General features: G+C 71.6%; 55 protein-coding genes (1 of these 55 cut by a window edge). 32 read left to right on the top strand and 23 right to left on the bottom strand.

The window, feature by feature from the left end:
- The 8 genes in view from AB0J80_RS10365 to AB0J80_RS10330 are tightly spaced (at most 58 nt apart) and all read right to left on the bottom strand, a layout consistent with a single transcriptional unit that may run on beyond the window.
- Positions 1–935: the 5' portion of a glycoside hydrolase family 19 protein gene (locus AB0J80_RS10365; RefSeq protein WP_364702914.1), read on the bottom strand. The gene continues 481 nt to the left of window position 1, outside the view; the window shows 935 of its 1,416 coding nt (coding positions 1–935); it begins with the start codon at positions 933–935; its stop codon lies off the left edge, out of view.
- 15 nt (positions 936–950) lie between these two features.
- Complete coding sequence (locus tag AB0J80_RS10360; RefSeq protein ID WP_364702911.1) at positions 951–1,361, bottom strand: DUF4913 domain-containing protein; 411 nt, start codon at positions 1,359–1,361, stop codon at positions 951–953.
- 58 nt (positions 1,362–1,419) lie between these two features.
- Positions 1,420–2,109, bottom strand: coding sequence for a hypothetical protein (locus AB0J80_RS10355; RefSeq protein ID WP_364702909.1), 690 nt, complete (start codon positions 2,107–2,109; stop codon positions 1,420–1,422).
- Between the two features lie 31 nt (positions 2,110–2,140).
- A complete protein-coding gene (locus AB0J80_RS10350) occupies positions 2,141–3,565 on the bottom strand; it encodes a DHA2 family efflux MFS transporter permease subunit (RefSeq protein WP_364702906.1) in 1,425 nt (474 codons plus the stop codon).
- 22 nt (positions 3,566–3,587) lie between these two features.
- A complete protein-coding gene (locus AB0J80_RS10345) occupies positions 3,588–4,076 on the bottom strand; it encodes a response regulator (protein ID WP_364702904.1) in 489 nt (162 codons plus the stop codon).
- A gap of 50 nt (positions 4,077–4,126) precedes the next feature.
- Complete coding sequence (locus AB0J80_RS10340; protein WP_364702901.1) at positions 4,127–4,951, bottom strand: hypothetical protein; 825 nt, start codon at positions 4,949–4,951, stop codon at positions 4,127–4,129.
- Entirely contained in the window at positions 4,948–6,003 is a 1,056-nt protein-coding gene (locus tag AB0J80_RS10335; RefSeq protein WP_364702898.1) for a hypothetical protein, read from the bottom strand. The genes AB0J80_RS10340 and AB0J80_RS10335 overlap by 4 nt, the downstream gene beginning before the upstream one ends.
- Positions 6,000–6,338: a PadR family transcriptional regulator gene (locus tag AB0J80_RS10330; protein WP_364702895.1), complete on the bottom strand. Its 339-nt coding sequence runs from the start codon at positions 6,336–6,338 to the stop codon at positions 6,000–6,002. The genes AB0J80_RS10335 and AB0J80_RS10330 overlap by 4 nt, the downstream gene beginning before the upstream one ends.
- Positions 6,339–6,407: 69 nt before the next feature.
- On the opposite strand from AB0J80_RS10330, the gene def reads away from it, so the two are divergent.
- Complete coding sequence (def, locus tag AB0J80_RS10325) at positions 6,408–6,929, top strand: peptide deformylase (protein WP_364702892.1); 522 nt, start codon at positions 6,408–6,410, stop codon at positions 6,927–6,929.
- A gap of 3 nt (positions 6,930–6,932) precedes the next feature.
- Here def and AB0J80_RS10320 read toward each other — a convergent pair whose 3' ends face one another.
- From AB0J80_RS10320 to pseB, 6 genes are all read right to left on the bottom strand, one after another.
- On the bottom strand, positions 6,933–7,970 hold the full coding sequence (locus tag AB0J80_RS10320) for a spore coat protein (RefSeq protein WP_364702889.1): 1,038 nt from the start codon (positions 7,968–7,970) through the stop codon (positions 6,933–6,935).
- 71 nt (positions 7,971–8,041) lie between these two features.
- The gene (locus AB0J80_RS10315; RefSeq protein WP_364702887.1) at positions 8,042–8,776 is read right to left on the bottom strand and encodes an NTP transferase domain-containing protein; all 735 of its coding nucleotides are present in this window, start codon (positions 8,774–8,776) and stop codon (positions 8,042–8,044) included.
- Positions 8,777–8,784: 8 nt separating this feature from the next.
- Positions 8,785–10,194, bottom strand: coding sequence for a hypothetical protein (locus tag AB0J80_RS10310; protein WP_364702885.1), 1,410 nt, complete (start codon positions 10,192–10,194; stop codon positions 8,785–8,787).
- On the bottom strand, positions 10,191–11,000 hold the full coding sequence (locus AB0J80_RS10305) for a hypothetical protein (protein WP_364702882.1): 810 nt from the start codon (positions 10,998–11,000) through the stop codon (positions 10,191–10,193). The genes AB0J80_RS10310 and AB0J80_RS10305 overlap by 4 nt, the downstream gene beginning before the upstream one ends.
- A 4-nt stretch (positions 11,001–11,004) precedes the next feature.
- Positions 11,005–12,129: a DegT/DnrJ/EryC1/StrS family aminotransferase gene (locus tag AB0J80_RS10300; protein ID WP_364702879.1), complete on the bottom strand. Its 1,125-nt coding sequence runs from the start codon at positions 12,127–12,129 to the stop codon at positions 11,005–11,007.
- Positions 12,129–13,103 carry a UDP-N-acetylglucosamine 4,6-dehydratase (inverting) gene (gene pseB / locus AB0J80_RS10295; RefSeq protein WP_364703684.1) on the bottom strand — a complete coding sequence of 325 codons (975 nt, stop codon included), beginning with the start codon at positions 13,101–13,103 and terminating at the stop codon, positions 12,129–12,131. The genes AB0J80_RS10300 and pseB overlap by 1 nt, the downstream gene beginning before the upstream one ends.
- Positions 13,104–13,300: 197 nt before the next feature.
- Between pseB and AB0J80_RS10290 the strand changes: the two genes are divergently transcribed.
- Genes AB0J80_RS10290 through AB0J80_RS10265 form a run of 6 tightly spaced genes read left to right on the top strand, consistent with a single transcriptional unit; the run spans position 13,301 to position 18,706 of the window.
- Positions 13,301–13,543: an acyl carrier protein gene (locus AB0J80_RS10290; protein WP_364703681.1), complete on the top strand. Its 243-nt coding sequence runs from the start codon at positions 13,301–13,303 to the stop codon at positions 13,541–13,543.
- Positions 13,536–14,273, top strand: a complete 738-nt coding sequence (locus tag AB0J80_RS10285) for an SDR family oxidoreductase (protein WP_364702876.1) — start codon at positions 13,536–13,538, stop codon at positions 14,271–14,273. The genes AB0J80_RS10290 and AB0J80_RS10285 overlap by 8 nt, the downstream gene beginning before the upstream one ends.
- Entirely contained in the window at positions 14,270–15,601 is a 1,332-nt protein-coding gene (locus AB0J80_RS10280; RefSeq protein ID WP_364702873.1) for an AMP-binding protein, read from the top strand. Before AB0J80_RS10285 ends, AB0J80_RS10280 begins: the two co-directional genes overlap by 4 nt.
- Positions 15,598–16,635, top strand: coding sequence for an acyl-protein synthetase (locus tag AB0J80_RS10275; protein WP_364702871.1), 1,038 nt, complete (start codon positions 15,598–15,600; stop codon positions 16,633–16,635). Before AB0J80_RS10280 ends, AB0J80_RS10275 begins: the two co-directional genes overlap by 4 nt.
- Positions 16,632–17,828: an acyl-CoA reductase gene (locus AB0J80_RS10270; protein WP_364702868.1), complete on the top strand. Its 1,197-nt coding sequence runs from the start codon at positions 16,632–16,634 to the stop codon at positions 17,826–17,828. Before AB0J80_RS10275 ends, AB0J80_RS10270 begins: the two co-directional genes overlap by 4 nt.
- 2 nt (positions 17,829–17,830) lie before the next feature.
- Positions 17,831–18,706 (top strand): glycosyltransferase family 2 protein, encoded by an 876-nt coding sequence (locus AB0J80_RS10265; protein WP_364702865.1) that lies wholly within the window; start codon positions 17,831–17,833, stop codon positions 18,704–18,706.
- Here the strand turns inward: AB0J80_RS10265 and AB0J80_RS10260 are convergent.
- Positions 18,690–19,592, bottom strand: coding sequence for an NADP-dependent oxidoreductase (locus AB0J80_RS10260; RefSeq protein WP_364702862.1), 903 nt, complete (start codon positions 19,590–19,592; stop codon positions 18,690–18,692). The genes AB0J80_RS10265 and AB0J80_RS10260 overlap by 17 nt on opposite strands.
- 98 nt (positions 19,593–19,690) lie before the next feature.
- Between AB0J80_RS10260 and AB0J80_RS10255 the strand changes: the two genes are divergently transcribed.
- Positions 19,691–20,203 carry a MarR family transcriptional regulator gene (locus AB0J80_RS10255; RefSeq protein ID WP_364702860.1) on the top strand — a complete coding sequence of 171 codons (513 nt, stop codon included), beginning with the start codon at positions 19,691–19,693 and terminating at the stop codon, positions 20,201–20,203.
- On the opposite strand, the gene AB0J80_RS10250 is transcribed toward AB0J80_RS10255, so the two are convergent.
- Positions 20,200–21,483, bottom strand: a complete 1,284-nt coding sequence (locus AB0J80_RS10250; RefSeq protein WP_364702857.1) for a sensor histidine kinase — start codon at positions 21,481–21,483, stop codon at positions 20,200–20,202. The genes AB0J80_RS10255 and AB0J80_RS10250 overlap by 4 nt on opposite strands.
- Before the next feature lie 128 nt (positions 21,484–21,611).
- Here AB0J80_RS10250 and AB0J80_RS10245 point away from each other — a divergent pair, with 128 nt between their 5' ends.
- The 6 genes from AB0J80_RS10245 (at position 21,612) to AB0J80_RS10220 (ending at position 26,644) form a co-directional block, all read left to right on the top strand.
- The gene (locus tag AB0J80_RS10245; RefSeq protein ID WP_364702854.1) at positions 21,612–22,715 is read left to right on the top strand and encodes a serine hydrolase domain-containing protein; all 1,104 of its coding nucleotides are present in this window, start codon (positions 21,612–21,614) and stop codon (positions 22,713–22,715) included.
- Between the two features lie 101 nt (positions 22,716–22,816).
- Entirely contained in the window at positions 22,817–23,581 is a 765-nt protein-coding gene (locus AB0J80_RS10240; protein ID WP_364702852.1) for a hypothetical protein, read from the top strand.
- A gap of 31 nt (positions 23,582–23,612) precedes the next feature.
- Entirely contained in the window at positions 23,613–23,921 is a 309-nt protein-coding gene (locus tag AB0J80_RS10235; protein ID WP_364702850.1) for a hypothetical protein, read from the top strand.
- Positions 23,922–23,925: 4 nt separating this feature from the next.
- Positions 23,926–24,666: a hypothetical protein gene (locus AB0J80_RS10230; protein WP_364702847.1), complete on the top strand. Its 741-nt coding sequence runs from the start codon at positions 23,926–23,928 to the stop codon at positions 24,664–24,666.
- Position 24,667: 1 nt separating this feature from the next.
- Entirely contained in the window at positions 24,668–25,984 is a 1,317-nt protein-coding gene (locus tag AB0J80_RS10225; protein WP_364702844.1) for a hypothetical protein, read from the top strand.
- A 15-nt stretch (positions 25,985–25,999) separates the two neighbouring features.
- A complete protein-coding gene (locus AB0J80_RS10220; RefSeq protein ID WP_364702842.1) occupies positions 26,000–26,644 on the top strand; it encodes a response regulator transcription factor in 645 nt (214 codons plus the stop codon).
- 4 nt (positions 26,645–26,648) lie between these two features.
- On the opposite strand, the gene AB0J80_RS10215 is transcribed toward AB0J80_RS10220, so the two are convergent.
- A complete protein-coding gene (locus AB0J80_RS10215) occupies positions 26,649–27,356 on the bottom strand; it encodes an APH(3') family aminoglycoside O-phosphotransferase (protein ID WP_364702839.1) in 708 nt (235 codons plus the stop codon).
- Positions 27,357–27,454: 98 nt separating this feature from the next.
- Between AB0J80_RS10215 and AB0J80_RS10210 the strand changes: the two genes are divergently transcribed.
- Positions 27,455–29,644 carry an MMPL family transporter gene (locus tag AB0J80_RS10210; protein ID WP_364702836.1) on the top strand — a complete coding sequence of 730 codons (2,190 nt, stop codon included), beginning with the start codon at positions 27,455–27,457 and terminating at the stop codon, positions 29,642–29,644.
- A 53-nt stretch (positions 29,645–29,697) separates the two neighbouring features.
- Here the strand turns inward: AB0J80_RS10210 and AB0J80_RS10205 are convergent, their stop codons facing one another.
- Positions 29,698–29,871 (bottom strand): CsbD family protein, encoded by a 174-nt coding sequence (locus tag AB0J80_RS10205; RefSeq protein ID WP_364702833.1) that lies wholly within the window; start codon positions 29,869–29,871, stop codon positions 29,698–29,700.
- Between the two features lie 98 nt (positions 29,872–29,969).
- Entirely contained in the window at positions 29,970–32,252 is a 2,283-nt protein-coding gene (locus AB0J80_RS10200) for an EAL domain-containing protein (protein ID WP_364702831.1), read from the bottom strand.
- Positions 32,253–32,398: 146 nt separating this feature from the next.
- Between AB0J80_RS10200 and AB0J80_RS10195 the strand changes: the two genes are divergently transcribed.
- The 10 genes from AB0J80_RS10195 (at position 32,399) to crcB (ending at position 41,643) form a co-directional block, all read left to right on the top strand.
- A complete protein-coding gene (locus tag AB0J80_RS10195; RefSeq protein ID WP_364702828.1) occupies positions 32,399–33,442 on the top strand; it encodes a glycosyltransferase in 1,044 nt (347 codons plus the stop codon).
- 28 nt (positions 33,443–33,470) lie between these two features.
- On the top strand, positions 33,471–33,947 hold the full coding sequence (locus AB0J80_RS10190) for a GNAT family N-acetyltransferase (RefSeq protein WP_364703678.1): 477 nt from the start codon (positions 33,471–33,473) through the stop codon (positions 33,945–33,947).
- A complete protein-coding gene (pseI, locus tag AB0J80_RS10185) occupies positions 33,944–34,984 on the top strand; it encodes a pseudaminic acid synthase (protein WP_364702825.1) in 1,041 nt (346 codons plus the stop codon). Before AB0J80_RS10190 ends, pseI begins: the two co-directional genes overlap by 4 nt.
- Before the next feature lie 15 nt (positions 34,985–34,999).
- Positions 35,000–36,580 carry a hypothetical protein gene (locus AB0J80_RS10180; RefSeq protein WP_364702822.1) on the top strand — a complete coding sequence of 527 codons (1,581 nt, stop codon included), beginning with the start codon at positions 35,000–35,002 and terminating at the stop codon, positions 36,578–36,580.
- 55 nt (positions 36,581–36,635) lie between these two features.
- Positions 36,636–37,601 carry a hypothetical protein gene (locus tag AB0J80_RS10175; protein WP_364702820.1) on the top strand — a complete coding sequence of 322 codons (966 nt, stop codon included), beginning with the start codon at positions 36,636–36,638 and terminating at the stop codon, positions 37,599–37,601.
- Positions 37,598–38,623, top strand: a complete 1,026-nt coding sequence (locus AB0J80_RS10170; protein ID WP_364702817.1) for a hypothetical protein — start codon at positions 37,598–37,600, stop codon at positions 38,621–38,623. The genes AB0J80_RS10175 and AB0J80_RS10170 overlap by 4 nt, the downstream gene beginning before the upstream one ends.
- A gap of 211 nt (positions 38,624–38,834) precedes the next feature.
- On the top strand, positions 38,835–39,833 hold the full coding sequence (locus AB0J80_RS10165) for an ATP-binding cassette domain-containing protein (RefSeq protein WP_364702814.1): 999 nt from the start codon (positions 38,835–38,837) through the stop codon (positions 39,831–39,833).
- Positions 39,830–40,633 carry an ABC transporter permease gene (locus AB0J80_RS10160; protein WP_364702811.1) on the top strand — a complete coding sequence of 268 codons (804 nt, stop codon included), beginning with the start codon at positions 39,830–39,832 and terminating at the stop codon, positions 40,631–40,633. Before AB0J80_RS10165 ends, AB0J80_RS10160 begins: the two co-directional genes overlap by 4 nt.
- A 240-nt stretch (positions 40,634–40,873) precedes the next feature.
- Positions 40,874–41,287 (top strand): CrcB family protein, encoded by a 414-nt coding sequence (locus AB0J80_RS10155; protein ID WP_364702808.1) that lies wholly within the window; start codon positions 40,874–40,876, stop codon positions 41,285–41,287.
- Positions 41,284–41,643 carry a fluoride efflux transporter CrcB gene (crcB, locus tag AB0J80_RS10150; protein ID WP_364702805.1) on the top strand — a complete coding sequence of 120 codons (360 nt, stop codon included), beginning with the start codon at positions 41,284–41,286 and terminating at the stop codon, positions 41,641–41,643. The genes AB0J80_RS10155 and crcB overlap by 4 nt, the downstream gene beginning before the upstream one ends.
- 264 nt (positions 41,644–41,907) lie before the next feature.
- Here the strand turns inward: crcB and AB0J80_RS10145 are convergent, their stop codons facing one another.
- Positions 41,908–45,612, bottom strand: coding sequence for a hypothetical protein (locus AB0J80_RS10145; RefSeq protein WP_364702802.1), 3,705 nt, complete (start codon positions 45,610–45,612; stop codon positions 41,908–41,910).
- A 188-nt stretch (positions 45,613–45,800) separates the two neighbouring features.
- Between AB0J80_RS10145 and AB0J80_RS10140 the strand changes: the two genes are divergently transcribed.
- Positions 45,801–46,070, top strand: a complete 270-nt coding sequence (locus AB0J80_RS10140; protein ID WP_364702799.1) for a hypothetical protein — start codon at positions 45,801–45,803, stop codon at positions 46,068–46,070.
- A 184-nt stretch (positions 46,071–46,254) separates the two neighbouring features.
- Here AB0J80_RS10140 and AB0J80_RS10135 read toward each other — a convergent pair whose 3' ends face one another.
- Positions 46,255–48,504, bottom strand: coding sequence for an EAL domain-containing protein (locus AB0J80_RS10135; protein WP_364702796.1), 2,250 nt, complete (start codon positions 48,502–48,504; stop codon positions 46,255–46,257).
- Positions 48,505–48,873: 369 nt separating this feature from the next.
- Between AB0J80_RS10135 and AB0J80_RS10130 the strand changes: the two genes are divergently transcribed.
- The 6 genes from AB0J80_RS10130 (at position 48,874) to AB0J80_RS10105 (ending at position 55,402) form a co-directional block, all read left to right on the top strand.
- Positions 48,874–49,635 (top strand): DeoR/GlpR family DNA-binding transcription regulator, encoded by a 762-nt coding sequence (locus AB0J80_RS10130; protein ID WP_364702794.1) that lies wholly within the window; start codon positions 48,874–48,876, stop codon positions 49,633–49,635.
- A 100-nt stretch (positions 49,636–49,735) separates the two neighbouring features.
- Entirely contained in the window at positions 49,736–51,064 is a 1,329-nt protein-coding gene (locus tag AB0J80_RS10125; RefSeq protein ID WP_364702791.1) for a sugar ABC transporter substrate-binding protein, read from the top strand.
- 66 nt (positions 51,065–51,130) lie between these two features.
- Positions 51,131–52,072, top strand: coding sequence for a sugar ABC transporter permease (locus tag AB0J80_RS10120; RefSeq protein WP_364702788.1), 942 nt, complete (start codon positions 51,131–51,133; stop codon positions 52,070–52,072).
- Complete coding sequence (locus AB0J80_RS10115; protein ID WP_364702786.1) at positions 52,069–52,884, top strand: carbohydrate ABC transporter permease; 816 nt, start codon at positions 52,069–52,071, stop codon at positions 52,882–52,884. Before AB0J80_RS10120 ends, AB0J80_RS10115 begins: the two co-directional genes overlap by 4 nt.
- Positions 52,881–53,870, top strand: coding sequence for a zinc-dependent alcohol dehydrogenase family protein (locus tag AB0J80_RS10110; protein ID WP_364702783.1), 990 nt, complete (start codon positions 52,881–52,883; stop codon positions 53,868–53,870). Before AB0J80_RS10115 ends, AB0J80_RS10110 begins: the two co-directional genes overlap by 4 nt.
- 83 nt (positions 53,871–53,953) lie before the next feature.
- Positions 53,954–55,402 carry an APC family permease gene (locus AB0J80_RS10105; protein ID WP_364702781.1) on the top strand — a complete coding sequence of 483 codons (1,449 nt, stop codon included), beginning with the start codon at positions 53,954–53,956 and terminating at the stop codon, positions 55,400–55,402.
- Here the strand turns inward: AB0J80_RS10105 and AB0J80_RS10100 are convergent.
- Positions 55,383–55,928: a hypothetical protein gene (locus tag AB0J80_RS10100; RefSeq protein ID WP_364702778.1), complete on the bottom strand. Its 546-nt coding sequence runs from the start codon at positions 55,926–55,928 to the stop codon at positions 55,383–55,385. The genes AB0J80_RS10105 and AB0J80_RS10100 overlap by 20 nt on opposite strands.
- Before the next feature lie 67 nt (positions 55,929–55,995).
- On the bottom strand, positions 55,996–56,580 hold the full coding sequence (locus AB0J80_RS10095) for a TetR/AcrR family transcriptional regulator (protein ID WP_364702775.1): 585 nt from the start codon (positions 56,578–56,580) through the stop codon (positions 55,996–55,998).
- Positions 56,581–56,658: the final 78 nt, after the last annotated feature.

Genomic DNA, 56,658 nt, shown 5'->3' with positions numbered 1-56,658 from the left:
CGCTTGCGCGCCGTCTCGTCCCCGGTGCCGCCGAACGCCGGGTACTTCTTCATGGCCGCGGTCAGCCCGGCGTACGTGTAGAGGCTGTTGCGCCCCGGGAACATCTGGTTGAACTGGGCTTCGCTGACCCCGGCGGCGTCCGGTGTCCCGCCCGACGCGCTCGTGGACGGCGACGCCGACGGCGGCTCGCTGGTCGGTATGCCGCTGGTGAACTCCTGGAACTGCGACCGTACGCGCGCCGCATAGCTGTCCGGGTCGAGGATCGGCATGCCCCCGACGTCCTCGACGGCGTGCAGGCCGCTGTCCCAGGCGGACAGGGTCAGGGTGAGCAGGTCGCCATGGACCTTGCCGGAGTCCAGCAGGCGCTTGACGTCCTTGCCAAGGTCGCAGAGGTACCGGGCCTGGGCGAAGATCGAGTCCTCGGCGTCTAACGCCGACACCTTGCCGTTGCCGTCCTCGTCCTTGCCGTACTCCTTGAAGACGTCCGGCGGGAGCTGGGAGATGCCCTCCTCGCCGTTCGGGCCGACGAGGGCGGGATCGAACGCCGACTCGACCTGGATCTGGGCGGCCAGCACCACCGGCGTGATGAGGTCGCACTCCTTGCCGGCGTCCTTGAGGGTCTGCACGAGCTCCGGGCGCGGCACCTGGTCGGTGGCGAACGTGCCGTTCCCGGCTCCGCCGAGCAGATAGCTGCCGACGTCGCCGGAGCCGTCGGGGAACTTGCTCGCGTTCGCGCCCGCGCTCGGTGACGGCTGCGCCGAGCCGCTCGGGCCGCCCAGGAGCATGACGATGCCGACGAAGCAGATGAGCACCAGGACGGCGAGCGGGATCAGCCCGAGCGAGGACACCAGGAGCCACGCGATCTGGGTGGCGCCGAGCGACGTGGTCGCGTTCTTGGCCTGCTGGGCCTGACGCAACCGGTTGATGGCGGACATCGGCCGGCCGCCGGCTCAGAAGGTGAGGGGTTCCACCGGGGGTGCCGGCTTGTCGCGATGGGACCCCGGCTTGCAGCCCGCGAAGGGGCCGGACGGGTCCCGCAGCGAGGTCATCACCGGTCCGAGGAAGTCGCGGTGCCACACGGCCGGGCCGGTGAGGTTGCTGGACGCGCCGGTCAGCTCCTGCCACGCCATGGAGAGGCCGTGCAACTGGGCCACGGCCTCCGGGTGCCGCCACCACTGCGAGCACCACGGTGCGCCGGAGGAGATCTCCCGGGCGTACACGGGGATCAGGAGGTTGTGCACCCAGAAGGCGAGCCGGTCCAGCGTCTCGCCGTAGCGCGCCCCGTCCTGGTAGAGGATGAACGAGGGCTGGGGCTCTTCCTCGGGCGTCTGGGTGGCGGGGTCGTTCGCGACCTGGGTCATCGGGGCTGCTCCCTACGGTGGACGGTCGCCCGAACGACGGGCGGTCGCCTGCCCCGGTTCATTTTCGGGCCCGTCTGGCCGATGCGGGTGCCGACGTGGACCGCTGGAGGGCCGGCCGGGCCGATGGGGCGGCGGTCCGGGGCACGGCGCGTTGCTGCTCGACGTTCCCGTGCGCGGCCTGGGCGATGAGGCTCGGAAGCGTGGGCGACGGCGGCTGGGGCTGCGGGGCGGGGCCGGCCTGTACCCTCCGGTCGAAGGCCTGTTGGGCGATCTGTTGTTCGCCCCTGTCGACCGCTTTCTGCAGGGCCCGGGTGGCTTCCTCGTGGAAGAGCTTGGTCAGTTCGAGCTTGCCGTTGCTGAACAGCCGCCGGAAGGAGTCGTTCCCGCGGTTCGGGGTCAGCGCGGCGTTGAGCTCGTCGAGCTGCCGGGCGAGCGGCAGCAGGTGCGGCGCGAACTCCTTGGCCCGGTCCGCCCAGGAGGGTTCGGCCGGGGCGTCGCTCGCGGGCTGGGCCGCCACCGGTGCGACTCGTCCGCGGGCGAGGTTCACGATCTCCACGAAGCGGCGCAGGTAGTCGCGCCACTTCGGCCCGGGGGCGTCGCCGGGCGCGGCGAGGCCGGCGACGTACCGCTCGGCCTGGGCGGTGCGGATGCTGCCCGGCCGGTCGGGGCCGGGCCTGCGCAGCCTGTCGAGGTCGGCGGTGGCGTACCGCGTCCAGCTCTCGTCGGGCGTTCTCGGGCCGGGTGGCATACCGCAATGACGGACGGGCGCCGGGTCCGGTTCACCGCGAGCCGCTGGTCTCCCGGATCCGCTGCGGCACGAAGACCACCGCGAGGGCCGCGCCGGCGACCATCAGGCCGGCTCCGATGAGCATGGCCGAACGGTACGTGGGCGCCAGATCGGCCGCGTCGGTCAGGTCACCGGCGCCGATCCCCGCCGCCAGCGGCAGCACCGCGACGGCCAGCAGCCCGGCCGCCCGCGCCACCGCGTTGTTGACCCCGCTGGCGATGCCCGCGTGCGCGTCGTCGAGGGCGCCGAGCGCCGTCGCGGTCAGGGGCGCCACCAGCAGCGACAGGCCGAGGCCGAAGACGACCACCGGCGGGAGCACGTCCGTGAGGTACGCGGCTCCAGGACCGATCCGGGACATCCACACCAGCGCCGCGGCGCAGATCAGCGGGCCCACGGTCATCGGGATCCGGGGTCCGATCCGCTGGCCGAGCGCGCCGGCGCGGGCCGACAGCAGCAGCATCAGCACGGTGATCGGGAGCAGCGCGACGCCGCCGGCGAGCGGGCTGTAGCCCGCCACGACCTGGAGGTTGAGGACGACGAGGAAGAAGACGCCGCCGTTGGCCGCGTACACCAGGAAGGTGACCAGGTTGGCGCCGGTGAAGGCCCGGGAGCGGAAGAGGTGCAGCGGCAGCATGGGATGCCGGGCGCGACGCTCGCGCAGCAGGAACCCGGCCATGCCGAGCACGCCGACCGCGAGACCGGCCAGGACCGGGGTGCTGCCCGGACCGTCCGCCGGCCAGGCGGTGAAGCCGTACGTGAGCCCGCCCAGCCCCGCGGCGCCCAGCACCACCCCGGCCGCGTCGAGCCCGGGGACGGCGTCCGGGTTGCGGGACTCGGGCACGTGCCGGGCCGAGACGACGAGCACCAGCACCGCGACGGGCACGTTGATGAGGAAGATGAGGCGCCAGTCGGCGACGTCGACCAGCCAGCCGCCGAGGAACGGCCCCAGCGCGCCGCCGATGCCGCCGAGCCCGGACCAGGCGCCGATCGCCCGGGCGCGGTCCTCGGGCGCGAACGACGCCTCGAGGATGGCGAGGGCGCCCGGGGTGAGCAGCGCGCCGCCGATGCCCTGCAGGACCCGGGCGGCGACGAGCAGCTCGATCGTCGGGGCCAGCCCGCAGAGCAGGGAGGCGGCCGCGAACCAGGCGATGCCGATGGTGAAGACGCGCCTGCGGCCGTACCGGTCGCCGAGGGAGCCGCCGAGCAGGATGAGCGCGGCGAGGCTGAGGGCGTACCCGTTCACGGTCCACTGCAGGCCGGCGGCGCCGGCACCGAGATCCTCGGCGATCGCCGGCAGGGCGATGTTCACGACGGTGGCGTCGATGAACGCGATGCTGGAGCCGAGCACGGTGGCGAGCAGCACCCACCGGCCGCGGGCGGTGTGGTAGCGGACGCCTGGCGGGCCGGCGAGATCCATGCCCGCGACCCTACGCCGCTGATCAGGCGGTGCGGGCCAGCCCCGGCTGCGGTACGGCGGGCACGCCCACCGGCCGCGGAAGGGCCGCCCGGGCGGCGAGCAGGGCCGCTCGTGCGGCGGTCGCGGACCCGCCGGCCGGCCGCTCGCGCCGGGCGAGCAACGTCTCGACCCGGGTGGCGAGCTCGGCCCGCTGGTACGGCTTGGCGAGGTAGTCGTCGGCGCCCGCATCCATCCCCGCGAGGATCCGGTCGCCGTTGACGTCGGCGCTTACCAGCATGATCGGCAGCCCGGCGGTGGCCCGGGCGGCGCGCAGCCCGCGGCACAGGTCGATGCCGGACTCCCCGGGCATCCGCACGTCCAGCAGGGCGGCGTCGATCCCGCCCGCCGCTAGGGCACGCCGGGCGGCGTCCGCGTCGGCGACCGCGACGACGTCGTGGCCGAAGCGCTGCAGCGCGAGAGTGATGAGGTCACGGTGGTCGGCGTCGTCGTCGACGATGAGCACGGTGGTCACGGCAACCTCCTTCAAGTCTGCCGGTCTGTTCGGCCCGCCCCCGGAACCGCTTAGCCGTTCCGCGCGATTCCCCGGCGGCTCGCGACGACCAGCGCCGCCGTCAGCATGAGAACCGCCACGGCTGCGGGCCACCGGGCCAGGGCGAGCAGCAGGTCACCGACCGGCAGCTCGACGGGACGGGTGCCGAACGCGTCCCCGGCCAGCTGCAGGACGGTACGCACCCACAGCGGCACCAACAGCACCAGAGCGACCAGCGTCAACTCCCGCACCGACGCGCGCGTGCGGTCCCCGCGCTCGGCGGCCCGCCGTGCCGCCCACCCCGTCACCGTCCAGCCCAGCCACGCGCCGGCCAGGCCGCAGAGCAGCGCCACCATCGTCACCCACCAGGGCTGAAGCCGCTCCACGACGACGAACGTGGAGATGCCGCCGCCGTCGGCCGGGTCGGCGTGGAGAGCGAACCGGACGCCGCCCTTCGTCGCGGAGAAGGCCATGCCGCCGTCCGGGATGCCCGCCCCGATCGTCCAGCCCGCCGCCGCGATGGCGGTCCGGGCCTGCGCGCGGTACGGCTCCACGGCCCCCGTCGTCGGCCCCTGTGGGGAGATCATCGAGGTCGGTTCGCGGTCGTCGCGGGCGTTGAGGAGGCGCAGCCACGCCGGCTCGTCGTCCGCCGGGAAGAAGTCGGGCTCGGTGCTCACCGGCGTACCCGGATAGGCGACCGCCGCGACCGCGCCCAGGTCCGGCGCCGGGGCGAGGGTGCCCGCGGCCCGCTCGCCGACCCGGGCGGCCAGCCCGCCGGCCACCAGAGCGAGCAGGACGGCCGCGACGCGGACGGCCGTTGCTGCGCGGGCCGGTGCCGGGCCGGCGGTGACCGTCACGACGCGGCCTCGCAGCGCTGGGCGGCCGTGCGGGCGGACCGGCCCGCGAACGCCGCGACCAGCACGGACAGCAGGCACATCACCGCGGCGAACTGGGTGACGCCCCAGCCGTACGTCATGCTCATCGACCAGAACGGCCAGCCGGCGCCGCCGAGCCCGATCGTGTCGGCGACCAGTGCCGCCGTACCCAGCAGGGTCAGCGGGGTGGTCAGGACCAGGGCGACCACCACCGGCTCCCGGGTCAGCGACCGGGTGGCGCCGCCGGCACCCTCGGTGCGGCGGCTGACCCATCCGGTGGCGAGCCACCCCAGCACCGCGCCCGCCAGCCAGGCGGCCCAGCTCAGCGCGGACAGCCAGCGCGGGGTGGTCCGGGTCAGCGTCGCGGTCACGTCGAAACTGCCCGGCGGCGTGTCCACCACCGCGGTCGAGGTCTCGACCTCCATGACGAGCCCGCCGCGGGTGGCGGTCAGCAGGGTGCCGTCCTGGTCCAGCTCGCCGGTCGCGATGATCGTGGCGCCCATCGGTTCCGTCTCGCCGACGTCCCAGCCGTCCGCCGCCAGCCGGGCCGCGGCGCCCTCGGTCCAGGCGCGGTAGTCGCCCGGCAGGAACCGGCCCTCCGGACCGACGACCAGCGTCGAGAACTTGAAGTCCTCGTCGTGGCCGCTGACCAGCACGTCGGCGGTCGTCGGTTCCCGGATGTCGATGAACAGCGGGCCGCCGTCGCGTTCCGCCCAGTGCGCCACGCCCGGGAACACGGACTGCTGGATGGCGGCCAGGCGCGGCCCGGAGGGAAAGCCGGGTGCCCGTTCCCAGCCGATCCGGGCGGCGACCGCGGCGCTCAGATAGCCGGTGCTGAGCGCGACGAGAACGGCCAGCACCACGACGCCCCGGCTGCCCGGCCGGCCGAGCCGGGCGCGCATGCCGTGCCGCAGCAGGTTCACCGCCTCCCGCGGCGTCGGCCGCGTGCGCCCGCTCGCGGTGAGCGTGTCGAAGAGCTCTTCCCTGCGGGGCCCTTTCGGGTACGCCCGCAGCACGAGCCGGTACCCGCTCACGCCGTCCGCCCCGTCCCGTGGCGCACGGACAGCTGGCGCGCCGCGGTCCGAGCGTTGCTGCGCAGCCGTGCCGTCTCCGCGTCCAGGGCGGTGGCGCCACGATCGGTGAGCCGGTAGTAGCGCCGGTTCCGCCCGTCGACGAGCTCGTCGTGGTCGGGTTCCACGAGGCCTTCGGCGGTGAGCCGGTCGAGGGCCGCGTACAGCGTTCCGGCCTGCAGCCTCATCTGGCCCTCGGAGAGCCGGGAGACCTCCTGCAGCACCCCGTAGCCGTGCAGCGGACGGCTCGCCAGGGCGGTCAGGATCCAGAAGGTCGGTTCCCGCATCGCTTTCGCCATCCCGGCAATATAAAGATGACTTGAATATGGGTCAACCGCGTGGGTGAGGGCCGGACTAGCATTGCGCGGGTGACCGTGACACCCATCCGCCTGATCGGTGACCCCGTCCTGCGGCAGAAGGCCGACCCGGTGACCGACTTCGACGCGGAGCTGCGCAAACTCGTCGAAGACCTGCGCGAGACCCTCGCCGACCGCCGCGGCGCCGGGCTCGCCGCCCCGCAGCTCGGCGTCAGCCGGCGCGTGTTCGTGATCGCACCCCAGCTGGTGGAGGAGGGCACGGTCGACCACCTGGTGAACCCGGTGCTCGACTTCCCCGGCGAGGAGGAGCAGGACGGCCCCGAGGGCTGCCTCTCGATCCCGGGCATCTACCTCGACACCAAGCGCCGGCTCAACGTGGTGGCCAAGGGCTCCACCGTCCACGGCGACCCGGTGCAGGTGGTGGGGCAGGGGCTGCTGGCCCGGTGCATCCAGCACGAGACCGACCACCTCGACGGCGTGCTGTTCATCGACCGCCTCGACGCGGAACGCCAGGAGCGCCTGCTCACCGTGGCCCGGGAGGCGCAGGCCACGGTCAAGATCTCCCCGCACTGAGCGTCAGCGCAGCAGGGCGTCGGCGACCCTCGCGCAGCCCCGGCCGTCGACGGCGGCCCACGCCTTGGCGGCCAGTGTCGCCCGGGCCGCCGGGTTCGTGAGCAGTCCGCGGAGCACGTCGACGGCCGCGGCGGAGTCCAGGCTGGACTGTCGGAGGGCGGGCAGGTGGCCCAAGCCGGCCGCGAGGCCCCGGGCGGTCGTGCGGCCGTACCCGATGATCTGGTTGTCGACCACCCAGACCAGGGCGGCCGGCAGGCCCAGGCAGAGCAGTTCCCAGGTCGACGTGCCGCTCGCGCTGATGACGAGGTCCGCGTCCGCCAGCAGTTCCGGCAGGTCGTCGGTGGGGTCGATGATCTCCAGCCGTTGGCCGGCGCCGGGTTGCAGGGCGAGCAGATCCGCGCGCAGCTGCGGGTTCGCCGCGACGATCGTGGCCGTGCAGGCGACGCCGGTGCGGATCAGCAGCCGGGCCACGACCGGTGCCGCCCGGTACGCGTCCGTGCCGCCGAAGAACGCCACCACGCGCGGCGCCGTGACCGGGCGCAGGGTGGGCGGGGACGGCGGACGCAGCCTCCGGACGGCCTGCCGGAGCAGGGCGTAGTCCAGCCCGGCCAGCCGGACGGCTCCCGCGGGAAGCTCCGGTTTGGACAGTTCCGCGTCCAGGTTCTGGTCGACGTACACGTCGGCGGGCAGGCCCCGCAGGTCGCCGTCGACGATCGCCGTCACCGTCCGGCCCGAGGCGCGCAGGGCGGCCGCGTGCGCGGGCGGAAGCTCGTACGAGTCGACCACGACAGCGTCGAGCGCGAGCCGGTCCGCCGCCGCGACCAGCCCGACCGGGTCGTAGGGCGCGGGATGCCAGGGCAGGCCGCGGCTCGTCAGCTGCCGGGTCGCCCACTCCAGGCCGCCGAGGTCGCTGAGGAAGTGCACGGCCACGCCGCGCGAGGTCAGCTCCTCGGCCAGGGCCACGCAGCGGACGAGATGCCCGACGCCGGTCCGCGGCCCCGCGTCACACCGGATCCCGACGGAGGTCACGCTGTATCTCATGGGCGTGCCCTTCTGGCCCTCACCGTCGCGGCCGTCGGCAGCTCGCGCATGGCGATGTTCGGTGCAGTCGGTCACGCCTGCGCGAGCTCCTTCTGGCGGACGTGCGCGTTGATGCCGGCCAGCTCGGGGCGGTCGGCGAGCCAGTCGGCCAGCGTGCGTACGGGCACCGGCCGATCCCCGAAGTGCGCCACGACCGCCTCGATCAGCCGCCAGTCGTCCTCGGTGTCCAGGGTGAGCCGCAGGTGCGACAGATCCGGTTGGAGGGTCAGTCCGAGCACGCTGAAATCGTACGGGTGGGAGTAGACGTACGACGTCACGTGCGTCCGGTGGTGGTGGGTCGCCAGCTTGTCGATCTGCCGCAGCACCTCCGTCCGCACGATCTCCACGTCGAGCCCGCGCGGCAGGGTGCGGGCGATCGACGTGCTCAGGTAGTCGAGGCCCGGGGTGGCCGCGAAGACGCCGGCGGCCAGCATGACCAGCTCGGGGTCGAGCAGCGGGCAGTCGGCGGTGAAGCGCAGGACGGCGTCCGACTCGTCGTCCCGCTCGTCGAGCACGCCGATGAAGCGGGCCAGCACGTCGTCGACCGGTCCGCGGTGCACGGCGACGCCGATCGCCCGGCACTCCTGGGCCACCGCGTCGTCGCGGGCCTCGGTGGTGGTGGCCACGACCAGGTCGTCGAGGACGCCGCTGTCGCGGGCCGCCCGGACCACCCGGTCCAGCACGGTACGGCCGCCGAGGCGCCGCAGCACCTTGCCGGGCAGCCGGGTGGAGCCCATCCGGGCCTGGACGATGCCGAGGGTTCGCATAGAGGTCCTTATCGGTTCTTCAGGATGCGGACGGCCTTGCGGGCGGCGCGCGCCCCGAGCCGGGTGACGCGGTAGCCGACCTTGCCGCTGAACATGTCGATCTGCAGCCGGGCCCGGCGCAGCTCGCCGTCGCGGACGACCAGCTCGGACTCGACGTGCCGGATCCGGGCCGCCGCGTCGGCCAGTTGTTCCTCGAGGCGTCGTACGCGTTCTTCGTGCTCCCGCAGCGAGTCCGGGGCGGGCAGCGGCTCGTCGTCCGCCGGCACGGGGTCGGGGTGCAGTCCTGCGGCCGCGAGCAGCACCGCGGTGAGCGAGTCGGTGTCGCCGGCCGCGGGCCAGGGCTGTTCGTAACCGCCGGCGAGCAGCGTCGTCGCGAACCGGCGAACGGCGATCGCAGGTTCGACGCGTGGGCGGGTCTCGTCCAGGACAGCGAAGACGTCGCCGTCGACCAGAACGTTGTTCGCCGTGGCCGTCGGCTGTTCGGCGACCCACGCGGCGAGCAGGCGCCGGATCGCGGGCAGGTCGTGGCGCAGGCAGGCCCCGATGAGCAGTTCCTCGAGCAGTTGTCCGGGCGGGAGCTGCGGCATCGGACCCGTGCCGAGCACGACCGGCGGCAGGCGGACCGGGCCGGCCATGCCCCGGAAGGCCAGCACCACCCAGGCGGGGGCCAGTTCCGCGCCGAGGCCGGCACGGATCGCCGCCGAACTGAGGCGCCGGGGATCACTGAGCACCCGGCGGCGTGCGTAGGCGGCACCGGCCGCACCGGACGCGGCCGCGGCGAGGGCTCCCGCGGGACCGTGGCGCAGCGTCGGCTCGTCGGCGATGAAGCTGGGTGCCGCCGGCAGCGGCCACGCCGAGCCCAGCCAGCTCACGGTGAGGCCCTCCGCGGTGAGCCGGTCGCGCAGGCGGGCGGGCGTGCCGGGCTTGTCGTCGTACTCGCCGACCGGGCGCCAGTCCGCGTCCGTGTGCGCGGACGTCACGACGGTCCGGTCGACGAGCTTGTGCACGCCGAGCTCGTTCTCGACGGCGAGCAGCAGCGCACCCCCGGGACGCAGCGCACGGCACAGCGCCTGGAGGCTCTCCGTCCAGTCGTACTGCGGCCCCTCCACCGTGCACAGGCGGGCCACGCCGTCCAGGGCGATGATCACGTCGAACTGGTCGGTGAGCTTCGCCAGCGATCCACACAGGACGGCGACGGGAAGGTCTTCCCAGAGGTCGGCGTCCTGCTCGCCGCGGACGAGGCAGGTGAGCTCCCCCGGCAGGCCCGCGACCAGCCCGGGGTCGTGCGGCCCGGCCACCAGCACCCGGGTGCCCGCCTGGACCAGGGGGCGCAGGGCCTCCAGCAGGTGGCCGTACGCCGGTCCGCCGGTGGGTGTCGCATCGGACCAGCCGGCCATCTCACCACCGATGTGTCTCATCGGACCGCCCACCCGAGGGTCTCCCGCAGCTCGGCGGGGGAGGCGAGGACGTCGGCGCCCAGCTCGGCGCGGGCCGACTCACGGGCGGCCACCGGGTCGGGGGACTTGCCGTGCAGCTCGGGCCACTGGCGGCGGATCCGCTCGGCGATCGCGCGTACCTCGCCGGCCAGCTGCATCGGATCGCCGTAGACGGCGGGCTCGCAGCCGACCGCGGCGCCGTAGAGCACCGCGCTGCTCAGCCGGTTGGACGCCACCCGGCGGTGCCGGCGCAGCTCGCCCAGCTGGTGGTGCAGGAACCGGGTGTCGGTGTCACGCCGGCGCAGGCCCCGGTAGCCGTGGCAGATCACCCGGCCGGCCTTCTCGTAGCGGCGGCGGATCCGGTCGTCGCGGTACTCGTGCCAGTACAGGCAGAAGGTGACCGGGCCGTCCTCGGTCTCCAGGATCTCGTCGATCAGCCGCTGGTGGTCCCCCGCGATGTGCTGGCCCTCCCAGCCGTGGAACGGGTACCAGATCGTGCCCTCGCGGGCCGTACCGTCGTCCGGCTCGGCCATGCTGAGCAGGTAGAGGAAGGGCGCGCCCACGGTGGTGGCGTAGCGGCGGCCCATCGACCACGCCCGCCGCCGGGTCTGCTCCGACCAGACGAAGACGGGACGGCCCGAGACGTACGGCGTACCGGCCCCGAGCCCGTCCACCACGTTCCAGCCGTGCTGCAGATAGCCGTTGATCCGGGGTGGGTCCTCGGGATCGAGCCCGCAGTACGCGGCGAGCACGTGCGCATGGCCGTAGAAGTGGTTCGCGTGGTGCACGTTCTCAGCGCTCCAGGATGCCGCGGAGGGTCTCGACGACGCGGTCCTGCTCGGCGTCGGTGAGGTCGTAGTAGAGCGGGAGGGACAGCTCCTCGGCGTAGAAGGCCTCCGCGTTCGGGCACATGCCGCGCCGGTAGCCGAGGTCCTCGTAGACCGGGTGCCAGTACGCCGGCACGTAGTTGACCTGCACTCCGACGCCCGCCGCCCGCATGCGGTCGAACACCTCGCGGCGGCGGCCGTCGAGGACCCGTACGGGATAGAGATGGCGCATCGGGTCCACGTGGTCGCGCGTGACCGGCAGCCGCATCCCCGGCACACCCGCGAGCAGCTCGTCGTAGCGGGCGCACAGCCACTGCCGGCGCGCCTTGAACGCGGCGAGCCTCCGCAGCTGGGAGCTGCCCATCGCGCACAGCACGTCGGGCAGCCGGTAGTTGAGCCCGAAGTCGTGCACCTCCTGATGCCAGCCGCCCTCGTCGGGGTGGCGCATCAGCGCCCGGTCCCGCACCAGCCCGACCGTGCGGAAGACCCACGCCCGCCGCAGCAGTTCGGGATCCGGGGAGGCGACCGCCCCGCCCTCGCCGGTGGTCAGGTTCTTGGTGGGAAAGAACGAGAAGGTGGTCAGGTCGGCGAGAGTGCCGACCGGCCGCCCCCGGTACGCCGATCCGATGGCGTGCGCCGCGTCCGCGATCAGCACCGCGTCGGCACTGTCGGCGACCTTGCGCAGGGCGTCGTACTCGGCGGGGTGGCCGGCGTAGTCCACCGCGGCGATCGCCCTCGTGCTCGGGGTGACCGCCGCCTCGACCGCGAACGGGTCCAGGTTGGCGGTGTCCTCCTCGACGTCGGCGAAGACCACCGTGGCGCCGAGCATCGACGCCGTGCCCGCGGTCGCGTAGAACGTCATCGGCGTGGTGACGACCTCGTCGCCCGGCCCGATCCCGGCCGCCGCGTACGCCGTGTGCAGCGCCGCCGTGCCGTTGATGACCGCGGCGCAGGGCGCACCGGCGACCTCGGCCAGGTCCTTCTCGAACTGCTCGACGCGCGGGCCGGTGGTGAGCCAGTCGCTGCGCAGGGCCGCGGTGACCGCCTCGACGTCGTCCTCGGTGACGTTCTGCCGTCCGTACGGCAGCATCACTTGTCCCCGATGAGGTCGCGCATCTCGTCGACCTCCAGCCACAGGTCGTTGTTGTCGGAGCGGTAGTTGAACCCGTCGGCGACCGGCTCGCCGCCCTTCGGGGTCTCGTAGCCCCAGCTGGCGACGACGGGCTGCACGACGTAGCGATCCGGGAAGCGCAGCGTCCGGCGGCTGTCGTCGGAGGCGATCATCTCCTCGTGCAGCTTCTCGCCGGGGCGGATGCCGGTCTCGTGCGTGGGCGCGTCCGGCGCGACCGCCTCGACCAGGTCGAGGATGCGCATGCTGGGGATGCGCGGCACGAACAGCTCGCCGCCCTGCATGACGTCGAAGGAGTCGACGACGAACCTCACCGCCTGCTCGAGGGTGATCCAGAAGCGGGTCATCCGCTTGTCGGTGATCGGCAGGCTCTTGCCCTCGGCGTTGAGGCGGCGGAACAGCGGCACGACGGAGCCGCGGCTGCCCATCACGTTGCCGTAGCGCACGACGGAGAACCGGGTGGGGTGGGTGGCGGCGTAGTGGTTGCCCGCGATGAACAGCTTGTCGGCGACCAGCTTCGTGGCGCCGTACAGGTTGATCGGGCTGGAGGCCTTGTCCGTGGAGAGCGCGACGACCCGCTGCACGCCGGCGTTGATGGCGGCGTCGATGACGTTCTGCGAACCGTTGATGTTCGTCGCGACGAACTCCGACGGGTTGTACTCCGCGGTGTCGACCTGCTTCAGGGCGGCGGCGTGGATCACGTGGTCGACGCCGTGCATGGCCCGGTCGAGGCGGTCCTTGTCGCGGATGTCGCCCAGGAAGAAGCGCAGCCGCGGGTCGTCGCCGAACATCTGGCGGACCTCGTACTGCTTCAGCTCGTCGCGGCTGAACACCACGATGCGCTGCGGGTCCAGGTGTGCCAGTGCGTGGCCCAGGAATGCCTTCCCGAACGAACCGGTGGCACCGGTGACCAGGATCGACGATCCACTCAACACACTCATGTCTTCATTGCTCCCGGGGGGTGGGCACGGGCAAGGAACGGCGAAAGCATAACCACGGCGACCGGCTGGAAAAGGGGCTGGAGAAAACGCCAGACGCAATTCACGGTGAGTTCAACTCGGCGTTGTCGCCGCGTTGCGACCCCTGATGCAAGGTGGTTTCCTTCGTCCGTCTTCCTGGGAGTAAGACCGTGATTGAGCTGCAGAGACTGCGTGAAGCGTTCCGGACCTCGCTGGACCTGCCGCCGGACGCACCCGTGGATGATCTGCACTACCAGGACAATGACAAGTGGGACTCGCTCGCGCACATGTCGCTCGTGGCGGCCATTGAAGATGAATTCTCGGTAATGATCGACACCGATGATGTGATCAATATGTCCAGTTTCCACGAGGCGATGCGAATTCTGGGTAAATACGGGGTGGACTTCGATGCCTGATCGGGTTGCGCTCGTCACCGGCGCATCCCGGGGAATCGGCCGGGCGATCGCCCAGCGGCTCGCCGAGCAGGGCCACGACCTCGTCGTGCACGGCCACCGCGCCGACGTCATCGAGGAGGCCGCGGCCCAGCTCGCCGACAAGTACGGCGTCGAGGTCGTCGCCGCCCACGGGGACGTCGCCGATCCGCAGACGAGCCGCACGCTGATGCGGGTCGCCTTCGAGCGGTTCCGCCGGCTCGACGCCCTCGTGGTCAACGCCGGTACGCACGCCGCCGGGATGCTCGGCATGACCGACGACGCCACGGTGCAGCGGCTGTTCGCCGTCAACGCGGCGGGTGCGGCGTACACGTTGCAGGGTGCCGTCCGGCTCCTCGGCCGGGGCCGCGACCCGGCCGTCGTGATGGTCTCCTCGATCACCGGCACCGAGGGCGTGGCCGGCCAGGCGGTCTACGCCGCCTCCAAGGCCGCGGTCAGCGCCCTCGCCCGCTCGGCGGCCAAGGAGCTCGGCCCGCGCGGCATCCGGGTGAACGCCGTGGCGCCCGGCTTCATCGCCACCGACATGCTCGGCACGCTCGACGACGAGGGCCGCGCGAAACGCGTCGCCGACACCGCCCTGGGCCGGCTCGGCGAGGCCGACGAGGTCGCCGACGTGGTGGCGTTCCTGCTCTCCGGGCAGGCCCGGTTCGTGACCGGCCAGGTGCTCGGGGTCGACGGAGGACTCACGCTGTGAACCTGCTCCATCCGCGGGCCCGGGTGCTCGACGCCGCGACCGGTGCGGTGCTGCACACCGGCCAGGTGGACGCCGCGGCGGGCGCTTTCGAGCAGCTGCCGCCGGGCGTCGTCTTCGCGCTGACCCCCACCGAGATCGATGCGGTCGCCCGCTACCTGGGCGCCCTCGCCGCCCGCCGGCCCGTCGCCCTGCTGGACCCGGACCTCGACCGGGCCGTGCTGCTCGAGCTGGTCGAGCGGTTCCGGCCGGTCCAGGTCACGGGGATCATCGCGTCGCCGCCCGACGGCTACCGCGCCCACGCCGACACCTGGATCCGCCGGACTCCGGCGGCCGAACCGCATCCCGAGCTGGCGCTGCTGCTCACCACGAGCGGCTCGACCGGCAATCCCAAGCTGGTGCGGCTGTCCCGGGCCGCGGTGCTGGCCAACGCCGCGGCGATCGGGGAGAGCCTCGGCATCACCGGCGACGACGTCGCGCCGACGACCCTGCCCCTGTTCTACACGTACGGCCTGTCGGTGCTGAACAGCCATCTGCTGCGCGGCGCCACGGTGGTCCTCGAACGCACCGGCATCCTCCAGCGGGACTTCTGGACCGCGATCGGCGAGCACGGGTTCACGTCGCTCGCCGCGGTGCCGTACCAGTACGAGATGCTGCGCCGGCTGCGGTTCGACCCGGCCGCGCACCCCACGCTGCGGACCCTCACCCAGGCCGGCGGGCGGCTGCGCCCCGAGCTGGTCGCGGACTTCGCGCAACGGATGGCGGCCGTCGACGGCCGGCTCTTCGTCATGTACGGCCAGACCGAGGCGACCGCCCGCATGACCGTGCTCCCACCCGGCCGCCTGGAGGACAAGCTCGGTTCCGCGGGCCTCCCGATCCCCGGTGGGTCGCTCTCGATCGCCGACGGCGAGGTCGTCTTCACCGGGCCCAACGTCATGATGGGGTACGCCGGGAGCGCCGCCGACCTGGCCCGCGGCGACGACCTGGGCGGCGTGCTGCGTACCGGCGACCTGGGTCACCTCGACGACGAGGGGTTCCTGTTCCTCACCGGCCGGCTCAAGCGCATCGGCAAGGTCTTCGGGGTCCGCGTGAACCTCGACGACGTCGAACGGACGCTGGCGGCCCACGGTGCCGTGGCGGCGGTCGCCGGCGACGACAAGCTGCACGTGTTCGTCGAGGGCGCCGACGCCACCCTGGCCCGCTCGGTCCGCGGCGAGCTCGCCGGCTTCCTCGACACCCACTTCTCCGGCCTCGACGTCCGCGGCATCGACGCGCTGCCGCTGCTGCCCACCGGGAAGATCGACTACCGGTCGCTGGAGGCCCTGGTATGACGGTGTTCACCCTGGACCGTGCGGCCCGGGAGACCCTGCTGCACAAGGAGCTCGCCGAGCTGACCGAGCACCACCGTGCCCACTGCCCCGAGTACGACCGCATCCTCACCGCGTCCGGTTTCACGTCCGCGGACACCGTGGCGGACCTGCCGTGGCTGCCCGTACGCCTCTTCAAGAACCTGAAGCTGAAGAGCATCCCCGACGACGAGGTCTTCAAGGTCCTGACGTCGAGCGGGACCACGGGCGAGGTCAGCCGGATCTACCTGGACAAGGCCGCGGCGGCGACGCAGACCCGGCAGCTGGGCGCGACCCTGCAGACGGTGCTGGGCCCCCAGCGGCTGCCGATGATCCTCGCGGACTCGCGCGGCATCCTGAAGGACCGCCGGTCGTTCAGCGCCCGCGGCGCCGGGGTGCTCGGCATGGCGACGTTCGGCCGCGACCACGCCTGGGCGCTCGACGTCGACGGCCACCCGGACATCGCGGCGTTGCGGGACTTCCTCGGCAGGCACGGCGGCGGGCCGTTCCTCATCTTCGGCTTCACCTACCTGGTGTGGCTGCACCTCTACGAGGTCGCCCGCGAGCACGGCCTCGACCTGAGCAACGGCATCCTGATCCACTCGGGCGGCTGGAAGAAGCTGGTCGACCAGGCGGTGTCGCCGCAGGAGTTCCGCCGCCGGCTGCGCGACGACACCGGCCTGACCCGGATGCACAACTTCTACGGCATGGTCGAGCAGATCGGCACGATCTTCCTGGAGGGGCCGTCCGGCGGCTCGCTCCACTGCCCCGACTTCGCCGACGTCATCATCCGCAACCCGCGGACGTGGGAGGAGCAGCCGGTCGGTGAGCCGGGGCTGATCGAGGTGGTGAGCACGCTGCCCACGTCGTACCCGGGGCACGTGCTGCTCACCGAGGACCTCGGCGTGCTCGACGGCGTCGACGACGGCGACTGGCCCGGCAAGCGCTTCTCCGTCCTCGGGCGCCTGCCGCGTGCGGAGGCCCGGGGCTGCAGCGACACGTACCGGGAGGCAGCGTGAGGTTCAGGTTCGGGGAGCCGGGTGAGCTGACCGCTCCCTCCGAGGATCGGCTCTCGGTCGGCGACCCGCGGGTGGTGGACTTCCTCAGCCGTTTCGCCCGCCGGCTGCTCGCGCCCGCCGTCGCCCGGCGCCATCCCGAGCTGGGCTCGCTCGGCTACTTTCTGCGGCCGGCCGAGCTGAACCGGGCCGTGGACCGGATGCGGCGCGGCGACGACACGTACGTCTTCCCGCGCGGCAACGTCTTCCACGTCCCACCGGCCAACGTGGACACCATCTTCGTGTACTCGTGGGCACTGTCCGCGCTGGCCGGGAACCACAACGTCGTGCGCATCTCGACGCGCTCGGCCGGCGCCGCCGATACGGTGCTGGCGGCGCTGAACGAGACCCTCGCCGACGCCGACCCGGTGATCGGGCGTACACAGCGCATGGTCACGTACGGCCGCGACGACGAGCTGACCGCGGCGCTGAGCGCATGGTGCGACCTGCGCGTGATCTGGGGCGGGGACTCGGCCGTCGAGGCGATCCGCCGCCACCCGCTGCGACCCTCGGCCCGGGACCTCACCTTCCCGGACCGCACGTCGTGGGCGGCGCTGTCGGTCCCGGGCTGGCACGCCGCCGACGCGAACGCACGCCGCGCCGCCGTGGTGGGGTTCTCCAACGACGCGTACTGGTTCGACCAGGCCGCGTGTTCGTCGCCGCGAACGGTGTTCCTGGTCGGTGGTACGCCGTCCGACGCCGCCGTGGTGCAGAACGAGTTCCTCATGCTGCTCGGCGACGTGGTGGTGCAGCGTGGGTGGGTGGTCGACGCCGCGATGGCCGTGGAGAAGCGGGTCAACGCGTACGGGCTCGCGGCGAGCGGAACAGTGTCCGCGCTGGCGTTCCCCGACAACGCGGTGACGTCGCTGTCGCTCACGGAGGCCGGCGCGGCGCCACGGCGGTGGATCGGGGCGGGCGCGTTCCCGTTCGCCCACATCGCCGGACTGGCCGAGCTTGTGCCGGCGATGAACCGGCAGGACCAGACGTTCAGCCACTTCGGGTTCGCGGCCGACGAAATGCGATCGTTCGCCACCGCGCTCGGCGGCCGCGGGGTCGACCGGATCGTGCCGTTCGGTTCGGCGCTCACCTTCAGCGCGATCTGGGACGGCTACGACCTGCCGTACGAGCTCACGCGACTGACCACCCTCGAGACGTAGCCGTGGAGACCATCGTCCTGTCGGTCGTCGTGCCGATGTACAACGAAGAAGCGGTCGTCCCGGCCCTCGTCGCCCGGCTGCGACCGGTGCTGGACGGGCTCGGCGTGCCGTACGAGGTGGTCGCCGTCGACGACGGGAGTGCCGACCGCACGGCAGCGCTGCTCCTGCAGCACGGCAGGGCGTGGCCGGAGCTGCGGTTGCTCAAGCTGCGCCGCAACAGCGGCCACCAGGCGGCGCTCACCGCGGGCCTGCACCGCTCCCGCGGCGACTGGGTGGTCAGCATCGACGCCGACCTGCAGGACCCGCCCGAGACCATCGCGGAGATGCTGGCCCTCGCCCGGGAGCGGCACCTCGACGTGGTGTACGGCGTCCGCGCCGACCGCAGCACCGACACCCCGTTCAAGCGGTACACCGCGGGCGCGTACTACCGCCTGATGCGCCGGCTCATCGGCGGCGACGTACCGGCCCAGGCCGGCGACTTCCGCCTGCTCAGCCGTGAGGCCGTCGACGTGCTGAAGGTGCTGCCCGAGCGCACCCCCGTGTACCGGCTGCTCGTGCCGTCGCTCGGGTTCACGTCGGGCTCGGTTCCCTACGTACGGGAGCAGCGCGCCGCAGGCGAGACCAAATATCCGCTGCGCAAGATGGTCGCGCTCGCGTGGGACAGCGCCGCGGACTTCTCCGCGGCCCCGCTGCGCATCGCAACCTGGCTGGGCGCGCTCACCTTCCTGGCCTGCCTGGCGCTGACGGCCTTCGGCATCGTGGTCTGGGCGAACGGCACGGTCATCCCGGGCTGGACGTCGCTGTTCCTGGCGGTGCTGTTGCTCGCCGCCGTGCAGCTGATCTGCTACGAGCTGGGCGACGTCACGCCACCTCGATGACGACCTTGCCGCGCAGCTCGCCGGCTTCGCTCGCCTCGTGCACCCGGGCCAGGTCGGCGAGGGGGTACCGGGCGCTGACGTCGACCCGGACCGTGCCGGCGTCGATGCGCTCGACGATCTGCGCGAGCTGGGCGGCGTCGCTGCGGACGTACATGCTGATGGTTCTGACCTTGCGCTCGGCGTCCTCGGGCGCCGGGGAGGTGGCGGTCACGACGACGCCACCCGGGCGGACGAGCCGGACCAGGGCGGCCATCGTCGCGTCGTCCGCACGGACCAGGTTGAACACCGCGTCGACGGGCTCGGTCACCGCGTCCGCTACCGGTCCGGCGGTGTAGTCGACGATCTCGTCAGCGCCCTGCTCGCGCACCGTCGCGGCACTTCGCGCGCTTGCGGTGGCGAGTACGTGCGCCCCGGCGGCCTTGGCGAACTGGACGGCGTACCCGCCTACGCCGCCGCCCGCGCCGTTGATGAGGATCCGCTGGCCGGCCTGCAGCCCGGCGTGCTCGAACAGGCCCTGCCAGGCGGTGAGCGCCACGGCCGGCACGGCGGCCGCATCGGCGAGCGCAAGGGTCCGGGGCGCGTCGGTGAGCAGTTCCGCCGGTGCGGCGACCCACTCGGCGGCGGCGCCGGGCGCGGTCATCGGCAGGAAACCGATGACCTGTCGCCCGTCCTCGGTGGTCCCGGCGACGTCGACGCCGGGGGTGTGCGGCAGCGGGACGGGCATCGCCTGCCGCAGGTAGCCGGCCCGCAGCCCGGTGTCGACCGGGTTGAACGAGGTGGCGGCCACCTTGACCAGCACCTGGCCCGGGCCGGCGACGGGCCGGTCGATCTCGTCGAGGCGCAGCACGCCCGGGTCGCCGAACTCGTGGAAGCGGATGGCTCGCATGGCTCCTCCTACGGTGAGGTCCCTTCGCCTTAATGCTTCGAACTCGAAGCACTCCGCGACCGTAGCACGCTTCGAATTCGAAGCAAGTAGAATGGGGCGTGACCGATGCCACGCCGCTCGATGCCGAACAGCTCGCCGCCTACTTCGCGCTGAAGGAGGTCGGCAGTCTCCTCGAGCACGCCGTCGAGCAGCAGCTGCGCGTCGACGGCGGGCTGAGCGGCCCGCAGTTCCAGATCCTGGCCCGGCTCGCCGGCTCGCCCCGGGGTCATCTGCGCATGACCGATCTCGCGGACGGCCTGGTCTACAGCCGCAGCGCGCTGACGTACCAGGCGGCGCAGCTGGAGAACGCCGGGCTGATCACCCGGGCGCCCGCCGAGGACGACGAACGCAGCACCGTCGTCACCCTCACCCCGGGCGGCCGGGAGCGGCTCGGCAAGGTCATGCCGGGGCACATCGAGGTGGTGCAGCGGCTGCTGTTCGACACGCTGACCCGCGACGACATCGCGGCGATCACGGACATCCTGGGCCGCGTACGAGACCGGATGCGGACCGTACCGCCACGCTCGGCCGCGCCCCGGCGCTCGACCGGGGCGCGCAAGCCCGCCGACTAGAGCGGAAGCACAGCCGTCAGGGTCGTGCCGCCGCCCGCCGGGCTCTCGACGTTCATCACCCCGCCGGCCGCCTCGACCCGGTCGGCCAGCCCGGCCAGGCCGTGACCCTTGGCGAGGCTGGCCCCGCCCACCCCGTCGTCCGCGACCGTGATCAGCAGGCCGGTCGGCGCGCTCCGGACGCTGACCTGCACCTCCGCCGCATGGCTGTGCTTGGCCACGTTCGTGAGCGCCTCCGCCACCACGAAGTACGCCGTCGTCTCCACCGCCGGGTCGAGCCGTGACATCGGCGGCGCGTCCAGGTCCACGGGGATGGTGCTGCGGCCGGCCAGCGCGGTGAGGGCCGCCTGCAGGCCCCGGTCCACCAGGATCGGCGGGGCGATTCCGCGGGACAGCGCGCGCAGCTCGTCCAGCGTCTCCCGGGTCTGCGCCAGCGCCTCCGCCACGGTGGCCCGGGCCGCCTCCGGATCCGTGGCGAACTGCTGCTCGGCCCGGCCGAGATCCATCGCCAGCCGGACCAGCCGCTGCTGCGGGCCGTCGTGGATGTCACGCTCGAGCCGGCGCAACGCGATCGCCTCGGCCGAGACGGCGGCCGCCTTCTGCGCCTGGGCGGTGTCGCGGGCGGCCTCCGCCTCGGCGACCTGCTCGCGCAGCTCGGTGACACCGCTGAGCAGCGCCCGGGCGAACAGCGCCTCCAGCAGCGCCGTGCCGCGCAGCACCGGATACAACGTGCCCAGGAAGAAGAATCCCAGGGCCATGTGGAAGATGATCCGGGTGGACCAGGCGTCGCCCATGCCGAGCAGCTCCGGCAGGTCGCTGTTGTCCGGTCCGCGGGGGATCGACCAGTCCCACAGCGGGAAGGTCAGCCCACCGAGGGTGCCCGCCCACCAGGTCACCGCGAAGCAGAACGCGATGGTGCTCGGGATGAACCGGAACACGGCGTGCACCAGGTCCAGCCACGCCTGGCCGTCGGTGAGCGGGGTGAGCACCCGCTTGCCGAAGCTCGCGCCCGCGCCGGCCCGCTTGTAGTACGGGTGCGGCAGCCGCCGGCCGAGAACGGGGCCGATCCGCGCCCGCTCGACGGTGGCGAAGCCGCGCGCCAGCATCAGGGTGCCGAGCAGGACGGGAACGCCGACCCAGATGACGGCGGTGCCCAGGCCGAGGGCGAACCCGGTCACGCACAGGACGATCGTGATGATGCCCAGCGGGAAGCCGAGCAAAATGAACTGGGTGTCGAGCCCGATCTGCCGCGCGAGACGCCGGACGGCGGTGCTGGTGGTCATGGGATAAGACGCTAGTCACCGTACGCCTCCCGACCGATCCCGCTGACCGCCCGAACGACAGTAGGGTTAACCCCACCGAAGGCGGGGATTCGCCGCTGCGGGCCGGACCCGTGCGCGATGCTGACCTCGTGGGCGAGTGGACCGGGCTGCAGGCCGAGGTGCAGCGGCGGCTCGACGCTTTGGTCGCCGGCGGGCGCGAGATCGGGCTGCAGGTCGCCGCCTACCTGGACGGGCGGCTCATCGTCAACGCAGCCGCCGGGCTCGCCGACGAGTCCACCGGTGCGCCGGTGACCCCCGACACCCCGTTCCTCAACTACTCCGCCGGCAAAGGTCTGACGAGCGCGGTCGTGCACGTCCTGGCCGAGCGGGGCGAGCTCGACTACGACCTGCGCATCGCCGACGTGTGGCCGGAGTACGGGCGGCACGGCAAGCAGGACACCACACTGGCGGACGCCCTGCTGCACGCGGCCGGGGTGCCGTGCCCGCCGTCGTACACGATGCCGCAGGACCTGCTCGACTGGGACAAGATGTGCCGGTCCATCGCCGGCATGCGGCCGGTGTGGGAGCCCGGGACGCGGCACGGCCTGCACGAGTGGACGTACGGCTGGCTCGTCGGCGAGGTGGTCCGCCGGGTCACCCAGCGGCCGATCAGCTGGGTGCTCGCCGAGGAGATCGCCCGCCCGCTCGGCGCCGACCGCGAGCTGTTCTTCGGCGTACCGCCGGAGCTCGTGAACCGCGTCGCCCGGCTCAAGGACCGCAGCTGGTCGGCGACGCTGGACCGGCTCAGCGCCCGGGTGGAGCACTTCGACCGCGTGTACCCGCCCGCCGTACGCCCCGACGCCGCCCTCGCCAACCGCCGGGACCTGCTGCGCGCCGACATCCCGTCGACCGCGGTCGCCAGCGCGCGGGGCATCGCCCGGGTCTACGCCGCGCTCATGGGCGAGGTGGACGGCGTGCGGCTGATCTCCCCGGAGCGTCTGGCGACGGTCAGCGCCGTGCGTACCGACGGCCCCGACTGGACGACCGGCGCCGAGCTGCCGAAGACGCTCGGCTTCGCGGCCCGGCCGGGCTGCACGCGCCTCGGCTGGAGCAGCGCGGGCGGCGGCCTGACGGGATTCCACCCCGACCTCGGACTGGCGGTAGCGGCGACCAGGAACCACCTCAGCGGGGACCACGACGACCCGCTGGAAAGCATCGCCGGCCTCATCCAGGCGGCGGCCGCCGCCCGCTGACCCGCCGCAGAAATTTCGACGCGTCCGTGAACCACGGTCGCCGGGTGCCCGTTGTGCGTGCACAGGATCCGGCCGGACGACAGTGGAGAGGTGGGGCGCTGATGGACACCGCGAGGCAGGGCGGATCCACCGGGAGGCCGTGGCGTGCCATCGGCGCCGTCGTCCTGGTGGCCCTGGGGGTGGTCGGTCTGGGCGTCGCGGCGTCGACACCCGCGTCGGCCCTGGACCGGCCCCACGCGATCGCCCGCCAGGAACCCACCCACGGCAAGGGCGAATACACCGTCCACTTCGACCACACCAAGGCGTACACGAAGATCATCTGTCTGAAGAGCACCACCTCGATGCGGGAGCGGAACGGCGGCAACGGTGACCGGCAGTGCTCCGGCCGGAAGGGCGTCACCGACGGCTCGTTCTCGCTGTCGATCCCCTACACGCCGGGCGACTCGGTCTACGTCGACTTCGAGATGATCACCGGTCTCGGGAACACCTCGAAGACGAAGGACAACATCCTCGTCACCGGCGCGCACAGCTGCAACATCTCGGGGATCCTGCACGCCGGCAAGCTCGACTGCGACGCCCCGATCAACGTCCAGTCGTTCTCGATACCGCCGATGAAGCCGTACGCGATCAACACCGGCGATCCCAACGACCCGACGATGTCGATCCTCAACCTCCTGGCCTGGTGCGTCACCGCCGCCGCCGTGGCCGGGCTCATCATCACCGGCGTCAACATGGCCCTGCAGCTGCGCCGCGGTGAACCGGGGGAGTTCAGCGAGCACTGGCGCGGCTTCGTCTATGTCGGCGCCGCCTGCCTCCTCGCGCTCTCCGCCGGACCGATCGTCGAATTCCTCAACCTCGGCAACTGACGCCACCCCCCCATTTCACAGGAGAAGAGACATGAGCGTTTCCGGTTTCTACTACGGCGCGGCCTCCCGGATCCTCGCCGAGGTGCCCCAGCCGGACAGTGGCGGAGCCGCACCGGACAAGTTGTCGAGCGCGGTCAAGGTGGCGCTGAACCTGCTGGCCTGGGCCGGCACCGCGGCGGGCGTCGTCGGCGTCCTGGTCACCGGCATCATGATGGCGATCTCCCACAAGCGAGGGGAGAGCTCCGAGCACATGAGCCGGCTCGGCATGGTGCTGGGCGGCTGCATCCTCGTCGCGGCCGCCGGTCCCACCGTCTCGTGGGTCTTCGAGCAAGCCGGCTGATCCTGTGGCATCCCTGTGGACCCGCAACGACGAACCGGACGACCGTCCCTTCTGGCAGCAGCGCGGCTGGCAGCTCTCGGCGGCCTTCCTCGCGGTGGTGCTCTGCGCCGGCCTCGTGGCCGTGCTCCTGGGCGGCCCGGGTGACGCCGACGCCGACCGGCGGGCGCTGTCCGGGCCGCTGATCGGGCAGCTCGGCCCGGACGGGTCGCGACCCGGCGGGTGCCGCACCGACGACAGTGACCAGGACGCCCCGACGCGGCCGCCGCGCGACGTCACCTGGCGAACGCTGAACGGTGCCCGGGTGCCGCTGTCGCGGTCCGCCGGCCCGCTGCTGACCGCCGGCCCGCTGTTGTGGTGCTTCGCGCACACGCCGATGGGTGCGGTGATGGCGGCCCACGTCATCCCGCGGCACATGAGCGGCGAGGACTGGCGTACCGCCACGCAGCAGCAGGTCGTGGCCGGTCCGGCGCGCGACATCTTCGAGGCGATGCGGTCCTCGCTGCAGCAGACGAAGCCGCAGCACACGGCGATCGCGCTGGCCGGGTTCATGGTGATGACCTACTCGCCCGAGCTGGCCACCGTCCGGCTGCTCCTGCGGCAGGGGGACACGGTCTACGCGTACACCGACTACACGGTGGCGTGGGACGGCGTGGACTGGAAGCTGCGGCCCCTGTCCACAGGGGACCTGCACACCCGGGTGACCGCCGCCAAGGCCGGGGACGGCTTCGTGATGTGGGGAGTGTGAGATGGCCGAGTGCGCGGTCGGCGACGTCGTCTGGATCGGTGATCTGGGCAAGGTCGCGGACTTCTTCGACGACGGGATCGACGGCATCCTCAACGACATCGCGAACGCGATCATGGGGGCCGCCATCGACCTGTTCAGCGACATGGCCGACGTCGGCACGCTGAGCAGCGAGGGCACCAACAACTCGATCAAGGACCAGATCAACTGGCTCGCGGTCAGCATCGCCGTCGCCTCGCTGCTGTTCGCCGCGATACGGATGGCGCTGGAACGCCGGGGTCAGCCCGGCACCACCGCGCTCAAGGGGCTCGTCCGCATGCTGGTGGTGGGTGCGGCGTCCTGGGTCGTGCTCGGCTGGCTCGCGAAACAGGCGGACTCGTACACGCAGCATCTCTACGACGCCGGGGTCAAGCAGCAGCTCGCGATCATCTCCCAGTGCGGGACGGACGGCCTCACCGCCTTCCTGCTGATCATCGTCGGCATCCTGCTGCTGCTCGCCGGCATCATCCACATCATGCTGATGTACATCCGCCTCGGCGTGATGACGCTGCTGACCGGCACGCTCCCGCTGGCGGCCGCCGCGTCGATGACCGAGTGGGGATCCTCGTGGTGGCGCAAGCACATCGCCTGGATGGTCGCCTGGCTGGTGTTCAAGCCGGCCACGGGCCTGATCCTGTACGCGGGCGCAGTGATGATCAACGCCTCCGGGGGCGACGCCAAGGAACAGAAGATCGCCGGCTGCGGCGTCCTGCTGCTGGCCGCGGTGGCGCTGCCCGCCCTCCTCAGGCTCGTCGTCCCGGCGGCAGCGGCCCTCGGGTCCGGTGACGGGATGAGCGCCACGGCCGGTGCCGCGGGTGCGGCGGCGGGGGCCGCCGCCACCGGCGCCAAGGTCGTCTCGGGTGGCGGCCGGGGCTTGGCCGCGGGCGGCAAGGGCCTGCAGGCGGCCGGTGCCCGGGTCAGCGGCGCTGCCGCCGCGGCCGGTGCAGGCGCGGCCGCCGCCGGACGCGCATCCGGTGGCGGCAACGGGTCCAGTGGCGGCGGCTCCACGTCCGGCGGGGGCGGCGGCTCCGCGTCGGGCGGCTCCGCGTCCGGTGGCGGCGGCGAGGTCTCGGGTACGAGAAGGGCCGTCGGCGGCATCCTGGCCGGCGCCGGAGCCGCGGCGGCCTGGGGCGGGCAGGCGGTACGCGCCGGCGGTGCCGCGGCCGGCGGCGCGGCTCGCGCGACGGGCGCGGTCACCGGCGCCGCGGCCGGCCTGCACCGGCATGCCAGCGGCATCGGCAACAGCGCCCTGCCCGGCGAGCACGACGGCGAGGGGCGCTGAGTCTAGGCTCGTCGCATGCGAGTGGTGATCGCCGACGACGCCGTTCTCCTCCGGGAAGGCCTGGTCCGGCTCCTGGAGGAGAACGGCTGCACCGTCGTGGCGGCCGTCGGAGACGGCCCGTCCCTGGTCGACGCGATCGTCGCCCACGAGCCCGACGTGTCCATCGTCGACGTGCGCATGCCCCCGTCCCACACCGACGAGGGGCTGCGCGCGGCGGTCGAGGCGCGCAAGCGGGTGCCGGGAAGCCCGGTTCTGGTGCTGTCCCAGTACGTCGAGGTCGAGTACGCCGACGACCTGCTGGCCGACCGGCTCGGCGCGGTCGGCTACCTGCTCAAGGACCGGGTCTCGGAGGTGCGGGATTTCCTGGACGCGTTGCGCCGGGTGGCCGGCGGCGCGACCGTGCTCGACCCCGAGGTCGTCGGTCAGCTCCTGGTCCGGCGCCGGCGTGACGACCCGCTGCGCAACCTGACGCCGCGCGAGCGGGAGGTGCTGGGTCTCATGGCCGAGGGGCGGTCCAACACCGCCATCGCCCGCAAGATCGTGGTGACCGAGGGCGCGGTGGAGAAGCACGTCCGCAACATCTTCACCAAGCTCGACCTGCCGCCGGACGAGGAGCAGCACCGCCGCGTCCTGGCCGTGCTCACCTATCTGCAGAGCTGACCGGTCAGAAGAACTCGTCGAGCAACCGGTAGAAGTCCCGCTTCGCCGGGTCGGGCGAAATGCCGTACCGGGCCAGGAAGCGGTCGGCGTCGCCGGTGCCGAACTGCGGGTTGATGTCGTCCTCCAGCGACCGGGTCGTCAAGGCCAGGTCCACCCAGCGGTCCGCGACGCCCAGCCGGCCCGTGTCGATCACGCCGGTCACCTCGAACGTCACCGGGTCGAGCAGAACGTTCGGCAGGCACAGGTCGCCGTGGCAGACGACCAGGTCCTCGTCCGGAGGGCGAGTGGCGAGCAGCCGTTCGACGAGCTGTTCGCGCGACCAGCCGGCGCGTTCGTCGTCGAGCATGTCCAGCGCGACGTCCGCGGCGAGCGCCTCCGGGACCGTGACGGCCAGCCGCCGGTCGAAGGGGCACTCCGCTACCGGCAGCGCGTGCAGCCGGCAGGTGAGCTCGGCGAGCGCGTCGACCACCCGGGGCCGGTCGGCCGCGGGCCAGGGATCGCTCGCAGGCCGGCCCGGGACCTCGGCCGTCTCGAGCAGGCCCGGGCGGCAGGCGAGCACCTCGGCTGCCGGGATGCCGGCCGCACGCAGCCAGGTCAGGCGCTCGCCCTCGGCGACGAGATCGTGGCCGGCGTCGTCGGACGTCTTGCGGTAGACCCCGGCCCGGCGGGTCACCACCGCGCCGGACAGGCCGGTCGTCACCGTCTCCCACATCGAGCAAGCGTCGCACTCGGTGGTGGTGCTAGCCCTACCGGGCACCCGGTGGCTGGCCGGGTCGTTTCGGCGTCCCCGGATTTCTAGCGTCAGTGGGCATGAAGCACAGGGAGAACGTCACCGGAATCGCGGCACGTGCCGCCGTGTGGAGCGCCCGGCACCGCACTCTGGCGATCCTCGGCTGGATCGCCTTCGTCGTCGGCATCACCATCCTCAGTGGACAGCTGGGAACCCGGGAGGCCACGGCGGGCGACCAGGGGCACGGCGAGTCGGGCCGGGCCGACCGGATCGTCGAGCAGGCCGGCTTCCCCGTGCAACCGGCCGGGGAGATGGTCATCGTCCAGGGTGCGCGCCGCGAGGCTGCGGTCGCCGACGTCACCCGTACGCTGAAGGCCCGGGCCGAGGTCGCCGACGTCAGCGACCCGCTGGTCTCGCCGGACGGGGCCTCGACGCTCATCCCCTTCACCGTGAAGGGCGACCCCGAGACCGCCAAGGACCGGGTTCAGCCTCTGCTCGACGCCATCGCCGGGGTGCAGGGGCGACACCCGGGCCTCTACGTCGCCGAGGCGGGCGACGCCAGCGGCGACAAGCTCATCGGTGACTCGCTCGACGAGGGTCTGAACCGCCTGTCGATGCTGTCCATCCCGATCACCCTCGGCATCCTGCTGGTCGCGTTCGGCGCGGTGGTCGCCGCGCTGCTGCCGGTCGGCCTCGCCGTGACCGCCGTGGTCGGCGCCGTCGGCTTGCTCGCGGGGGCGAGCCGCCTGGTGCCGGCCGTCGACACCACGATGCACGTGATGCTGCTCGTCGGCCTCGCGGTCGGCGTCGACTACTGCCTGTTCTACATCCGCCGGGAACGCGACGAGCGCCGCCAGGGCGCCGATCCGCACCGCGCCCTGGTCATCGCCGCGCAGACCTCGGGCCGCTCCATCTGGGTGTCCGGCCTCACCGTGATCGTCGCCATGGCCGGCATGTTCCTGACGTACGACGCGACGTTCCAGAGCTTCGCGGTCGGCACGATCCTCGTGGTGGCCACCGCCGTGCTGGGCTCGCTGACCGTACTGCCGGCGCTGCTCTCGGCCCTGGGCGACCGGGTCGACGCCATCAAGCTCCCGGGCCTGTACCGGCGGCGCTCCGAGGGCCGGGTCTGGAACGCGGTGCTGCGGGTCGTCCTCGCGAAGCCGCTGCTGTCGGCCGTGGTGGCGGTCGCGGCCCTCGCGACGCTGGCGGCGCCCATGCTCGACCTGCGGACCAAGGGCGAGGGCCTGGGCGACCTGTCCCCGAAGGCGCCCATCGTGCAGGCCTTCACCCGGATCAACGCGGCCTTCCCGAGCGAGACCTCGCCCGCCGAGGTGGTCGTGCAGGCAACGACCGTCCGGGGGCCCGAGTTCGAGGCCGCGCTGGCCGGCTTCAAGCGCGCCGCGCAGGCCACGGGCCGGCTCCGCGAGCCGATCGACGTGCGGGTCAATCCCGCGGGCACGGTCGCGGTCGTGTCGGTGGGCCTTCCCGGCGACGGCAGCGACCGTACGTCCGAACAAGCGCTCGAAACCCTCCGGGCGACCGTGGCGCCGCAGGCGTTCGGCAAGCTCCCGGGCGCGACGGTGGCGGTCACCGGCGAGACCGCGAGCAGCGTCGACTTCAACCGCCGGCTGGACGCGTCGCTGCCGTGGGTGTTCGGCTTCGTCCTGGGCCTGGCGTTCCTGCTGCTGCTCGTCTCGTTCCGCTCGGTCGTGGTGGCGGCGACCGGTGTCGTGCTGAACCTGCTCTCCGTCGCCGCGGCGTACGGGATGCTGGTCTACGTCTTCCAGTACGGCCACTTCGAGTCGCTGCTCGACTTCCGGGCGGCCGGCGGCATCACCAACTGGATGCCGCTCTTCCTGTTCATCATCCTGTTCGGACTGTCGATGGACTACCACGTGTTCGTGCTCAGCCGCATCCGCGAGGGACACGACCGCGGCCTGTCGACCCGCGACGCTGTCGCCCGCGGCATCGGCGGCACGGCCGGCGTCATCACCAGCGCGGCCGTGGTGATGGTGGCCGTGTTCGCCCTGTTCGCGACGCTCCCGCTGATCTCGACCAAGGAGCTCGGGGTCGGTCTGGCGGCCGCGGTGCTGCTGGACGCCACGATCATCCGGGCGGTGCTGCTGCCGGCGGTGATGGCGCTGCTGGGCGAGAAGAACTGGTGGCTGCCGCGCTGGCTGGGCTGGCTCCCTCAGGTGGCGCACGAGCCGCCGCCGGTCGCAGCGGCCGGGGTGGGCGAGGAGCGTGAACTGGTGCCCGCCGCCTGACCACGCGAAAGGGCGACCGCCGTGGCGGTCGCCCTTTTCGCCGTGCGAGGGGGTCAGCTCTTGAAGGCGTCCTTGATGTTCTCGCCGGCCTGCTTGAGCTTCGAGCTGCTCTGGTCGGCCTTGCCCTCGGCCTCGAGCTTCTCGTCGTCGGTCGCCCGGCCGACGCCCTCCTTGACCTTGCCGCCCAGCTCCTCGGCCTTGTTGTCGATCTTGTCGTCGGTGCCCATGGAAACCTCCCGGGGAAGCGATGCCTACGTGACTCCTGTACCCCGGCCACAGGCCCCGCAACCCCGCACCTCGCGTCCCTTCGGGCACACCCTTCGGGTCACGCCGTGGCGACGGTCTCCGCCGTGGACGGCATCAGGGACTGCTTAGCGGCGAGCAGCTCGCTGAGGCGGGCCGGCGGCATCGGCCGGGCGAAGTGGTAGCCCTGTGCCGCGATGTAGCCCAGTGACAGCAGCTGCTCCGCCTGGTCGGCCGTCTCGACGCCCTCGGCCACCGCGTGCAGGCCGAGCGCCTGCGCCAGGTGGATCACCGCGGCCGAGACCGGCGGGCGGTCGTCGACCTGGGACTGGGTGAACGAGCGGTCCAGCTTGATCTCGTCGATCGGGCAGTCGTGCAGCAGCGTCAGGGTCGAGTGGCCGGTGCCGAAGTCGTCGAGCGACACGCGTACGCCCATCTTGCGCAGCCGGAGCAGGTTGACCACCGACGGGCCGGGCTCCAGCGCCATGGTCTCGGTGATCTCCAGCACGACCCGCTCGGGAGCGATGGCGAACTCGGTCAGCAGTGCCGCCACGTGCTCGGCGAAGCCCGGCTCGCGCAGGTCGCGGGCCGATATGTTGACGTTCAGCACCTGCGGGGCGGCGTCGCCGTGAACGGCGTTCCACTCCGCGAGCTGGGCGAACGACGTTCGCATGACCCAGTGTCCCAGCGGCACGATCAGGCCGGTCCGTTCCGCGACCGGGATGAAGGCGTCCGGCGCCAGCGTGCCGCGGACCGGGTGGGCCCAGCGGACGAGGGCCTCCGCGCCCATGATGTGGCCGTCGTCCAGCGAGACGATCGGCTGGTACAGCAGGAACAGCTGGTCGTTCGCGATCGCGTCGCGCAGCTCCGTGCCGAGGTCGCTGCCGCTGACCGACATGCTCGGGTCGAAGTGCAGGCAGGCCGTGCCGTGCAGGTTCTTGGCGGCGTACATCGCGATGTCGGCGTGGCGCAGCAGCACCGAGGGCTTGTCGCCGGAGCGGCCGTCGGCGATGCCGATGCTGGCCCGGATGGGCAGCTCGTGGCCGTCGGCGTACACGGGCTGGCGCAGGGCGTTCATCATCCGCTCGGCGGCCAGGTCGGCGGCGGCCGGGTCGGCGTCGTCGAGGACCACGACGAACTCGTCGCCGCCGAGCCGGGCGACGGTGTCCTCGGCGCGGACGCAGGCCTCGAGGCGCTTGGCCACGCCGACCAGCAGCTGGTCGCCGACCTCGTGCCCGAGGGTGTCGTTGACCTCCTTGAAGTCGTCGAGGTCGATCAGCGCCACGGCCACCGGGCGGTCGCCGGGGGTGGCCAGGGCCTTCTCCAGCCGGCTGTGGAACAGCACCCGGTTCGGCAGCTGGGTCAGGCCGTCGTGGGTGGCGCTGTGGTCGAGGCGGGCCAGCAGCCGGCTGTTGTCGCGGAACGCGGTGAGCTGGCGCAGCACCACCAGCGCGGTCAGCAGCACGGCGGAGCCCACGACGACCATCTCGTCGGCGCCGTCCGACCAGGTCACGGACAGCAGCAGCCCGTCGACCGCGGCGACCGCGGCGTACGGAAGCACGCTGAACGACCGCTGCTGGGCCGGCACCACGCCGCGGCGCTTGCCGCCGGGCGCCGTGCGCTGGCGGGCGGCCGCGAGCAGGGCGAGGTAGTAGATGAACGGCGTGCTGACCATGTCGGGGAACAGGTGCGGGTCGACCGCCTCGAACCACGGCCGGAACATGGGGGCGACGGCGCCCACGAACATGGCCACGGCGAGCAGGCGCAGGGCCTCGTTGTCGACGTGCGAGTGGCTGGACAGCACGAACTTCGCGACCGCGAACACCGCCAGCAGGGCGATGATCGTCACCAGCAGCGACAGGAAGATGCCGGTGTCGTCGCCGTTGTGCAGCGCCGACCGGGTCGAGAAGTGCCAGAGGAACACCGCGGCGGCGAGCATGAGCGTGCCGGCGTCGAGCACCACGCGCAGCAGCTCGCCGGGGGACTGGCGGCCGAGCGGGAGCCGGAAGAGCGCGTACATGATGATCAGCACGCCGAGACCCGCACCGACCAGCATGACCGGGCCGGTCTGCGGCCCGTGGGGCGCCTCTTCGGCCAGGACGTCGAAGGCCTGCGAGGACACGCCGATGCCGATGACCACCGCGGCGGCCGTCAGATGCCGCCAGAACCGCCGGGTGGCGGGCAGCAGCGACGGGGTCCTGACGGTACGCACGAAGCCCGCGACCAGGAAGGCGGCGGACACGGCGGTCGGCACCCACAGGAGCACCCGCGGTCCCACCGGGTGGATCAGGTTGACGGTGAACCAGAGGGCCGCGACGAGCGCGCACACGGCGGAGGCGCGCAGCAGCCGGTCTGATTTGTGCACGCTCACTCCCTCGACTTCCGGTTCGGTACCGCACCCATCGGTCGCGCGAAGCCCGGCGTGAGAGATTGCGGCTCGCCTCACCGCGGACGCGTTCCGGACAACCGGGGTTTCACCTTTCGTCATCCGCGGGGTCGAGCGTGATCGGTATGGATACCGTGCTGCTGTCGGTGGTCGTGCCGGTGTACCGGGTCGAGGGCTATCTGTACCAGTGCCTCGAGTCGATCCGCGCCGGGCTGACCCCCGAGGAGTCGGCGGCCGTCGAGGTGATCGCCGTCGACGACGCGTCGCCGGACGGCTGCGGGACGATGCTGGACGCGTACGCGGACCGCCACGGCGACCTGCGGGTGGTGCACCTGAGCCACAACGTGGGCCTGGGCCTCGCCCGCAACGCCGGCCTCGCCGAGGCCCGCGGCGAGTACGTCTGGTTCGTCGACAGCGACGACTGGCTCCCGGCCGGCTCGGTCCGCGCCGTGCTGGACCGCCTCCGCGCGGAGCGGCCCGACGTCCTGCTCGTCGACCATCTGCGCGTCCACGAGAACGGCCGGCTCGAGCCCGACGCCAGCAGCGGCGTCCTCAAGGACCCGCGGCTCACCAGCCTCATCAAGCTCCAGCACACCGCCTGGAACAGGATCGTGCGCCGCGGCCTGCTCGACGAGCTGGACCTGCGCTTCCTGCCCGGTTGGTACGAGGACGTCCCGTTCAGCAACCCGGTGCTCATCGCCGCGGACCGGATCTCGGTGCTGGACCGGGTCTGCTACCACTACCGGGTCGGCCGGCTGGGCGCGATCACCGCGACCCGCAGCGACCGGCACTTCGAGGCCTTCGACCAGTACGACCGGATGCTCGCCTGGGTCGCCGCCCGCGATCCCGAGCCCTGGCTGCGTCACCAGTTGTTCACCTTGATGGTCAACCACCTGCTGGTGGTCGCCGGTAATGACGGCCGCCTGCACCCGGCCCGCCGCCGCGCCTTCTTCCGGCGCATCGTCGCCCACTACCGCCGCTACGTGCCCGCCGACTATCCGGGCCACCCGGGGATCAAGCACCGCCTGGTCCGGCTGGGCAGCTACCCCGTGTATGCGGGGTTGCGGCACGCGTACCGGATCGGCAGGCGCGACCCCGAGCTGTCACCTGCGGTTCGCCCGGCCCTCGCCTCGGCGCCACAACAGGCTCAAACAGCGACCATACGGTGACGCCTCCACGAGGAGAAACGTGAGAGGTGTGCCCCGGGTGCTGCGTGCTGCTGTCGATGCTGATCGGGACACGGTGCTCGCGTGGCGCAACCATCCGGATGTCCGTGCGGTCAGCCTCACCACCCATGTGATCTCGCCGGAGGAGCACGCGACGTGGTGGGAAGCCGCCATGAAGGACCCCCGGCGGCACATCCTGATCTTCCAGGATCGGGGCGTCGTGCTCTTCGACCTGCGGGCGGACCCGCCGAGCTGGAGCTTCTACCTCGACGTGGCCGGCCTGGGCGGGAACCTCCTGCCGGCCTGGATGCGGCTGGAGCAGGCCGCGGTCCGGTACGCCTTCGACGACCTCGGGCTGGACCGGCTCGGCGGCGAGACGCTGGCCACCAACGCCCAGGTGCTCGCCCTGCACCGGCGCTTCGGGTTCCGGGAGACGAGGCGCTACGAACGGCTGATCGACGGTACGCCGCAGACCGTGGTGTGGACCGAGAAAGAGAGAGTGCAGTGAACGTCGACGACGTGGAGATCGGTGCGGGACACCGGCCGTACATCGTGGCCGAGATGTCCGGCAACCACAACGGCTCCCTCGACCGGGCCCTCGCCCTGGTGGACGCGGCCGCGGACGCCGGCGCGCACGCCATCAAGATCCAGACCTACACGGCCGACACCATGACCGTCGACGTGAAGCACCCGCGGTTCCAGATCTCCAAGGGTCACGAGCTGTGGGGCGACGAGTACCTCTACCAGCTCTACGAGCGGGCGCACACGCCGTGGGAGTGGCACGACGCGATCTTCGAACGGGCCCGCGAACGGGGTCTGACGCCGTTCTCCAGCCCGTTCGACCGGACGGCGGTGGAGCTGCTCGAGAAGCTCGGTGCCCCGATGTACAAGATCGCCTCGTCGGAGATCACCGACCTGCCGCTGATCCGGCTCTGCGCGGGCACGGGCAAGCCGCTGATCATCTCCACCGGCATGGCGAGCGTGCAGGAGATCGCCGCCGCGGTGGACGCCGCCCGCGGCGCCGGGTGCACGGACATCGTCGTGCTCTCCTGCACCGCGTCCTACCCGGCGCCTCCCGAGCACACCAACCTGCGGCGCATACCGGTGCTGGCCGAGGCGTTCCGGGTGCCGATCGGGCTGAGTGACCACACGCTCGGCATCGGCGTACCGGTGGCGAGCGTGGCGTTCGGCGCCTGTCTCATCGAGAAGCACGTCACGCTGGACCGCGGGGACGGCGGCGTCGACTCGGCGTTCTCCCTCGAGCCGCAGGAGCTCGCGGCCCTCGTGGTCGAGAGCGAGCGGGCCTGGCAGGCGCTGGGCACCACCTCCATCGGCCCGACCGAGGCCGAGAAGGAGGGCCTGCGCTTCCGCCGCTCGCTGTACGTGGTGGCCGACGTCAAGGCGGGCGACGTGCTCACCGAGGCGAACGTCCGCTCCATCCGCCCCACCGGAGGCCTGGCCCCGGACGCCATCGGCATGGTGCTCGGGCGCACCTTCCAGCGGGACGCGGCCAAGGGCACGCCGCTGTCCTGGGACCTGATCTGAGAGGCACGAAGAACGGTGTGGCTGAACGCGAACGCGAAGGAACTCCAGTGGTTCCTGGAGGCGGCGACGGTGTACTGGGAGAAGAACCTCCCCCGGCCGGCTGACGACGCGGTGATCGTGGTGGAGGCGTTCCACCAGGACATCCGCGTGAACCTGCGCAACCTGGCGTTCGCGAACGCCGTTCGTCGCCTGCACCCGGCGCGGATGGTGGTGCTGACCGGCGTCGAGGACCAGTGGATGAAGACGCTGTGGAGCGGCTTCGACGTCGACGTGGTGCGCAAGGTGGCGGAGGCCTTCGCCGCCTCCGAGGTGATCGACGTCTGGGACAGCGTTCGCCGTTCCGGAACGCCGGCCCGGGAGGACGAGACGATCGTCGCGTACACCGACGCGACGTACTGCCGGCTGGCGAAGGTGCCGCGGCTCCCGGGCGGCTACCGGTCGCGGGCGGACTACAAGCTGCGGCACACCTACGCCACGCGGCTCGCGGACTTCTACGACGAGCTGATGCGGCGCAACGTGGTCGCGCTCGTGACCAGCCACGTCGACTACGACCAGTGGGGGCTGGCGGTCGAGTCCGCCCGGCGTGCCGGGATCCCGATCATCCACACCCAGCAGACCGGTTGCCTGAAGGCGTACGGGCTCTTCCCGGAGACCGACACCGGCACCGGCACGTTCCGCGAGGAGCTGACCCGGCAGATCGGCGACGTCTTCGAGACCCAGGTCTGGACCCGGCGCGAGCAGTTGCGGCCCACCGCCGAGCTGGTCGCCTGGCGGGCCAAGGTCAACCTCGGCCGGCCGAGCTGGTGGCGTGGCGGCGTCACCGCCTCCGTCGACCTCAACAACCCCGCCGAGCGGGCCCGGCTGCGCACCCACGTCGTGGACCGCCTGGGCTTCGACCCGGCCACGCCGGTGGTGACCGTTTTCAACCACGCGGTCTCGGATGCGCTCGGCACCAACCGCGAGCTCTTCCCCAGCCTCGCCGACTGGTTCGCGGACACGGCGGCGCACGCGGCGGAGAACACCGGCGCGCAGTGGCTGTTCCTCGACCATCCGAGCCAGGCCCTCTACGACGCCACCGGGTTCTTCGACTCCGTCGCGGCGAAGTACAAGCGCGTGAAGCACATGGCGTTCCGGCCCAGCGCCACGTTCAGCAAGAACGCGCTGTGGAGCCTCACCGACCTCGGCGTCACCGTGCGGGGCAGCGTCAGCAACGAGCTGCCCGCGTACGGGATACCGGTGATCCAGGCGGGCTGGTCGGAGTGGAGCTCGTGCGGGCTCTCCACGGTCGTCGACGACCAGGACGCGTACTGGAAGACCCTCGAGCAGAGCATCACCGCCATCCGCGACGGCGCCGACCTGGTCACCGAGGAGCAGGTCCGGCGCGCCCGGCTCTGGCTGTGGTTGTACCGCAGCGGCACCGACGTGGTGACGCCGCTGGTGCCGCAGTGGGAGGTCTGGCCGGCGGACACCCTGCTCAAGACCATGCGTGCCACGTTCCGGCACATCGAGGCCGACGCCGATCCGCTCTTCGCCTCGGTCGAGCGCATGTGGACGCGCAAGGAGCCGATGCTGACCAGGACGGACTTCGCGGCGTGACCGACTGCACCGCAGCGAAGCAAGGGCCAGGAGGGCACGCCTTGGAGGTACAGGCATGATCGGATCCTGGTTCGCCACCGACTACGACGAGCCGCAGCACGTCATCGAGGGGCTGCCGGTCGAGGTGGGCAGCGGCCGCGACCCCGGCCTGTGCATCGTCGACCAGGTGGTCCGCGGCGCCGCGATCGTCGGGCGGGTGACCGGCGACTACGGCGCCGTCGGGCTCAAGGTGAGCAGCCCCGGCGTGCCGACCCGGGTCTCGGTCGCGATCCACCTCGACGAGACCGGCACCCGATGGTGGTCCGACCGGGTGCGCCCGCCGCGCCTCGCCCCCGAACTGCCCCGGGTGGTGCTGGTCCGCGCGCAGGGCGAGCTGCGCGGTGCCGCCGTGCTGGCGCGGCGGCAGGGTCTGCGCCGGGCCGGCGGCGCGAAGGTCACCGTCGAGTTCGACCTGGCCGCGGCCGAGCTCGACGGCGACGGTCTGCTCATGGTCGAGCTCGCCGAACCCCCGCGGCCCGAGTGGGTGCACGGCCGGGTCGCCGCGCGTTCCGCGCTGGGGGTCCGCATCGACAAGATTTCGGTACGCGCACAGCCGCCGACAACCGCAACACCGGTGCCGGACGGCTTCACGGGTGGTGACCTGGCGCTGCTACCACCCGGCGGCCCCGAACGGTTCCGGCTCGAGACGTCGCCGGTCACCCCGGCACCGCCCCTGCCACGCTCGCCGTCGACCAAGCTGACCCGCCGCAAGCCCGCCCGCGCCGGCTTCAAGGTCCTGCGGGCCGCCCGCCGCGCCGGCACCCGCGTCATCGCCGAGGTGCACAAGTCGCGGCCGGGCGCCGGCACCGGTGTGCGGGCGATCGACCTGCTCACCGGCGTACCGGTGAATCTGGAGCTGGTGAAGCGGGAAGCCGAAGCGCTCGAACTGCGCCGGACCACTCCGGCCGAGGGTCCGATCCTGATCGGTCTCGACCCGGGCGACCGGGGGCTGTCGTGCCGCATCGCGGTGCCGGACCGATGATCCACCGCCCGGCGCTCGGCGCCGACCCGGCCCGCAACCGCCGCCTGCTGCAGGAAGCGCTGGAGACCGCGCCCGCCGGAAAGCTCGAGCTGCCACCCGGCACGTACGGGATCAGCGACGGCCTCCGCGTGCCCGGCGGCTGGACCATCCGCGGTTCGGAGGTCGCCGGCGCGAACGGCGGACGGCCGGGAACCTGGCTGGAGTCGATGGGCACCACCGGGCACCCCGTCCTGCACATCCTCGGCTCGGACGTGTCGGTCAGCGACCTGGGCCTGCGCCCGCCACCGGCCGACCCGGGCGAGCACGGCGGTGACCGAGGAACCGCGATCACGGTGGGGGACTACCTCTACGCGGCGACCCCCGACTGGATCGCCCGCGTCGACATCCGCCGCGTCCACGTGGAACGACCGGCCGGGAAACACGCGAACTGCGTGGCGCTCATGGGCGCAGTCCGCGATATCACCCTGCACGACCTGACGATCCGCGGCGGCTACACCGGCGTCGCCGTTCACTGGGGTGCCGTCGGAACGGACGTCTCGACGATCACCGGCCCGACGTACCACCCGCACCGGCTCACCGTCACGGACCTGCGGGTCAGCGACGCCATCGAAGGCTTCTACCTCAGCTCGGTGCACGAGGTGCGGGTCGAGGGCGCCTGCCTGCGCGACGTCGAGATGGGCTTCCGCCTGCTCCCCGGCGACAACACCGACCGCTTCGTGACCACTGGCGACGTGGGCTCGGCCATCGACATCTCGGACGTCTGCGTCCGCTGGCACGGCCCCCGGTACGCGGTGCGCGTCGCCGGCTGGGGCCGCAGCGAGATCGACGGCGTGGTGAGCGTGCTGCGCTACCGCGACACGGCGATCCGCAACTGCCGGCTGCGCGGAACGGGCACGGGCGAGTCGTGGTCGCCGATCCTCATGGAACGCGCTACGGGCGTCGCCATCCACGACATCTCTGTCGATTCGACCATTCCGGTCGGATCGGCAGCATGCTGCCCCCGAGCGAAGACGCGAGACTGAGGCGCCGGAGTCCAGACTCGCCTACAGTGGACGCCCAACGCGAGTGACGTCCGGCCGCCGGCGGTGGACCGGACGCAGCGCCCCTCGGACGAGGCCGGGGGTGGACGCCGCCACGTCCACCCCCGGCCTCCCGCGCCGCGACCGCCGCAGCGCCTCGACCCTTGGGAACAGGGACGGAAAATGTCGGAGGGCGGGCGTAGCGTCGGCCACCATGACGACGACGGCGGTGGTGGCGGACAGCCTCGTAAAGACATACGGGGAGGTCAAAGCGCTCGACGGACTCCATCTGGAGATCCCGGAGGGCACGGTCCTGGGTCTGCTCGGACCCAACGGGGCGGGAAAGACGACCTGCGTGCGGGTGCTCACGACATTGCTGCGCCCCGACTCCGGCCGCGCGGAGGTCATGGGTATCGACGTGCTGCGTGACCCCAGACGCGTCCGCGCATGCATCGGGGTCTCCGGCCAGTACGCCGCGGTCGACGAATATCTGACGGGATTCGAGAACCTGGACATGGTGGGCCGCCTCTATCACCTGGGCCGGCGCCCGTCCGCCGACCGGGCCCGGGAGCTGCTCGCCCAGTTCCGGCTGGAGGACGCCGCGAACCGGCCGGTGAAGACGTATTCCGGCGGCATGCGGCGGCGGCTCGACCTGGCGGGTGCCCTGGTGGCCCGGCCGCAGGTGCTGTTCCTGGACGAGCCCACGACGGGCCTGGACCCGCGAAGCCGCACCGAGATGTGGGGCACCCTGGCCGACCTGGTCGCCGGCGGCACCACCGTCCTGCTGACGACGCAGTACCTCGAGGAGGCCGACCGCCTGGCGGACTCCATCGTGGTCGTGGACCGCGGCCGGGTCATCGCCCAGGGCACCGCCGACGAGCTCAAGTCCCAGGTCGGCGGCGAGGTGATCGAGATGGTGATCGCGGACCCGGCCCGGGTGCGCGACGCCGCCGACATCCTCGACCAGGTGTGCCGCGCCCACGTGAGCGTCGACGACCACACCCGCAAGCTGTCCGCGCCGGCCGACGGCAGTAGACCGGCCGCGATGGTCCTGGTCGAGGCGCTGCGCCGGCTCGACGAGAACAGCATCACCGTCATGGACGTCGGCGTACGCCGCCCCACCCTCGACGACGTCTTCCTGAAGCTGACCGGCCACGCGGCCGCCCAGGACGCCGACACCGCGTCGCCCCTCGAGAAGGAGACCGTGGCATGAACGCGATCGCCTCCGCCCTCGCCGACGGCGTGGTCATCACCCGCCGCAACCTACTGAAGATCAAGAGAGTCCCGGACGTCCTGGTCTTCTCGACGCTCTCACCCATCATGTTCGTCCTGCTCTTCGCGTACGTCTTCGGCAGCGCGATCCAGGTCCCCGGCGTGAACTACCGCGAGTTCCTGATGGCCGGCATCTTCGTCCAGACCGTCGTCTTCGGCGCCACCTGGACCGGCGCCAGCCTCGCCGAGGATCTGCAGAAAGGCATCATCGACCGCTTCCGCACCCTGCCCATGTCAGGCTCCGCCGTCCTGCTGGGCCGCACCGCCGCGGACGTCGGCATCAACGTCGTCACCTTTGTGGTCATGGCAGCGACCGGCCTCCTCGTCGGCTGGCGGATCCGCTCATCGGCGCCCGAAGCCATCCTCGCAGTGGTCCTGCTCCTCACCTTCGCGTACGCGATCTCCTGGATCATGGCCGTGGTAGGCCTGTCGGTCCGCACACCGGAGGTCGTCAACAACGCCAGCTTCATCGTCATCTTCCCGCTGACGTTCATCGCCAACACCTTCGTCCCGACCGACAACCTCCCCACAGTGGTCAAGGCCATAGCCGAATGGAACCCGGTCTCCGCAGTGACCCAGGCGGCCCGCGAGCTCTTCGGCAACACCAACCCGGCAGTCCCGGTCCCCGACACCTGGGCCCTCCAGCACCCGGTCATCTACAGCCTCATCTGGAGCGGCGCCGCCCTGGCGATCTTCATGCCCCTGGCCATCCACCAATACCGCCGAGCGGCCTCCCGCTGACACCGCCTGTTCCTGCGGTTACCTTCGCTGGTGGTCGCGCTCGTTCCTGTGGCCGTGATCGCCGCTGGTCGCGCCCGTCCCTGCGGTCATGGCCGGCGACGCTGCCGGGGCGTCATCCCTCGGGCCGCCGGTCGGCTGAGCTAGCGTGATCACGTGGATTCGGAGGCCGTTGCACCCGCGGAAGCCACCCGACCGTCCGCCGCGACTCGGCCATCAGGTGTAGCGGCCTCGTCGGAGGGTGTGGAATCCCCAGACGCAGCGGTGTCGGCCGGCGTCGCGGGACGATGGACCGTGCTCGCGGCGATCTCGGCGGGCGGAACGCTCGGTGCCCTGGCCCGCTACGGCATCTCCGCCGCCTGGCCGCACGACCCTGCCGGATTCCCGTGGTCCACCTGGACGATCAACGTCAGCGGCTGTTTCCTCATCGGCATCCTCATGGTCCTGATCGGCCGCTTCCATCTGCAGCAGCGCCTGATCCGCCCGTTCTGGGGTATCGGCTTCCTCGGCGGCTACACCACCTTCTCGACCGCAACCGTCGACGTACTCCAGGCCGCCCCCGCCACCGCGCTGATCTACCTGGCCACCACGCTGTCCGGGGCGATCATCGCCGTCTGGCTCGCCACTGTCCTGACCGAGGCCGTGGTGCGCCCATGACCCTGTTGCTCGTCGCGCTGGGTGCGGCGGTCGGGGCGCCCCTGCGGTACCTGACTGATCGCTATGTGCAGTCCAGACACGACTCCCGGTTCCCCTGGGGCACCGTCATCGTCAACGTCGCCGGCTCCCTGGTGCTCGGCTTCGTCGTCGGCCTGCCGGTTCCCGCCGCACTCGCCGCGCTGCTGGGCACGGGCTTCTGCGGCGCCCTCACCACTTACTCGACGTTCGGCTACGAGACCTTCGGGCTGGCCCGCACCGGCCAGCGATTCCTGGCCCTCGCGTACGCGCTCGGCAGCGTGCTGGCCGGCCTCGGCGCGGCCTCCCTCGGCTTCCTGGCCGCCCATGTGGTGGCCTGATACGACCGGTCCGACGATGACGTGGTGGGGGGCCATGTCGCTCTTGCGGCGGCGCCTCAGTGTGGGGGACCCGGCCGGCAGCGGGTCGTTGCGCCGCGGCGTCACCGTCGTCCTGTCTGGTGGGTGGGCTTCGGTGACCGTCGCTGCTGAGGCGCGCTCCGGCGACAGTTGCCGCTTCTGTCCCTCAGGCTTCACACTGCGGAACTCGACCCGGGCATCTCGGGCCGGGACCCGGAGCCCGCGCCGCATCTGCGGCGGCCCGACCTACCCGGTTTCGCGTAGGTATTTCGCGCGCTCCTGCGGCGTGAAGTCTCGGATGGTGCGCTGCGCGGCAAGGGTGAGCACGTCCTTGATGGGCCCGCACACCTCGCATGGCGTGATGCGGGCGTTGGCTTCGTGCAGCGTGATGAACTGCTGTCCGTCGGCGCTGAAGGCCAGTTGCTGGGCGCCGGTCAGATAGTCGAAGGTCAGAGCTTCGCCGGTGCCGTCGGTGTGCCACAGGCGCAGGGTGTCGTCGGTGCCGAGGGCGGCGATCAGCTTGCCGTCCGGGCTGAAGCTGAGCGCTCCGGGACTCCCGATGATGCCGGTGAGCACGACCGGGTCGTTGTCCCCGGCGAGGGTCCAGATCCGGATCGCTCCATCGTCGCTCGCGGTGGCCAGCAGCCGTCCGTCCGGGCTGAACCGAACGTGTTCGACGAATCCACCCTGACCCTTCAGCCTCCGCGGTGCCGAGCCGGCGAACGGGTTCCACAGCAGCATCTCGTTCGTGTCCGGTTCGTCCGGGGACATCGCCACCAGGGTGCCGTCGCGGTTGATCGCGATCGACCCTATTCCCTTGCTCCCGGCGGCAATCCGCCGGTCGCCGCCGCGCCACACGCGGACCCCGCCATCGCCGCAGTAGACGGCGAGCACCCGCCCATCGTCACTCACGGCAGGAAAGTTCGGGGTTATCAGGTCCGGGCGGCGCGGGCACTCGAGGACCGCCGGTTCGTCACCTGCTGCCGTACGCCACCAGTAGATCTGTTCGCTGTCGGTATCCGCGGCCGCGACGCTGCCTCCGCCTCTACTGATGGCGAGGCTCATCCCCTTGCCCGTCGGGCCATGGCGCAGTGTCATCGCGGTCTGCGGCGTTCGGGTAGGGAAGACCGAGATGGTGCCGGGTGTGGTGGACGCCGCGGTGAAGCCGCCGTCCTCGCTGAGCATCCCGGGTGAGGTGGGAAGGCTCACTGTGGCGGGGTCGGCCGCGGTGGTGGTGTCCCACACGCGCACGGTGGAGTCGTCGCTTGCCGAAACGAGCCGGCGCCCGTCCGAGCTGAACGCCAGATCATTCACGGGACCGTGGTGTCCGCGCAGGGTCAGTCCGCGAGTGGCGTCGGAGACGTTCCAGAGCTGGACGGTCCGCTCGCTCGTGCTCGCGGCGATGCGGCGTCCGTCAGGGCTGAAAGCTACGCTGGTGTATTCGGGATGCGGACTGTGGTAGATGCGCGGTCCGGTGCGCCCGTCGGCGGCCCAGACCATGACTCTCCCCCATCCGGCGCCGGCGATCCTGCGGCCGTCAGGGCTGACGGCCATGGAGACGAGGGGAAAACTCTCCGAATGACGGATCACGACCGGCGGTGCCGTCTCGACGACGTCCCAGATCCGCACGGCGCCACCAACCCGTTCCTTCGTGGAAAGGACCAGTCGTCCGCCAGGGCCGAAGGCCAAGCCTTGGGCCGTTCCCGTGTAGCGCAGTCTCGTCTGTGACCCGACTCGTGTGGTGTCCCATACGTGGACGTGCGCATCGGCCCCGATCGCGGCGACCCAGCGACCGTCCGAGCTGTACGCCATCGCGTCCGGGCCGAAACCGCCCGCGCGGAACGGCGGGTTCAGCTGCCGTGCCGTCCCCGGATCCCCCGGGCGCCACAACACGACGTGCTCTTGGGGCCCTGGACGGAGAATGGCCAACCGTCCGTCCGGGCCGAATTCGGGCTCTTTGCCCGGGAAGGGTGCGGTGACCGGCGGTGTCCGGCCGAACAGATCCCACACCTTGATGACACCGCTCCGGTCCGCGCTGGCGACCTGAGTGCCTTTGACATCGACAAAGGCCACCGGAGCTCGGTGAGCGTTCATGATGAACGTCGCGCGCGCGTCGGCCGTGGCCTGCCGTAGCACCGACTCGGTCTCCGCGTCCGGATGAACGCGGTACGCCCGTCCGGCGAGCAGCAGCGCCAGGTCCGGGTCGGCCATCCGCTCGGCCCGCGCACCGGCCGCCAGCTCCCGCGCCACGGCCCGGTCCCGCTCGGTCGAAGCCCGCCGTGCGGAGGCGACCGCGACGGCCGCCAGCACGCAGACGACGGACAGGACCGCGACAAGCCCGACGAACAACCGGCGTGTGCGACGCTGGCGCAGCCGCGCCTCACGGTCACGCAACGCGCGACTGGCTTCCAGGAACTCTCGTTCCGTTCCGGACAGGTCGATGATCTTGGCGTCGGCCGCCTCCTCTGTGGTGGACAGCCTCAGCCCTCGATAGAGCGCGCCGTCGTCTCGGCCCAGCGACTCCCAGGTGGCGACTGCCTCGGTGAGCTGGCGATGCATTCGTAACCCAGCGCGGCTCTCCTCGACCCAGCCGCGCAGGCGTGGCCACGCCCGGATCAGAGCCTCATGCGTGATCTCCACGCAATCGCGGTCGGTGCTGACCAGCCGGGCGGCCGTGAACGCCTCGATGACGGCCGGCGCCAGCTCGATCGTGCCCCACTCGGTTCGGCCGAGACGCCGACGGGTGATCAGCCCGTCCGACCCGACATCGACCATCCGTAGCAACACCCGCTGAGCAACGAGCCGTTCCCGCTCCGACAGCCGCTCATACGCTTGCTCGGCGGTGTGGGCCACCGCGCCGGCTACGCCGCCGGCCGCCTGGTAACCAGCCAGCGTGACCATCGCACCCTGACGGCGGTGCCACGCCTCCCGCAACGCGTGCGCGGCCAGCGGCAACGCACCCGGCGAATCACCCACCTCCGCCACGATCGTGGCTACCAGCGCACCCTCCACCCGGGCACCGCACTGCTCGGCCGGTCTGGTGACCGCCTCACGCAGCTGCGCTGGGCTCATTCCACCGATCAACACTTGCGAGTCCGCCAGCACCGCCAGCAGTTCCGGATACGCGGCGAACCGGTCGTAATGATCGGCGCGCGCCGCCAGCACGACCCGGGCAGGACCGTCCGGCTCCCGGCACATAGCCAGCAACGCGGCCACGAAGTCCGTCCGCTCGCCCGCGTCCCGGCAGCTCGCGAAGACCTCCTCGAACTGATCCACGACCATCAGGAGATCGACATCCGCGGGCACGTCGCGCAGACCTTGCCGGACCAGCAGAGGTGCTCGCGCCGGATCCTCGCGCAGCTCGTCCAGCAGCCCGCCGGCAGGCACGCCGGCATGCCGGCCCAACTGCACTGCCAGCTCCGCCATGGGATGGGCGCCCGGCGTCAACACCACCGCCGGCCCGCCGAAAGCCGGGACCACACCCGCCCGGACCACCGATGACTTACCGGCACCCGACGCGCCGAACACCGCCAGAAAACGCCGCTGCTCCAGCCGGCGCATCAAATCCTCGACCAACGCGGCACGCCCGAAGAACAGTTTGGCATCGCCCGGCTGGAACATCGCCAATCCCGGGTACGGCGACGGCCCGTACTTGTTCATCGCCTCCGGGTTCTCGGCCGGCGCCACGCTGAGCCGCTCCGCCTCCCGCCAGCGCCGCTCCCATTCCTCACGATCACCGTCACACGCGGCGACGTACGCCAACGTCACTTCCAATGTCGGCAACCGCCGCCCCGACGCCGCCGCTGACAGTGTCGCGACCGAGTAGTTCACCCGCGCGGCCATTTGCCGGTAACCCGGCTTGCCCGCCTTGTCCCGAAGCTCCCGCAACTCAGCTGCCAGTTGCTCGACCGGGCCGCCCAGTCCCTCCAGCGGCCGCTCCGGCCTCGGCATCCCGCCACCTCCCCTGAGACGGCTACCGCATCCATCGTCAATTATCGCTGCGTTGTCCAGAGTTGTTTGTCTGGCAGCCCCGAGCAGGGGCCAGACAACCTGCACACCGCTAGACACGACTCTCGTGGAGCGGCCAGGCCGAAGAGATCCGATAGTCGGTGCCGCGCCTCGGAATGGGGGAGAAGCTCGTGAGCATCAATCGTCTGGCACTTGTCGCTGCCCGGGCTGAGGCGCTCTTCGCCTCATCGGTGCCGACTGGCACGCAACTCGACCGCATCCAGCTGCAGGAGACTGTGGCTGCGACAGTGCGGGCCCGCGGCGGTGTACGCCACTGTGCAGCCGAGATGGCGGCCGTCTTCGGTGATCGACCTGAGGTCGCCGCAAGGCGTATGCGGTGGGCGCTGCGCCTCGTCGAAGCCGTCTACGGCTGCAACGCAGTGACTGTCACAGGTCGCTGAACGCCGGATGGCAGCCGGACTGCCCGATAGCCGGCGCCTCGCAGGGCCTGGCGAGCGTGCCGTGAAGGCTCGGGTGTCGATCGCGGTGGGACTTACGGGGGTCTGCCGCGGTCGACACCCGGAACGGTCGCCCAACCGCTCGCGGGACCGTCACGGCCGCCGGGAACGTGGTTCGCCGATCGCGTCAGTTTCGCCGCGAGAGCAGCTCTCCCATCGCCTTGTCGGTGAGCGGCTCGGCGAAGTAGTAGCCCTGACCCAGCTCGCAGTTCCCGTCCGTGAGCTCGCTCAGCTGCCCCGCGTCCTCGATGCCCTCGGCGATCGTCGACAGGCTGAGGGCCTGCCCCAGCTGGATGATGCCCAGGGTCAGGGCCGCCGCGGCCGGGACGTCGCCGACGTCGTCGACGAAGCTCTTGTCGATCTTGATGATGTCGACCGGGAAGCGGCGCAGGTACGCCAGCGACGAGTAGCCCGTGCCGAAGTCGTCGATGGCAAGCCGTACGCCCAGCTCCTTGATCCGCTCGAGCTGACGCAGCGTCGTCGGGCGGTGGTCCACGAGCAGTGACTCGGTCAGCTCGACCACCAGGCGGTCCGCCGGGAGGCCGCTGGTCTCCAGGGCGGACGCCACCACGTCGGGCAGGTCCGGCTGGTCGAGCTGGACCGCCGACATGTTGACGCTGACGCTCAGCGGGCGCTTGCCCTCGCGGCGGGCGTTCCAGGCGGCGGCCTGGCGGCAGGCTTCGCGCAGCACCCATTCGCCGATCGGCACGATCATGCCGGTCTCCTCCGCGAGCGGGATGAAGTCCAGCGGGGGGATCATGCCGCGGTCCGGGTGCTGCCAGCGGACGAGGGCCTCCAGGCCGGTGATCTCGCCGGTGCGCAGGTGCACGATGGGCTGGTAGCGCAGTTCGAACTCGTGGCGGACCACCGCGCGGCGCAGGTCGGCCTCGAGCTGGAGGCCGGCCTGGAAGGAGGCCTGCATCGCCGGTTCGAAGATCTCGAGGCGGTCCTTGCCCTGCTTCTTGGCCTGGTACATGGCGAGGTCGGCGCGGACCATCAGCTCGTTGGCGTCCTCCAGCTCGCCGGGGGCGCTGTACGCGACGCCGATGCTGCAGCTGACGAACGTCTCCTTGCCGGCGAGCACGAACGGTTCCCGCAGGGCCTGGAGGATGCGCTCGGCCACCGGTTCGGCCTCTTCGACGCCGTACGCCATCGGCAGCAGGACCGCGAACTCGTCGCCGCCGAGGCGGGCCGGGGTGTCGCCCGGGCGCAGGCAGTCCCGGATGCGTTCGGCGACCCCGACCAGCAGGACGTCGCCGGCGGCGTGGCCGAGGGAGTCGTTGACGACCTTGAAGCGGTCGAGGTCGACGAAGAGGACGGCAGTGCCGGTGCGTGCCTCCCCCGCCTGGGCGAACGCCCGCTCCATCCGGGTGAGGAACAGGGCGCGGCTGGCGAGGCCGGTCAGCGAGTCGTGGAACGCCTGGTTCATCGCCGCGAGGGTCTGCGCGTCGGTCAGCGCGAGGCTGACGTGTTCCGCGAAGGCGCGGAGGATCTCCTGCGACGGCTTGTCCCAGTGCCGCGGGCCGGTGTACGTGCCGACGGTGAGGCAGCCGACGACCTCGCCGTTCTCGTGCACCGGCACCGCCATGACGGCCTTGAGGTGGGAGCGGACGTCGGGGATGGCGATCGGGCAGTTCTCGTAGTCCTCGACCATGACGAGCTCGTCGGCCATGACGCAGAGACCGGCGACTCCCGCGGAGACGAGCGGGATGCGCTTCATCTTGGGCAGGATGTCGGGCTTGAAGCCGACGCTGGAGACCATGCTGCCGACCGACGGGTCGTCCTTCTCCAGCAGGTTCAGGGACGCCATCTCGAGGTTGAGCAGCTCGGCGGCGGAGAAGGTGATGGAGTCGAGGATCTGCTGCAGCGGGGCGCGACGGGCGATGAGCCGCTGGATGCGGCTCAGGTGTTCGAAGAGGCGCTGGCGTTCCTGCAGGGAGTCGGCGAGCCGGCCGTTCTCCTGGACCTGACGGCGTTCCGCCTCGATGACGTGCAGCGCCTGCAGGCTCAGTTCGAGCACCCGGGCCATGCCGCGCAGCAGGCAGATCTCCTCGTCGGAGAACGATCCCTGACGGCGGCCGAGGACGAGCAGGCCGCTCGCCGGGCCGGTGATGAAGGCGTGGGTGATCGCGTACCGGTCGCCGGCGAGCTCGATGGTCTCGGCCCGGTCGGCGGCGGCGTCCTGGAGCGCGGCCATCGGGACCTGTTCGGCGCGCAGGCCGACGGAGGCGACCACGCCGGAGTCGATGATCAGCACCGCGACGTCCGCCTCGAGGGCGCGCGCGGCACACTCGACGGCCGCGTACTGTGCCGCGGGTCCGTCCGGCCGGTCAGCGACGGCGGAGAGGAACTCCGTGAGTTGCTGCGTTGCGAGCATGCCCATGACCTCGTCTGTCGGTTTGGGGCCGGGCGAGATGAGCCTTTTCCCTGACCGTTTTGGTCAGCGGCCCCGGGTGGCGGGTCGCTGAGAGCGGGGCGGAGCGGGCGTACGGGGCTCAGCGGCGCCCGAGCTCACACCCTCGGTCATGATCCGGGCAGCTTTTCCGGGCATTCGGGCACAACCTTCGTCCCGATTCGTCACGCGGTGAGATGATATTGAGCGCGCCGGGCCCGTGGCCAAACGGGCAGAGACACAACAAATCCGCTTGCTTTGTGATGGGGGCCACAGGTTTCCCCGGTGTTAGAAATGGTCCACGGCAGGCGCGATCACGGCGACCGCCTCCGATGGGGCGGCCGGAGGTGCGGATTGAATGCGGAAGAACGGCAGCATCAGATCGTCGCCCTGGCGCGGCGTCTAGGAGAGGTGGACGTCGCGAAACTGTCCGCCGAGCTGAGCGTTTCCGCGGAAACCATCAGGCGGGATCTGCGACTGCTGGAAAAGCACGGTCTGCTGCGGCGTACGCACGGCGGCGCGTATCCGGTGGAGACCGCGAAATTCGAGACCGACCTCGCGATGCGCACCACGCGCGGGGTCCCGGAGAAGCGACGGATCGCCGCCGCGGCCGCCGGCCTCATCGGCGACGCGGAGACGATCTTCATCGACGAGGGCTTCACCCCGCAGCTCATCGCCGAGGCGCTGCCCGCCGACCGTCCCCTGACCGTGGTGACGGCCTCGCTGAACACCGCGGCGTGGCTGTCCACGAACTCGCCGGTCACCGTGCTCCTGCTCGGCGGCCGGGTCCGCGGCCGCACGCTGGCCACGGTCGACCACTGGGCCAGCGGCATGCTGGCCGGCTTCGTCATCGACCTCGCCTTCGTCGGCGCCAACGGCATCTCCCGTGAGGTGGGGCTGACCACTCCGGACCCGGCCGTGGCGGACGTGAAGGCGCACGCGGTGCGCGCGGCCCGCCGGCGGATATTCGCCGGCATACACACGAAATTCGGCGTACGCACGTTCTGCCGATTCGCCGAGATATCCGATTTCGAGTCCCTGGTCACGGACACCGGGTTGCCCGCGTCCGAGGCACACCGCTATTCCCGGCTCGGCCCCCAGGTCATCCGCGTCTGAAAACGCGAACGTCGCAGTTGAAGATTCCCGCTCGGTTTTTCGCATGTCTTCAATCGGAGGATCCGCTGTGCAAAAAACAGGAAAGAAATTCTCATTGTTGATGGCCGGTGCGGCCGCCGGCGCACTCGTGCTCTCCGGCTGTTCCGGTGCCGGTTCGACCGGTGGCGGCGACTCCGCCGACAAGACGATCACCGCGCTGATGGTCGGCAACCCGCAGATGGAGGACATCCAGAAGCTGACCGCCGACAACTTCACCAAGCAGACCGGCATCACGGTCAAGTTCACGATCCTCCCGGAGAACGAGCTGCGCGACAAGGTCACGCAGGACGTCGCCAACCAGGGCGGGCAGTACGACGTCGCGACGGTGGGCGCGTACGAGGTGCCGATCTGGGCGAAGAACGGCTGGCTGCACGAGCTGACGACGCAGGCGAGCGCCGACACCGCGTACGACACCGGCGACCTGATCAAGCCGATGGTGCAGTCGCTGACCGGCGACGACGGCAAGATGTACGCGGCGCCGTTCTACGGTGAGTCGTCGTTCCTCATGTACAACAAGGAGATGTTCGAGGCCAAGGGCCTCACCATGCCGGAGAAGCCGACCTGGGCGCAGGTCGCCGAGTTCGCGCAGAAGCTGGACGACAAGAAGAACGGCGTGGCCGGCATCTGCCTGCGCGGGCTCCCCGGCTGGGGCGAGCTCTTCGCGCCGCTGACCACCGTGGTGAACACGTATGGCGGCACGTGGTTCGAGAAGGACTGGACGCCCAAGGTCAACTCACCGGAGTTCAAGGAAGCCACGAACTTCTACGTCAACCTCGTCAAGCAGTACGGCGAGTCGGGCGCACCGCAGGCCGGCTTCACCGAGTGCCTGAACACGTTCGGCCAGGGCAAGGCCGCCATGTGGTACGACGCCACCTCGGCCGCCGGCACGCTCGAGGACGAGAAGGCCTCGAAGGTCGCGGGCAAGGTCGGCTACGCGTACGCGCCGGTCAACAAGACGGAGTACTCCGGCTGGCTGTGGACCTGGGCGTGGGCGATGCCCAAGACCACCAAGAAGGCCGACGCCGCCTGGAAGTTCATCTCCTGGGCCACGAGCAAGGACTACGAGCAGCTGGTCGGCAAGAACCTCGGCTGGTCGCGCGTCCCGTCCGGCAAGCGCACCTCGACGTACTCGATCCCGGAGTACAAGGAGTCCGCGAAGGCGTTCGCCGACATCACGCTCGGCTCCATCGAGAACGCGAACCCGCAGAACCCGGGTCTGCAGCCGCGGCCGGCACTGGGTGTGCAGTTCGTCGGCATCCCGGAGTTCGCCGACCTCGGCACCAAGGTGTCGCAGGAGGTCAGCGCGTCCATCGCGGGCAGCAACACGGTCGACAAGGCGCTGACCGACGGTCAGAAGCTCGCCGAGGACGTCGCGAAGAAGTACAAGTAGTGCCTTTTCCCGGGTGCGCCGTCGCAGCGGTGGCGCACCCGGCCCCCACCGGAAGGCTCGACCGAGATGACTGACGTCATTCACCGGGCGGAAGACAGGACCGACACACCCCCGCCGCACACCCCCGCGCCCGCCAAGGGCGGCGCCCGGGAGCGCTGGGTCCGCCGCGCCCCCCTCCTGCCCGCGCTCATCTTCGCGATCATCGTGACCCAGGTGCCGTTCCTGGTCACCATCTACCTGTCCACCCAGAGCTGGAACGCCCTGCGCCCGGGCGCGCGGGAGTTCGTCGGCATCGACAACTACGCCACCGTGCTGACCGACAGCCGGCTGCAGTCCGCGCTGGTCAACACGGTCGTGTTGACCGCGGGGGCGGTCATCTTCTCGATGGTCCTCGGGCTGGCGCTGGCCGTCCTGCTGGACCGCAAGTTCGTCGGCCGGTCGGTGGTCCGGACGCTGCTCATCACCCCGTTCCTCGTGATGCCGATCGCGGCGGCGCTGCTGTGGAAGCACGCGATCTACAACCCGGCGTACGGGCTCATCAACGGTCTCTTCGGTGGCTCGACGGACTGGATCTCGTCGTACCCGAAGGCGGCGGTCATCACGACGCTGGTCTGGCAGTGGACGCCGTTCATGATGCTCATCCTGCTGGCGGGTCTGCAGTCGCAGAGCGAGGAGGTGCTCGAGGCGGCCCGCGTCGACGGCGCCAACGCCTGGCAGATCTTCACCCGGATGACGATCCCGCACCTGCGCCAGTACCTGGAGCTCGGCGCCCTGCTCGGCTCCATCTACCTGGTCAACACGTTCGACTCGGTCTTCAGCATCACCCAGGGCGGTCCCGGCACGGCGACCACCAACCTGCCGTACGAGATCTACCTGACCACGTTCCGCAAGTTCGAGTACGGCGAGGCGTCGGCCGCCGGCGTCATCGTGGTGATCCTGACGATCATCGTGGCGACGTTCGCGCTGCGCGTCATCTCGAGCCTGTTCCGGATGGAGGAGGGCCGATGAGGACCCGGTGGAGCAACACCGTGTGGGGAACGGTCGCCTGGGCCGCGGGGATCATCTTCGTGTTCCCGGTCATCTGGATGGTGCTGACCAGCTTCAAGCAGGAGCAGGCGGCGGCCAGCAACCCGCCGTCCTGGGTGTTCACGCCGACGTTCGACCAGTACGCGCAGGTGTTCGACCGCAACATCACGCCGTTCCTGCTGAACTCGCTGATGGCGAGCATCTTCTCGACGCTGTTCGTCGTCCTGCTCGCGACGCCGGCGGCGTACGCCCTCTCCCTGCGTCCGGTGGCGAAGTGGACGGACGCGCTGTTCTTCTTCATCTCCACCAAGATGATGCCCGCGGTGGCCGCCCTGCTGCCGGTGTACCTGCTGGTGAAGAACCTGGGCATGCTCGACAACGTGTGGACGATGGTCGTCCTCTACACGTCGATGAACCTGCCGCTCGCGGTCTGGATGATGCGCTCGTTCCTGCTCGAGGTGCCCCGCGAGGTGCTCGAGGCGGGTGAGGTGGACGGCGCCGGCCTGCTCACCTCGATCCGGAAGATCATCCTGCCGATCGTCTCGCCCGGCCTGGCGGCCACGGCGCTGATCTGCTTCATCTTCGCCTGGAACGAGTTCTTCCTCGCGGTCAACCTGACCGCGACGAACGCCGGCACGGCGCCGATCTTCCTGGTCGGCTTCATCTCCTCGGAGGGCCTGTTCCTCGCCCGGCTCTGCGCCGCGGCGACGCTGGTCTCCCTGCCGGTGCTGGTCGCCGGCTGGCTGGCGCAGAACAAGCTGGTCCGCGGTCTGTCGATGGGAGCGGTCAAGTGAAGGCAGCGGTGGTCGTCACGCCCGGCACGATCGAGATCCGGGACGTCCCCGACCCCGTCTGCGGTCCGCAGGACGTGGTCGTCCGGCCCGCCGCGGTCGGGATCTGCGGTACGGACCTGCACATCATGGACGGCGAGTTCGCGCCCGCCTTCCCGATCATCCCGGGGCACGAGTTCGCCGGGGAGATCGTCGAGGTCGGTTCCGCGGTCAACGGGTACGCGGTGGGCGACCAGGTGGCCGTGGACCCGTCGCTGTACTGCGGCCACTGCTACCAGTGCAAGCGGGCGCGGGGCAACCAGTGCGAGAACTGGAACGCCATCGGGGTCTCCAGGAGCGGCGCCGCGGCCGAGTTCGTCGCCGCGCCGATGGCCAACCTGTTCAAGCTCCCGGCCCACCTCGCCGCCCGGGACGCCGCGCTGATCGAACCGCTGTCCTGCGCGGTCCGCGGCTTCGACGTCCTGCCCCGGCGGATGGCCGACACGTTCCTCATCTACGGCTCGGGCACGATGGGCCTGATGATGCTCGAGCTGGCCAAGCGCGCCGGTGCGGCGACCGTGTCCATGGTGGACCTCAACCCGGAGCGGCTCGAGACGGCGAAGCGGCTGGGATGCTCGGCCGCGGTCACCGACGCAGGGGAGCTGGACGCCCCACGCGGCTGGGACGTCGTCATCGACTGCACCGGTGCGGCCGCCGCGATCCGCGACGGTCTGGGGCGGGTCGGCCGGGGCGGGACGTTCCTGCAGTTCGGGGTGTCCGCGTACGACGCCCGGGTGGAGATCGAGCCGTACGAGATCTACCGCCGTGAGATCACGATCACCGGTTCGATGGCGGTGCTGCACAGCTTCGACCGGGCCGGCGAGCTGATGGCCGCGGGCGTGCTCGACCCGGAGATCTTCGTCAGCCACCGGTTCCCGCTGTCGCGCTACGCCGAGGCGCTCGCCCAGTTCCGCGCGGGCGTCGGCAGGAAGACCCTCATCGAGCCGTAGCCATCGTGCCATTCTTCTCACTATCGGTTATTTGATGGTCACAACTTGTTGATGGATCGCCGCCGGGGGTCTCCAATGGAGCGGTGCCTTCGCCACCCTCCCCGGCGGCGAGACGCCTCGGTGGCGCGTCCGTCCTCTTCCTCGCCCTCGCCGCGGCCACTCCGCTGACGGTCGTCACCGCCGTCGTCCCGGGTGCGTACGCCGACAGCGCCCTCCTCGCCCTCCCGCTGCTCTTCCTCGCTCTCGGCCTGCTCCTGCTCACCTTCACGGCCGGCTACACCGCGATGATCCGCCGTGGTCCCGGGCCCGGGGCGCTGTACTCGTTCATCGCCCGAGGCCTGGGCCGCCCGGCCGGCGTCGGCGCGGCATGGCTCGCCCTGCTGTCGTACAACGCCCTGCAGATCGGTCTCTACGGGGTGGTCGGCGCGGCGATCGCACCCCTGGCCCGGGTGGAATGGTGGGTGGCCGCCGGCGTCTGCTGGGCCGTCGTGGCGGTGTGCGGGATGGCCGACCTCGCCCGCACCGCCTGGCTGCCGGCGGTGCTCGTGCTCGCCGGCATCGTCGTGGCCACCGCGTACGCCGCCGCGAACGTGCTGGACCCGGCGGGTGGCCGGATCGCGTGGACGGCGCTGGATCCCGTACGCCTCGCCGACGTCTCCCGGCCGGTGCTCGGGTTGCTGCTGGTGGCCGGCGCCTTCGCCTTCGTCGGCGTCGAGACCACGGCCGCGTACGCCGAGGACGTCCGGGCTCCGCGCCGCGCGACCGCCCGCGCCGCCGTCCTGTCCGTCCTGCTCCTGACCGTCCTGTACGCCGCGTCGAGCTGGGCGATGACGGTCGCCGCGGGCCCCGGCCGGATCATCGGCGCGGCGACCGCCCGCGGCCCCGAGCTCGCCTTCGACCTGGCGGCGGCTCGGCTCGCGCCGTGGGCCGTGACGCTGGGCCGCGGCCTCGTCGTCGCCGGCCTGCTCGCCGCGATGCTGGCGCTGCACCACACCATCGCCCGCTATGTCGTCGCGCTCGGCCGGGAACGGGTGCTCTCCGCGGGGCTCGCCGCGCCCCGGCCGGCCTCGTTCACGCAGTGCCTGGCCGCGGGCCTGGTGATAGCCGTGTGTGCCGGGCTCCACCTGGATCCGGTGGAGTCGCTCGGCCGCCGGCTCGCCGTCGGTGGCGCCCTCGGCGTTCTGCTCCTGCTGCTGGGCACGTCGCTCGCGGCGCTGCTGTTCCTCAACCGTCATCCGGCCGGGGAGGGGGTGTGGCGCCGGTTCGTGGCTCCGCTGGCGTCCACCGTGGGGTTCGGGGCGCTGGCATATCTCGCGTACCTGAACTTCCCGGGCCTTGTCGCCGCAGCCCTGGCCACCGTCCTGCTCGGCGTGATCTTCGCGCTGGTGCTGCGGTCGGTGCGGCCGGTGACCTACGCGGGCATCGGGCTCGGCGGCACGGCGGTGGTGGTGGCGCCGTCGACGCTGACCGTGCCGCATCCTCGATCGCCCGGGGCACACCGGCCGGAGCGGGTCAATCGCCTCGCCGGGTAGCGGCGGCGTCGTCGCCGAAGAACTCCTGGATCTGGGTGAGGGTCAGGTAGCCCTGCTGCTCGACCTCGCCCTCGTCCGGCGGCAGCGGCTTTCGGGTGACCTCGACCTCCTGGTGCTCGGGCAGCTCCGGCAGGGGTGGGACCGGCGGCAGCTCGCCCAGCCCGATCGCCTCGCGGATCACCTCGAACATCCCGGTCACCTCGCGGACGGCGAGGGGGAAGAGCTCGGCCGGTCGCCGGCCTGCCGTGGCCGGCGCGGCGCACGTGAAGTTCGCGCGGACCTTGCCGCGCACCTTGCGGATGTCGGCGCTCGGCCGCAGATGGTCCAGGTGGCCCTCGGCGACTATCCCCAGCTCGCATTCCGGTACGCCGGAAGCCCGCCACCACTGCCGCCACCCGGGATCCGCGTCCAGTGTCACGACGACGTGCTGCAGCGCCACCATGTACGCCTGGGGAGCCCGGCCGTCCACCGTGGTCGTCCCCATGTGCGGGTGCAGCCAGCACGGCTGCCGGCCCCAGAGCTCCATCACGGCATGGTGGCATCACCTTTGCCCCGAGTCGGTGCATATGGGACTGGCGCGTCCGGGTGGTCCGTCAGGCCGCGGCGGCGTCCAGCAGCGCGGCTGCCAGGGTGCGGGCGGTGACCGCCGCGGCCGGGCTGCGGTCCATGCGGGCGCCGGCGGTGGAGCCGTCGTACAGGATCACCATCTGGGCGGCCAGTGCCTCGGGATCCTTCGCCCCGGCCTCGCGGGCCAGGTCGGTGAGGAGCCGGCGGGTCCAGGCGCGGCTGGCGTCGCTGACCTCCTGGACGACCCCGCCCGGAGCCGATTCGGCGCTGGCGTTGTAGAAGGCGCAGCCCCGGAAGGTGGGGTCGGCGGCCATCTCGGCCAGTGCGTCGAAGACGCCGAGCAGCCGGTCGCGAGGGGCCTCGTGGCGTTCGACGGCGGCGAGGATGCGCTCACGGCGCCGGCGGTGCCGGTCCTCCAGGTACGCCCGGATCAGCCCGTCCTTGCTGCCGAAGCAGCTGTAGAGCGAGGCCTTGGCCACGCCCGCGCGCTCGATCACGCGGTCGATGCCGACAGTGTGCACGCCCTCGGCGTAGAACAGCTCGTCGGCCGCGGTGAGCAGCCGGTCGCGAGCCGACGGCTTGCGACCGCTGCCGGGTGATGCGGAGGACATGCGATTGACGATAACAGACAGACCTGTCTAGTGTCGGGCTGCACCAGACAGACCTGTCTGTTCGTCAACGGGAGTGTC

Origin of the sequence: Actinoplanes sp. NPDC049548 (genome assembly GCF_040676695.1) — a bacterium.
Classification (GTDB): domain Bacteria; phylum Actinomycetota; class Actinomycetes; order Mycobacteriales; family Micromonosporaceae; genus Actinoplanes.
The sequence above is the reverse complement of the archived record's forward strand: the minus strand, read 5'-3'. Positions and strand labels throughout refer to the sequence as shown.

Bases quoted from the DNA above. Each gene is read 5' to 3' on its own strand.
- AB0J80_RS10360 (WP_364702911.1), bottom strand. From the start codon at position 1,361: ATGACCCAGGTCGCGAACGACCCCGCCACCCAGACGCCCGAGGAAGAG.
- AB0J80_RS10355 (WP_364702909.1), bottom strand. From the start codon at position 2,109: ATGCCACCCGGCCCGAGAACGCCCGACGAGAGCTGGACGCGGTACGCC.
- AB0J80_RS10350 (WP_364702906.1), bottom strand. From the start codon at position 3,565: ATGGATCTCGCCGGCCCGCCAGGCGTCCGCTACCACACCGCCCGCGGC.
- AB0J80_RS10330 (WP_364702895.1), bottom strand. From the start codon at position 6,338: ATGGCGAAAGCGATGCGGGAACCGACCTTCTGGATCCTGACCGCCCTG.
- AB0J80_RS10320 (WP_364702889.1), bottom strand. From the start codon at position 7,970: ATGAGATACAGCGTGACCTCCGTCGGGATCCGGTGTGACGCGGGGCCG.
- AB0J80_RS10315 (WP_364702887.1), bottom strand. From the start codon at position 8,776: ATGCGAACCCTCGGCATCGTCCAGGCCCGGATGGGCTCCACCCGGCTG.
- AB0J80_RS10310 (WP_364702885.1), bottom strand. From the start codon at position 10,194: ATGAGACACATCGGTGGTGAGATGGCCGGCTGGTCCGATGCGACACCC.
- AB0J80_RS10300 (WP_364702879.1), bottom strand. From the start codon at position 12,129: ATGCTGCCGTACGGACGGCAGAACGTCACCGAGGACGACGTCGAGGCG.
- AB0J80_RS10285 (WP_364702876.1), top strand. From the start codon at position 13,536: ATGCCTGATCGGGTTGCGCTCGTCACCGGCGCATCCCGGGGAATCGGC.
- AB0J80_RS10275 (WP_364702871.1), top strand. From the start codon at position 15,598: ATGACGGTGTTCACCCTGGACCGTGCGGCCCGGGAGACCCTGCTGCAC.
- AB0J80_RS10260 (WP_364702862.1), bottom strand. From the start codon at position 19,592: ATGCGAGCCATCCGCTTCCACGAGTTCGGCGACCCGGGCGTGCTGCGC.
- AB0J80_RS10250 (WP_364702857.1), bottom strand. From the start codon at position 21,483: ATGACCACCAGCACCGCCGTCCGGCGTCTCGCGCGGCAGATCGGGCTC.
- AB0J80_RS10240 (WP_364702852.1), top strand. From the start codon at position 22,817: ATGGACACCGCGAGGCAGGGCGGATCCACCGGGAGGCCGTGGCGTGCC.
- AB0J80_RS10235 (WP_364702850.1), top strand. From the start codon at position 23,613: ATGAGCGTTTCCGGTTTCTACTACGGCGCGGCCTCCCGGATCCTCGCC.
- AB0J80_RS10225 (WP_364702844.1), top strand. From the start codon at position 24,668: ATGGCCGAGTGCGCGGTCGGCGACGTCGTCTGGATCGGTGATCTGGGC.
- AB0J80_RS10220 (WP_364702842.1), top strand. From the start codon at position 26,000: ATGCGAGTGGTGATCGCCGACGACGCCGTTCTCCTCCGGGAAGGCCTG.
- AB0J80_RS10215 (WP_364702839.1), bottom strand. From the start codon at position 27,356: ATGTGGGAGACGGTGACGACCGGCCTGTCCGGCGCGGTGGTGACCCGC.
- AB0J80_RS10210 (WP_364702836.1), top strand. From the start codon at position 27,455: ATGAAGCACAGGGAGAACGTCACCGGAATCGCGGCACGTGCCGCCGTG.
- AB0J80_RS10205 (WP_364702833.1), bottom strand. From the start codon at position 29,871: ATGGGCACCGACGACAAGATCGACAACAAGGCCGAGGAGCTGGGCGGC.
- AB0J80_RS10195 (WP_364702828.1), top strand. From the start codon at position 32,399: ATGGATACCGTGCTGCTGTCGGTGGTCGTGCCGGTGTACCGGGTCGAG.
- AB0J80_RS10175 (WP_364702820.1), top strand. From the start codon at position 36,636: ATGATCGGATCCTGGTTCGCCACCGACTACGACGAGCCGCAGCACGTC.
- AB0J80_RS10170 (WP_364702817.1), top strand. From the start codon at position 37,598: ATGATCCACCGCCCGGCGCTCGGCGCCGACCCGGCCCGCAACCGCCGC.
- AB0J80_RS10165 (WP_364702814.1), top strand. From the start codon at position 38,835: ATGACGACGACGGCGGTGGTGGCGGACAGCCTCGTAAAGACATACGGG.
- AB0J80_RS10160 (WP_364702811.1), top strand. From the start codon at position 39,830: ATGAACGCGATCGCCTCCGCCCTCGCCGACGGCGTGGTCATCACCCGC.
- crcB (WP_364702805.1), top strand. From the start codon at position 41,284: ATGACCCTGTTGCTCGTCGCGCTGGGTGCGGCGGTCGGGGCGCCCCTG.
- AB0J80_RS10145 (WP_364702802.1), bottom strand. From the start codon at position 45,612: ATGCCGAGGCCGGAGCGGCCGCTGGAGGGACTGGGCGGCCCGGTCGAG.
- AB0J80_RS10135 (WP_364702796.1), bottom strand. From the start codon at position 48,504: ATGCTCGCAACGCAGCAACTCACGGAGTTCCTCTCCGCCGTCGCTGAC.
- AB0J80_RS10125 (WP_364702791.1), top strand. From the start codon at position 49,736: ATGGCCGGTGCGGCCGCCGGCGCACTCGTGCTCTCCGGCTGTTCCGGT.
- AB0J80_RS10120 (WP_364702788.1), top strand. From the start codon at position 51,131: ATGACTGACGTCATTCACCGGGCGGAAGACAGGACCGACACACCCCCG.
- AB0J80_RS10115 (WP_364702786.1), top strand. From the start codon at position 52,069: ATGAGGACCCGGTGGAGCAACACCGTGTGGGGAACGGTCGCCTGGGCC.
- AB0J80_RS10100 (WP_364702778.1), bottom strand. From the start codon at position 55,928: ATGGAGCTCTGGGGCCGGCAGCCGTGCTGGCTGCACCCGCACATGGGG.
- AB0J80_RS10095 (WP_364702775.1), bottom strand. From the start codon at position 56,580: ATGTCCTCCGCATCACCCGGCAGCGGTCGCAAGCCGTCGGCTCGCGAC.